The following is a 41,134-nucleotide window of genomic DNA, read 5'->3' on the forward strand; positions in this document are numbered from 1 at the left end:
GTAGGGAATGCCATCGAGCGGGCCCAGGGTCTCGCCGCGCGCCCGGCGTGCGTCGGAAGCCCGCGCCTCGTCGAGCGCATCCGGGTTGCGCACCACCACGGCGTTGAGCGCGGTGGGCGTGTCGGCGCCATCGTAGGCGTCGATCCGGGCCAGATAGGCCTCGACCAACTGCACGGCGGTGGTTCTGCCGGATTCAAGGGCATCGCGCAGCTCGGCGATGGAGCGTTCGGTCACTTCGATCATGGTGTATGCCATTTGTTTTTTATAGAGAGATCCGCCGCGGGTCTGGAGACGATTGCCCATGGGCATGGGTGGGCTGCCAGAAGCGGACCTGCGCCCCGGCAGCGCCCTGCCTCCCAGGCCTGGCCGTTCGCAGGCAGAATAAGTGCATGGCGTCGGGGACGACATTGGCAAGGCCGAAAGGTGACATTTCAGCGGTGCAAGCTTTCGGTGGTGCCGGGCGGGAAGGCGGCCTTGCCTGCCCGGCAGTCGCCTGGCTGCGATCAGGTGCCGGACACGCCGCCATGGCAGGGCGGCGGGAGGTTCTCCAGGGCGGGCATCGGTTCAGCCTTGGCACGGCTCATTCATGGTGTTCCTCGCCAAGGAACGTCAACGAGGCGAACAGACTCTCCTTGGCCACCGGTCCGTCGTGGGGCCTTGTCAGCGTGGCTTTTGCCGCGATGACGTTCAGGCCCTCGTTGCGGACCTTGATGCGGGCGCGGCCGGCCTCGTCGGTCTTGCCGCCGATTTCATCAGGCGCGCCGCGAAAATCCGTATACAGTTCGATGCCCGCAGCGGGCTTGCCATCGACCAGCACCTGCACGTCCAGTTCATTGCCCGGGCCGACCGTCAGCGGATCGGTTTGCGGAATGATCACCAACCGCAGCATGTCCAGTTTGGGCAACCGGGCGCCTGGCTGATTGATGGCCAGGCTGTACTTGAGCGCATGGGTCGAGTCGATGGCGTTGGGCACCTGGGTGCGGTCCTTGTTCACCCATCGCTGATCCGGGGTCTGCGACCAGGGGCCGTTGTCCAGCACCACCGCCATGACCGCCGCCGGCTTGAGCGGTTGCAGCCGGGCATGGTCGGGCAGGCGCGCCACGGTCACCGGAATCATCTTGCCGGCAGTGTCGAAGGCCCAGGCACGCTTGACCTTCTGGCCCTGGAAGGCATCGTCTTCCGCGCCGTGCCCGTAGACGACTTCGATATTGCCCCGACGCTGTTCGGTCCATAGACCGTGGGCGCTCACGTGGGGGGCGGTGAGCAGTGCCAGGACGGCGACAAGTTTGAGTGGCAATTGCATGGTGAGTCCTTTCTGTCAGAGGTTGAGGGTGAGGCTGAGACTGAAGTTGCGCGGTTCGCCAGGCATTACCCAGGTGCTGTTGTAGGCGCGCTCGTAGTAATGGCGATCGAACAGGTTGTTCAGGTTCAGGCCGAGGGTGAGCTGTTCGCTGGCCTTGTAGTGCGCCAGCAGGTCGACGGTGCTGTACGCGGGCAGGGTGAAGCGGCTCCCGGCCTGGCCGGAGCGTTCGCCGACGTAATTGAAGGCGGCGCCGATGTCCGAGCCATGCAGGAGGCCGTCCTGGAATTCGTAGACGCCCAGGAGGCTGCCGCTGTGCCGTGGGATGCCGAGCAGGTCGCTGCCTTTGGGGACGGCGGTGTCGCCCTGGGTGACTTCGGCGTCGATGTAGGCATAGGCGCCGATCACCCGCACGGCATCGCTGACCTGGCCGCTGAACTGCAGGTCCAGCCCCTGGCTGCGGGCCTTGCCGGCGGCGACGCTTTCACCCGTGGCATCGGTGGTGACGACGTTTTCCTTGTCGATCCGGAACAGCGCGACCGTGGCACCGATACGGCTGTCGAACAGATCGAGCTTGAGCCCCGTTTCATAACCCAGGCCTTTCTCCGGCTGGTACACCTGGCCCTGGGTGCCGATGGCGTTGGGCTTGAAGGAGGTCGAGGCATTGGCGAAGACACCGACCTGCGGGGTGAGCTGGTAGAGCAGGCCGGCGCGTGGCGTGGCCACGTCCTTCTCCTGGCTGTTGCTGACGGCCGTCGCGCGGTTCAGCGAGGTCTGCCTGATCCGCTCCAGGCGTACGCCCACCAGGCCGCGCAGGCGGTCGGTGAAGGCAATCTGGTCCTGCAGGTTGAGGGCGTAGCTTTCGGTGCGCTCGAAAAAGTCGTTTGGCCGGGTCAGGGCCGGCTTGGGCTGGCCGTAGACGGGATTGTGGATATCCAGGCCATAGCTCAGCAGCGTGGCGCTCTGGGGATACTTCTGGCTGTTGCGGTAGTTTTCGTACTCCAGGCCGGTCAGGGTCTGGTGCTGCCATCCGGCCCAGTCGAAGGTGCCATGCAGCTCGGCCTGGGTGATGTTGTCATTCCATTCGAAATCGCGTTCGCGGTAGAAACGGGTGAGGGTGGTGCCGACCAGCGCCTGCGGTTCGGAACTTGCGCCCTTGAGCGTGCCCTGGGTGTAGTGGTTGGCCAGGCGCAGCTTCCAGTCATCGTTCAGGTAGTGCTCGAGGGCCAGGTCGAGGGTCTGGTTATCGTTGCGGATCTGCCCGTCGTTCGGTTCCCCCATGAACGTCGAACGCCCGACCGAACCCAGCTCACCGTTGACGGCTGGAATGCCGCGGTCGAACACCGCTTCGGTGCTGGAGAATTCGCTGTCGAGCATCAGCCGGGTATCCGGCGAGAGCTGCCAGCTCAGTGACGGGCTGACGATGCGACGTTCGCTGTCGACATGGTCGCGGAAGCTGCCGTTGTCCTCCACCGCCATGTTGACCCGCCCCAGCAGTTGGCCTTCGCTGTCGAGTGGCGAGTTGAGGTCGAGACTGCTGCGGTAGCGGTCCCAGGAGCCCGCGCTGATGCTCAGGGTGCTGAAGGCTTCGGCCTGTGGGCGTTTGCTCACGATATTCACCAGGCCGCCGGGATCGCCGCGCCCGTAGAGGCTGGCGGCGGGGCCCTTGAGCACTTCGATGCGCTCGATGCCGGAGGTGTCGGGGGCGCTGTAGCTGCCGCGGTTGATGGCGAATCCGTTCCTGTACAGTTCGCCGGTGGTGAAGCCGCGCACGCTGTAGTTGAGGAAGGTCAGTCCCCCGAAATTGTTCTGTCGCGAAACCCCGCCGGCAAAGTCCAGCGCACGGTCGATACGGGTCGTATTGAGGTCCCTGATCACCTGGGCCGGCACCACGTCGATGCTCTGTGGGGTGTCGCGCAGGTCGCTGTCGGTGCGGGTTGCGGTGGCCGAGCGGGTGGCTCGATAGCCCCGCACGGGGCCCTCGGCGCGTTCTTCGACGTACGAGTCGGTGATGGTGATGTCTTCCAGCATCAGGGTGGGGGCTGCTGATACCGGTTGCCCGAGAAGTCCGAGGGTGAAGCCTGCCAGCAGCGGTGCGCGTTGTCTCAAGGTGAAATCTCCATTAATTACGTAATAACATAACATTTTAATGCGAAGAGATTCCATGCCCGGGCTTGGGGGTGGCGACCCTGGCTGGAGGGCCAGGACTTGCGGGCAAGGGGTTGACGACCACCAGGCCAGCCAGCGTTCCTGCGCTGATGGCGTATCGGGCGATCCGGGGAAGCTGGGACCTATCCACTGGCATCGCCGATGTAACCGGTTTCAAAGCCTCTGTAAAAACGCTAAATTAGTCGGCTGTACGCAGTTCCCCCCTTGAGCACGACCCACCATTCGAAAATAGAAGGCGCCGCTCCAAAGCCGCCCGAAGCCGATGAGGAATCACAATGCCTGAGCATGCCCCCGATAACCCGCGCAGGGACTTCCTGCGCAAAACGCTGACCCTGATCCCCGTCGTCACGGTGGCGAGCACGGGGCTGGGCTTTGGCGCCGGCCAACCGAGTGCGGCGCCCGCGCGCGAGCCTCGGGTCCCGGCGCCGGCGCCGCCCAGCCAATACCAGCCGACCTTTTTCAGCGCCGAAGAGTGGGCGTTCCTGCAGGCCGCGGTATCGCGCATCATCCCGGCCGACGAGCTCGGTCCAGGGGCACTGGAGGCGGGTGCCGCCGAGTTCATCGACCGGCAAATGAATACGCCCTACGCCACGGGTGCCCAGTGGTACATGCAGGGCCCGTTCAACGCCGATGCCGCCCCGGAGCTGGGCTATCAGTTGCAACTCAGCCCGCAGCAGATCTACCGCCTGGGTATTGCGGCCGCGCAGGCCTGGTGCAAAACCACCACCGGGAAAAATTTTTCCGAGCAAGACAGCGCTACCCGAGACCATGTTCTCCGCAAGATCGAGTCCGGTGAGGCCGTATTCGAACAAGTGCCGGCCAAGGTGTTTTTCAGCCTGCTGGTGCAGAACACCCGTGAAGGGTTCTTCTGCGACCCGATCCACGGCGGCAACCGCGGCATGGTCGGCTGGACGCAGATCGGCTTCCCGGGCGCCCGGGCCGATTTCATGGACTGGGTCGAGCGCAACGAGCCTTACCCGTTCCCCGCCGTGTCGATTCGCGGCGAGAGGGCATAACCCATGGCCAATGCAATGAAGAAGGTCGACGCGGTGATCGTCGGTTTCGGCTGGGCCGGTGCCATCATGGCCAAGGAACTCACCGAGGCCGGGTTGCAGGTGGTGGCGCTGGAGCGCGGACCGATGCAGGACACCTACCCGGAGGGCAGTTATCCGCAGGTCATCGATGAGCTGACCTACAGCGTGCGCAAGAAGTTGTTCGTCGATGTCTCGAAAGAGACGGTCACCATCCGCCACAGCGTCAACGACGTGGCGCTGCCCAATCGGCAACTGGGCGCCTTTCTGCCCGGCAAGGGCGTCGGCGGGGCGGGGCTGCACTGGTCCGGCGTGCATTTTCGGGTCGACCCGATCGAGCTGCGCCTGCGCAGTCATTACGAGGAACGTTATGGCAAGCGCTTCATTCCCGAGGGCATGACCATCCAGGACTTCGGCGTCAGCTACGAGGAACTCGAGCCGTATTTCGATTTTGCGGAAAAGGTCTTCGGCACCTCGGGTCAGGCCTGGACCGTCAACGGTGAGGTGGTCGGCGAGGGCAAGGGCGGCAACCCCTACGCACCGGACCGCTCCAACCCGTTCCCGCTGCCCTCGCAGAAGAACGTGGTGTCGGCCCGGCTGTTCGAGCAGGCGGCCCACAACCTGGGCTACAAACCCTACAACCTGCCTTCGGCCAACACCTCCGGGCCTTACACCAACCCCTATGGCGCGCAGATGGGGCCGTGCAACTTCTGTGGATTCTGCAGTGGCTACGTGTGCTACATGTATTCCAAGGCCTCGCCGAACGTGAACATCCTGCCGGCGTTGCGCCAGGTGCCCAACTTCGAGCTGCGGGCCAACGCCCATGTGCTGCGGGTCAACCTCGACGACAGCAAGCGCAAGGCCACCGGCGTGACCTACATCGATGCCCAGGGGCGCGAAGTCGAGCAGCCGGCGGACCTTGTGATTCTCGCCGCCTTCCAGTTCAACAACGTGCGCCTGATGCTGCTCTCCGGCATCGGCAAGCCTTACGACCCGATCAAGAACGAAGGGGTCGTGGGCCGCAACTTCGCCTACCAGAACATGGGCACGGTCAAGGCGTTCTTCGACAAGGACACCTACACCAACAACTTCATCGGCGCCGGCGGCAACGGCATCGCGATCGATGATTTCAACGCCGACAACTTCGACCACGGCCCCCATGGCTTCGTCGGTGGTTCGCCGATGTGGGTGAACCAGGCCGGCAGCCGGCCGATCGCCGGTATCGCCAACCCACCGGGTACGCCCGCCTGGGGCAGCGCCTGGAAGAAGGCCACCGCCGATTACTACACCCACCAGGTGTCGATGGACGCCCATGGCGCGCACCAGTCCTACCGCGGCAACTACCTGGACCTGGACCCGACCTACCGGGATGCCTACGGCCAGCCGCTGTTGCGCATGACTTTCGACTGGCAGGAAAACGACATCAGGATGAACCAGTTCATGGTCGACAAGCTGAGCAGGATCGCCCAGGCAATGAATCCCCAATCCATTGCCATCCTCGGCAAGAAGGTCAAGGAGCACTTCAACACCGCCAGCTACCAGACCACTCACCTCAACGGTGGCGCGATCATGGGCAGCGACCCGAAGACCAGCGCCCTGAACCGTTACCTGCAGAGCTGGGACGTGCACAACGTGTTCGTTCCGGGCGCCTCGGCATTTCCCCAGGGGCTGGGGTACAACCCGACCGGCCTGGTGGCCGCGCTGACCTACTGGTCGGCCCGGGCCATTCGCGAGCAGTACCTGAAAAATCCCGGCCCGCTGGTCCAGGCTTGAGGAGCGAGAGAACATGAAGAGACTGTTGATCGCCACCCTCCTGCTCAGTGCCAGTGCAACCGCGCAGGCTGCCGAATCCGACGAGGCGCTGGTCAAGCGCGGCGAGTACCTGGCCCGTGCCGGCGACTGCGTCGCCTGCCACACCGCCAAGGGCGGCAAGCCGTTCGCCGGAGGCCTGGCGATGCCGACGCCGATCGGTACCCTGTACTCCACCAACATCACCCCGGACGCCAGCGGCATTGGCCGCTACAGCTTCGAAGACTTCGACCGGGCGGTACGCAGGGGCATTGGCAAGGATGGCAGCACGCTGTACCCGGCCATGCCGTATCCGTCCTATGCGCGGGTCAATGAGGAGGACATGAAGGCGCTCTACGCCTATTTCATCAAGGGTGTCGAACCCGTTGCGCAGCCGAACCGGGCCACCGATATTCCCTGGCCGCTGAGCATGCGTTGGCCGCTGGCGATCTGGCGTGGCCTGTTCGCACCGGAGGCCAAGGCCTGGGTCGCTCCCGCCAACGCCGATCCGGTCGTCAGCCGGGGGGGCTATCTGGTCGAGGGCCTGGGGCACTGTGGCGCCTGCCATACCCCGCGGGCCTTGACCATGCAGGAAAAGGCCCTCGACCCGCAGGGCGGCGAGCAGTTCCTGGCCGGCAGCGCGCCACTCGAGGGCTGGATTGCCAAGAACCTGCGCGGTGACCACAAGGATGGCCTGGGCAGTTGGAGCGAAGAGCAACTGGTGCAGTTCCTCAAGACCGGTCGCAGTGAGCGCAGCGCGGTGTTCGGCGGCATGAGCGACGTGGTCGAGCACAGCCTGCAATACCTGACCGATGCCGACCTGACCGCCATGGCCCGCTACCTGAAGACGCTGCCACCGAGCCAGGCGGACGACCAGCCCCACGTCTACGACAAGCAGGTCGCGGACGCCTTGTGGAAGGGCGATGACAGCCAGCCGGGGGCGTCGGTCTACATCGACAACTGCGCGGCCTGCCACCGCACCGACGGCCATGGCTACACCCGGTTCTTCCCGGCGTTGGCCGGCAACCCGGTGGTGCAGACCCAGGATCCGACCTCGCTCATCCATGTGGTGCTGGCGGGCGGGACCGTTCCGGCGACGCACGCGGCGCCATCGAACATCAGCATGCCGGCCTTCGGCTGGCGGCTGAGCGACCAGGAGGTGGCCGAGGTGGTCAGCTTCATCCGTACCAGTTGGGGCAACCAGGGGAGTACCGTGACGGCTGGCGACGTGGCCCGGCTGCGCACGCCTGAAACGGACAAGACCTCGGGCAGCGACACGAGGAATGCCATTCGCGACTAGCGGGGCCCCAGGCCGGTTGGCGTCATGGGGCCGGCCTGGGTTTGCGCAGCGATTCCTGAAGCATCCGAGCGAAGACCGGTGGCTGGTTGTCGGCGAATGTTTGTTAACATCCGACGAACGGTAGATGACGTTTGGCGCCGGTTTTGATGTATTGAAACCGGTTTCATTCATCGTCTCGCACAACAATCACAAGAGACCTTCGATGACGGATTTTCCCTCCAACCCGCGCGAGCGGGTCACCATCAGCCAGGTCGCACGGGCTGCCGGTGTTTCAAAAGCGACCGTCTCCCGCTACATCGGCGGTGATCGGCAGTTGCTGGCGGAGGCGACCGCACAACGCATCGCGGACGTCATCCAGCACCTGGGCTACCGCCCAAACCAGATGGCCCGGGGGCTCAAGCGTGGCCAGACGCGCCTGGTCGGCATGCTGGTGGCCGACATCCTCAACCCCTATTCGGTGGCGGTCATGCGCGGCGTGGAAAAAGCCTGCCGGCAGCACGGCTACACCCTGCTGCTGTGCAACACCAACCGCGACGACGAGCAGGAACGTCATCACCTGCAGATGCTGCAGTCATACAACATCGAAGGCCTGATCGTGAACACCCTCGGGCACCATCGGGGCGAACTGGTCGAGCTGCAACGCGACATGCCCATGGTGCTGATCGACCGCCAGTTGCCGGAACTCAATGTCGACCTGGTCGGCCTGGACAATGCCGATGCGCTCGAGCAGGCCCTGGATCACCTGCAGGCCCGCGGCTACCGGGACATCCTCGCGGTGACCGAACCCCTCGACGGCACCAGCTCGCGCCTGGAGCGGGTGCGGGCCTTCAGCGAATCCATTGCGCGCCGTTCGGGCATCCGCCAGCAGATTCTCGAGATCGACTCGAACCTCGAGGATGACCTGGCCAGGTTCCTCGGTTCGAACGGCCATGGCCCGCAGGCCATCTTCACCTGCAACGGGGTCGCCACCCTGGCCGTCACCCGTGCCCTGCATGGCAGGGGCGTGCGACTGTTCGATGACGTCGGCCTGCTCGCGCTGGATGAGCTGGACTGGTACCCGCTGGTCGGCAGCGGCATCACCGCCCTGGCCCAACCGACCGAAGCCATTGGCGTGACGGCGTTCGAGTGCCTGCTCAAGCGCCTGCGCGGCGAGGGCGACGAGCCGAAGCGAATCGATCTCAAGGCTGAGTTGATCGTTCGAGGATCCACTCACCTGAGTCTCTGAACGGTCGTGCAGGGGGCTTTCTGCCGACCAAAAATGAAACCGGTTTCATCAGGATAAGAACAATGCGCTTGAACCCCGTTTCCATCAGTCTCTCCAGCTATGGCGCCGACTTCGTCCGGCAGTCCGGCCAGGAGAGTTTTCTCGAGTTGCTGGCGGCTGCCGGTGTCTTCCGTGTCGAGCTTCGCGAGGAGCTGTTCGAGGACCTGCCGGACACCACGGCCCTGCGTGCCGCGATGGGCGCACTGGGCCTGGAGTGTCTGTTCTCTTCGCCGCTGGAATTGTGGACTGCGCGCGGTGGGCTCGACCCACTGCTGCCGGAGAAGCTGGAACTGGCGGGCCGGCTGGGTGCCGTCGCGCTCAAGGTGTCCCTCGGGCATTACCACCCCGGCTGTGACGTATCGGCCCTGCGGGCGCTGTCGACTCGATACCTGCCCAGGTTGCTGGTGGAGAATGACCAGACCCCGCAGGGCGGAAAGATCGCTCCATTGCTGGGCTTCTTCGAGCGGGTCGAGGCCCTGGCGCTGCCCGTGGGCATGACCTTCGACATCGGCAACTGGCAATGGCAGAACGAGTCGGCGACCCAGGCCGCCCGGCAGTTCGCTCGATGGGTACGGTACGTCCACTGCAAGGCGGTGGAGCGCCAACCCAGCGGGCGCCTGGTGGCCGTGAGGCCACGCGCGGCGGACCTGATGGCCTGGGACAGGTTGTTCGGCGAATTCACCCAGGGCGTCGTGCGCGCCGTGGAATACCCCCTCGTGGGCGCCGACCTGCTGGCACTCACGCGGGGGCAGGTCGATAACCTGGCCCGGCTCGGCCTGGGCGCGGAGGTCAGCCATGTTTGAACACGATGTGTTGTGCTTCGGTGAAACCATGGCGATGTTCGTTGCCGAACAGACCGGCGATCTTGCCCAGGTCAGCCAGTTCGCCAAGCGGATCGCGGGTGCGGACAGCAACGTCGCCATCGGCCTGTCCCGGCTGGGTTTCAAGGTGCGCTGGCTGAGCCGCGTCGGTGACGATTCGCTGGGGCGTTTCGTCATCGACAGCCTGCGTCGGGAGGGGCTGGACTGTGAAGGCGTCGAAGTCGACCGCCGATATGCCACCGGCTTCCAGCTCAAGGAGCGCCGCGACGATGGCCGCGATCCGGGCGTGGAATACTTTCGGCGCAACTCGGCGGCCAGTCATCTGTCACCGGCGATGCTCGCCGGGCAACGGTTGCAGGTCCGGCATCTGCATGCCACCGGCATTCCTCTGGCGCTGTCGCCGACCTGCCGGGCGCTCTCCCATGCCCTGGTGGATGCCATGCGTGAAGCGGGCCGGAGCGTCTCTTTCGATCCGAACCTGCGCCCTTCGTTGTGGCCCGACACCGCCACCATGGTGCGCGAAGTCAACGCCCTGGCGCTGAAGGCCGACTGGCTGCTGCCGGGCCTGGAGGAAGGACGCCTGCTGACCGGGCAACGCGAACCGGCCGATATCGCCGCGTTCTACCTGGACCGTGGGGCCGAGCGGGTGGTGATCAAGCTGGGAGAGCAGGGCGCCTACTTCCGTACGCGGCGTGATGAAGGGCATGTCCCTGCCTTGCCGGTGCCGACGGTGGTGGACACGGTCGGTGCCGGCGATGCGTTTGCCGTGGGCGTGCTCAGTGGGTTGCTCGAAGGCCACGAACTGCCCGAGGCGGTCGCGCGTGGCAACTGGTGCGGCAGCCGCGCCGTGCAGTTCCGTGGCGACATGGAAGGCCTGCCCTTGCGGCATGAACTCGAGGACCTGGACAAGCGCCGGAGCGCTTGAGACATAAACACCGGATTGCCGAAACCTGTTGCGACAACAATAACAAGCTCAGGAGAGTGAATCATGCAAACGACAAGCCTCGCCCGTCGCCGTTGGTGGTACATCATCCCCATCGTCTTCATCACCTACAGCCTGGCCTACCTGGACCGTGCCAACTATGGCTTCGCCGCCGCCTCGGGCATGGCCGAAGACCTCAATATCACCCCGGCGCTGTCCTCGCTGCTGGGGGCGCTGTTCTTTCTCGGCTACTTCTTCTTCCAAGTGCCGGGCGCCATCTACGCCGAGAAACGCAGCGTGAAGAAACTGATTTTCGTCAGCCTCATCCTCTGGGGTGGGCTGGCGACGCTCACCGGCATGGTCAGCAACGTCTACATGCTGGTGGTCATCCGCTTCCTGCTGGGGGTGGTGGAGGCCGCGGTGATGCCGGCCATGCTGGTGTACCTCTGCCACTGGTTCACGCGGGCGGAGCGCTCGCGGGCCAACACCTTCCTGATCCTCGGCAACCCGGCCACCATCCTGTGGATGTCGGTGGTGTCCGGCTACCTCATCCAGCACTTCGACTGGCGCTGGATGTTCATCATCGAAGGCCTGCCCGCCGTGATCTGGGCCTTGCTCTGGTGGCGCCTGGTCGACGACCGGCCGGCCCAGGCCCGCTGGTTGAGCGAGGAGGAAAAGGCGGACCTGCAGGCGGCACTGGCGGCCGAGCAGCAGGGGATCAAGCCGGTCAAGAACTACCGCGAGGCCTTCCGCTCGCCGCAGGTGATCGTGCTGTCGCTGCAGTATTTCTGCTGGAGCATCGGCGTGTACGGCTTCGTGCTCTGGTTGCCGTCGATCCTCAAGCAGGCAGCCAACGTCGACATCGTCCAGGCCGGCTGGTTGTCGGCGGTGCCGTACCTGGCGGCGGTGCTCGCCATGATCGGCGTGTCCTGGGCGTCCGATCGGCTGCAGAAGCGCAAGCGTTTCGTCTGGCCACCGCTGCTGATCGCCGCGCTGGCGTTCTATGGCTCCTATGCCCTGGGCACCGAGCATTTCTGGCTGTCCTACGCGCTGCTGGTGCTCGCCGGGGCCTGCATGTACGCGCCCTATGGCCCGTTCTTCGCGATCGTGCCGGAAATCCTGCCGAGCAACGTCGCCGGCGGTGCCATGGCACTGATCAACAGCATGGGCGCCCTGGGTTCCTTTGGCGGGTCGTGGCTGGTGGGCTACCTCAACGGGGTGACCGGTGGCCCCGGAACCTCCTATCTGTTCATGTGTGGTGCGCTGCTGACCGCTGTCGTGCTGACCGCCGTGCTCAACCCCTCGCAGACGCGGCGCCCGGGGGCCCGTCTGGCCGTAACGCTCTAGGACATACTGGAATGAAGAAGAGAATCGTGTTGTACAAGCGGCTGTCCGCCGACCTGATGGCGCGTTTGCAGGAGCAGGTCGAGGTGACCTGGGTGGACATGGCCCAGCCGGATGGGCTGGCGCGCCTGCGTGACGCCTTGCCCGGTGCCCATGGCCTGCTCGGCGCCAGCCTGCGCATTGACGAGGGCCTGCTGGACCTGGCGCCGCAACTGGAGGTGATTGCCAGCGTGTCGGTGGGCGTGGACAACTACGACGTGGCCGAGCTGAGCCGTCGTCGCGTGTTATTGACCAACACCCCGGATGTGCTGACCGAAACCACCGCCGACACCGGCTTCGCCCTGATCCTGGCCAGCGCCCGCCGGGTCGTCGAGCTGGCCGGCTGGGTGCGCGAAGGCCACTGGCGGGCGAGCCTGGGGCCGGCCCATTTCGGCAGCGACGTGCAGGGCAAGACGCTGGGTATCGTCGGCATGGGGCGCATCGGCGAGGCGCTGGCCAGGCGCGGCGCGGCCGGTTTCGGCATGCAGGTGCTCTACCACAGCCGCACTGCCAGGCCTGAAGTGGAGGCCCGCTACGCGGCGCGCCATTGCCCTCTCGATGAACTGTTGCGGCAGGCGGATTTCGTTTGCCTGACCGTGCCCCTGAGTGCCGAAACCCAGGGGCTGATCGGTCGACGCGAACTGGCCCTGATGAAGCCTGAAGCGATCCTGGTGAACATCGCGCGGGGGCGGGTGGTGGATGAAGCCGCGCTGATCGACGCCCTACGCGAGCGGCGCATTCGCGGCGCCGGCCTGGACGTCTTCAATCAGGAGCCTCTGTCGCCCGATTCACCGCTGCTCAGTCTGGATAACGTCGTGGCGACACCGCACATCGGCTCCGCCACCCATGAGACGCGCGAGGCGATGGCCCGCTGCGCGGTGCGGAACCTGCTGACTGCGCTGGCCGGAAAACGCCCGCCCAATCTGGTCGACGAAGACGTGTGGGGCGCCCTCACGCCTCGGTGCTAGCCTGCTGGCGCAGCCGGCCCAGTAACGCCTGCAACGGATGCAGCACTTCTTTACCGGCCTGGCGCTTGACCTGGCTACGGCAGGAGTAGCCGTCGGCCAGCAGGCGGCCGGCCGGTTGGTAGCGCTCCACCAGCGGCTGCCAGGACTGCGAGTAGATGACTTGCGACGTCTTGGCGTTGCGGGTTTCATGCCCGTAGGTGCCGGACATGCCGCAGCAGCCGCTGGCCAGCACCTGCAACTTCAGGCCAAAGCCGTCGAAGACCTTCTTCCACTGCTCGACGCTGGCCGGCTCGTTGGTGCGCTCGGTGCAGTGCGGCAGGAAGTGGAAGGTCTCTGCCGCCTCCGGTTTCTCCAGCTGCGGCAGGGCGGTCGCCAGCCACTCCTGGGCCAGTACCACGCGTGGCGCGGCATCCTGCTCCAGGGTCTTGGCGTATTCCTGGCGGTAGACCAGGGTCATCGCCGGATCGAGCCCCACTAGCGGGATGCCATGGGCTTCGAGTGCCTTCAGACCCTTGGCGTTGTGGCTCGCGGCCTTCTTGAATGCACCGAGGAAACCCTGGACCTGCAGCGGTTTGCCGTTGGGGGCGAACGGCGCCAGGTAGATGTCGTAGCCCAGCCGGGCGATCAGCTCGATCCATTCGGCCGCCAACGGGGTCTCGAAGTAGCGGGTGAAGGCGTCCTGGACGATGACGACGCTGCGCTGGCGCTGCTCCTCGCTCAGTTTCGACAACTTGTGCGCGGTGGCGGTCTGCACGTTCCAGCGGGCGCAGACCTGGTGGAAGTCCACCAGGCTCAGCAGCGGGCTGTCGACCATGCCGACCACGTGTTCGAGCAGGAACTTGACCGGCCGCGCGTTCATCATGGCGTTGTACAGCCGTGGAAAGCGGGCGATGTAGGGAATGCTGTACTCCAGCGAACCGACCACGTAGTCCTTCAGCGGTCGCAGGTAGCGGTTGTGGTAGAGCTCGAGGAAGCGCGAGCGGAAGTCCGGTACGTTGACCTTCACCGGGCACTGGCCCGCACAGGACTTGCAGGCCAGGCAGCCGGCCATCGCCTCATAGACTTCATGGGAGAAATCTTTCTCGCCCAGTTGCTTGCCGACGCTGTTGCGCACCTTGGCCAGCAGGTTGCCGACGCTGAAGCGGCTGGTCACGTCGCCGAGCAGGTCGGCGCCCTGGGCGCCCTGCAGGCGCAGCCATTCGCGCACCAGCGAGGCACGGCCCTTGGGCGAATGAATGCGGTTGCGCGTGGCCTTCCAGGACGGGCACATCGCGTCATCGGGGTCGAAGTTGTAGCAGGCACCGTTGCCGTTGCAGTGGGCGGCGGTGTGGTAGCTCTGCCAGACGCGCTCGTCGATCTGCCGGTCGAGCTCGCCGCGCAGGACGACTTCGTCGACCTTGGTCAGGGTGGCCTCGCTGACGCTCGACGGCGTGGCGATCTTGCCCGGGTTGAGCTGGTTGAACGGGTCGAACGCCGCCTTGATCGCCTGCAGCGACGGGTACAGCGGGCCGAAGTAGGCCGGCGAGTACTCCGAACGCAAGCCCTTGCCATGCTCGCCCCACAGCAGGCCGCCGTATTTCTGGGTGAGGGCGGCCACGCCATCGGAGATCGGGCGGATCAGCGCCGCCTGGCGCGGGTCCTTCATGTCGAGGATCGGCCGCACGTGCAGCACGCCGGCGTCCACGTGGCCGAACATGCCGTATTCGAGCTGGTGCGAATCGAGCAGCGCACGGAACTCGGCGATGAAGTCCGCGAGGTTTTCCGGCGGCACGGCGGTGTCTTCGACGAACGGCTGCGGACGGGCTTCGCCCTGGACGTTGCCGAGCAGGCCCACCGAGCGCTTGCGCATGGTGTAGACGCGTTTCACCGCCTCGCCGCCGACCGCCAGGGTGTGGCCCAGGCGCACCACGCTGGTGTCGTTTTTCAGGTGTTCGATGAAGTCATGAACGCGCCGCTCCAGCTGCTCCTGGTCGTCGTCGCTGAATTCGATCAGGTTGATGCCCAGGGTCTGCTGGCCGGGGATCGGCGGGAAGTACTCGGCCACGCCGTGCCAGACGATGTCCTGCATCGCCAGCCTCAGCACCTTGGAGTCCACGGTCTCGATGGACAGCGGCTTGAGCGCCATCAGCGCCTTGGCGTCGCGCAGGGCATCCATGAAACCGGCGTATTGCACGTTCACCAGGATGCTGTGGCGCGGGATCGGCAGCACATTGAGCCTGGCCTCGACGATGAAGCCCAGCGAGCCTTCGGAACCGCACAGGATGCTGTTGAGGTTGAAACCGCCGTCCTCCTCGCGCAGGTGTGCCAGGTCATAGCCGGTCAGGCAGCGGTTGAGCGGCGGAAAGGTGTCCTTGATCAGTTGCGCCTGCTGGTCGGCGATGTCGCGGGTGCAGCGGTAGACGCTGCCGACCAGGTCCTGCCGGGCCGCCTCTCGGTCGGCCTGGTCGGCGGCGATCGGCTGGCTGTCGAGGCGCTGGCCGCCGAGCAGCACGGTCGACAGGGCGAGCACGTGATCGCGGGTCTTGCCGTAGGTGCAACTGCCCTGGCCACTGGCGTCGGTGTTGATCATGCCGCCGATGGTGGCTCGGTTCGAGGTCGACAGTTCAGGGGCGAAGAACAGGCCGTGGGGCTTGAGGGCGGCGTTCAGTTGGTCCTTGACCACGCCACTCTGCACCCGGACCCAGCGCTCCTCGACGTTGATTTCGAGGATGCTGTTCAGGTGCCGGGAAAGGTCGACCACGATACCGTCGGTCAGCGACTGGCCGTTGGTGCCGGTGCCGCCGCCGCGCGGGGTGAGCACCACGGAGCGGTACTGCGGGTGGGCGGCGAGTTTCGCCACCAGCTCGACATCGGCGTAGGTTTTCGGGAACACCGCTGCCTGGGGCAGGCGCTGGTAGATCGAGTTGTCGGTCGCCAGCACCGTCCGGGAACCCAGGTCGCCGGCGATTTCCCCCTGGAAGCCTTCGCTGGCCAGTTGTGTCAGGAAGCGCTCGTAGGCGTCGGTTTGACCATGGGTGGGGGCAAGGCGGGCGATCATGGGTGACGGTTCCTGCAGGCTGATTCGTTTTTATATTCGCTAAACGTATGCTCAGGACTGAGCCAGTGTCGAGGCGAAGCGGTATAGTTTCGATTATTTGCGGATGAGACGCCGCTTACAAACGTAAAACACGCAGCCTTTGCATGAGCTTTATGAATGAATCCTAGACGCCTCACTCCTTCGATGTCGGTACTGGTGGCCTTCGAGGCGGCGGCTCGCCATGGCAGCTTCACCAAGGCGGCAGACGAGTTGCTGCTGACCCAGAGCGCGGTGAGCCGGCAGGTCCAGGCGCTGGAGACGCTGCTGGGGGTCGAGCTGTTCCTGCGTGACGGCCGGCGCATCGAACTGACGGCGGCCGGGGCGTTGTACCAGCATGAGTTATCGGCAGCCCTGGGGCGGATTCGCAGCGCGACCCTGAAGACCATCGCTTTCCGCTCCCAGGAGGGCGTGCTGCACCTGGGCGTGCTGCCGACGTTCGGTTCGAAGTGGCTGCTGCCGCGGATGAACGATTTCTATGCCAGGCACCCGGATATCGTGGTGCACATTCATTCGCGGATCATCCAGGCCGACCTGGCCAGTGCCGCCGGCGAGATGAATGCGATCATCTACGCCGGCTCCGGTTCCTGGCCGGGCTTCATGTCGCACAAGCTGCTGACCGAGGAACTGGTGGTGGTGGCCAGTCCTTCGGCCCTGCCCGAATACCGCACGGCGACGCCGGTCGAGATCGCCACCAGTCATTCGCTGCTCAACGTCGTGTCCCGGCCCAATGCCTGGTCGGATTGGTTCGAGCACAACGGCCTGGATCACCGCCTGATGCGTCCGGGGCCCGGCTTCGAACTCACCAGCCACCTGATCCAGGCGGCGGTCGCCGGTATCGGCATCGGCCTGGTGCCGCGGGTGCTGGTGCAGGACGAGATCCGGGCGGGCTCGCTGGTGGTGCTGTTCGAGCCCATGAAAAGCGGCAAGAGCTATTACCTGGCGTATGCCAATCGCTATCAGAACCTGCCGTCGCTGGTCGCGTTCAGCGAGTGGCTGCTGAGCCTGCCGTTTCCCGAAGAGGAAGGTTGAGAACAGTCGTATCCGCTAGGGCTGACCACCGAGTTCCCGACTGATCGCCCGCGCACCCGGTTCGTACTGATTGTGGCGCTTGTTCAGGTAACCCTGTCGGTCAGCGTGGACAGGATGCGATACACCGCCGAGGTCGTGACGCCCAGCTGTGCCGCGATCTTCGGCATGCTCAGGCTGCGCGTGCGGACGCTGAACATGCCCCGCACGCCCAGGCCACGGGCGAGGGCGGGGACGCGGTCGCCGGTGTCGCGCGCGAGCGTTTCCGGCAGGTTCATGAGGCAATCCTCCTCGATAGCTCCTGTGGGGGGCCCACAGGGGACAACGGCTACAGGGCGTCGAGGCTCAGCAGTTGCCCGTCGAACTCGGCCATGGCATCGAGCACGGCGTCCCTGAAGTAGGCCAGCGAAGCGCGGTCGCAGAGGATCTGGAAGGTCGGCTGGGTGTTGCCGCCGAGGTTGACCACGATCACGTTGATCCGCGCCGCCGAGGTCTGGGCCACGGCCCCCGGTGCGAAGGCCTGGAGGCGCAGGTCGACGCCACAGAGCTTGGCCATGACCTCGGCGATGCACACGCCACCCAACTGCATCCAGGCATGACTGTCCTGGCGCGGCAGCAGGTAGTGGGCGCCGTGTCCCAGCGCCCAGCGCGCCTCTTCGTGGGCGATGCGTGCGCCACGGTCAGCCAGGCTGCCGAGGATCAGGTACTCGGTCTGCGACAGGCGCGCCACGTGGCTGCCGTCGTCCTGGGTGACGGCGCGGTTGGGCGCCTCGGGCAGGCTGAAACCGCGCTCCTGCAGGTAGGCGGCGCTCTGCGGGCCACGAAAGCCGACCCGCGGCAGGTCGGTCAGATCGACCAGGGTACATTGCGCGGGTACGCCGTCCGGGTGTCGGGCAGCCGCGATGGGACGTTCGGTAATGAGGCTGGACATGTCAGAGCTCCTGGCGCTGGTTTTCAGGGTCGAAGAACGGCAGCTTCACCACCGTGGCCTGGACGATCACGCCGCCCTCGACCCGGATCGGAATCTGCTGGCCGGGCGTGGCCTGGTCGAAGGCGGCATAGGCCAGGCCGATGATCCGGTCGAGGGTCTGCGAGTATTCGCAGGAGGTCACGTTGCCGCTGATGTCCGGGCCCTTGAGCACCAGGTGGCCTTCCAGCGGTTGCGGGCTGCCCTTGGGCAGGGTGAAACCGACCAGCTTGCGCTTCTGCGGCTGGGCCTCGAGGATGTCCACCGAGCGGCGGCCGACGAAGAACGGCTTGTTGCGGCTGACCGCCCAGTCCATGTCGATCTCGGCCGGGTGGGTCATGCCATCGGTGTCCTGGCCGATGATCACGTGGCCCTTTTCCAGGCGCAGCAGGCGTTGGGTCTCGACGCCGAACGGGCGGATGTCCCAGGCCTTGCCGGCCGCCATCAGCGCGTCCCACAGTTGCAGGGCATGGCGCGCTGGCACATGGATTTCATAGCCCAACTCGCCGACGAAGCCGACTCGCAGCAGGCGGGCCTTGATCCCGGCCACCGTACCCTGGCGCACCGCCAGGTAGGGGAATCCCTCGGGTGACAGGTCGAGGTCGTTGCAGACTTTCTCCAGCACCTTGCGCGAGTCCGGCCCGGCCACGTTGACCGCGCAAATCGCCGCGGTGACGTTGGCGACATCGACGTCCAGCCGCCACTGGGCATTCCACTTGAGCATCTGCTGGTAGATACGGTCCACGCCGCTGGTGGTGGCGGTCACGTAGAAGTGGTGGTCGGCGAAGCGCGCGCAGACACCGTCGTCGATCACCACGCCGTGCTCGTTGGTCATCAGCGCATAACGCGAACGGCCCACCGGCTGCTTGAGGAAGGCGAAGGTGTACATCCGGTTGAGCAGTTCGGCGGCGTCCGGGCCGCGCACGTCCAGGCCGCCGAGGGTCGAGACGTCGATGATGCCGACCTTGTTGCGCACATGCAGCGCCTCGGCCTGCATGCAGGCGTCACGCTGGCTGGGCTTGCCGTAGTAGGCCGGACGCTGCCAGATCCCGGCCGGCATCATCTTCGCCCCGGCATCGAGGTGGCGCTGGTGCATCGGCGTCTGCCGGTACGGGTCGAAGGCGCGGCCGGCGACGTGGGCCAGCTTTTCCGCCTCGAACGGCGGGCGGGCGGTGGTCACGCCGGTCTCGCTGACGCTGCGCTGGGTCGAGGAGGCGACCAGTCGCGCGGTCGGCAAGGCCGAATGACGACCCTGGGACGGGCCCATGCCGACCGTGGAGAAGCGCTTGACCAGTTGCACGTCGCGGTAGCCGAGGCGGGTGGCATTGACGATGTCGCGCACCTGCAGGTCTTCATCGAAGTCGACGAAGTCCTTGCCCTTGGGGTGCGGGAAGATCGGCCAGGGGAAGTTGACCGGGGCCTCGCTGCGCAGCGGCAGCGGTTTGGCGACGGGCTCCAGGTTCAGCGCGGTGACGATCTGCGCCGCCGCGTCGATGGCATCGGCCAGCACGTTGTCCAGCGCGTGGTAGCCATGGGCGGAGCCGGCGACGCGCAGGTTGCGCGGCAGCCCGCTGAGGGTGAACGCCGCCAACTGGTCGTCGTAGGCCAGCTTGCCGCCGGCCTGGCACAGCAGTTGGTAGACCGGCATGTAGCCGCCGGACATGCACAACAGGTCGCAGTCCAGGATCAGCCCCTGCTGGGCGACCTGGCCCTGCCCGGTGATCTTGCGGATATCGACGCCGCTGACATGGCGCAGGCCCTTTTCATGCCGGGCCTCGTACACCGTGCTGCCGGGGTGGCAGGGGATGCCGCGTTTTTCCAGTTCCAGCAGCAGTTCGCGGTTGGCCGGGTGAGGGCGCATGTCGATCAGCGCGGCGACCTCGACACCCTGGTCGTTCAGGTCCAGCGCGGCGAGGTAGCCGTCGTCGTTGCCGGTCAGGACCACGGCACGCTGGCCCGGTTTTACCGCGTAGAGCTTCATCAGCCGCTGCGCGGCGCTGCAGAGCATCACCCCGGGCAGGTCGTTGTTGCGGAAGATTACCGGCTGGTCGAACGCGCCGCTGGCGATCAGGCACTGGCTGGCGCGGACCTTGTACATCCGCTTGCCCTGGATCACCGGCAGGTAGTTGTCGGTGAACCAGGCATTGCAGGTGGCCTGTTTCAGCACGCGGATATTGGCGTGATTTTCCACCGCATCGACCAGCTCCCGGCGCAGGCTGTCGGCACGCTGGCCGTCGAGGTCGAAGCGGGCGTAGGTCAGCGAGCCGCCGAGGATCGGCTGTTGCTCGACCAGCAGCACCTTGGCCCCGGCATTGGCCGCGCTCAGCGCTGCCTGCAGGCCGGCCGGGCCGGCCCCGATCACCGCGAGGTCGGCGAACAGGTAGGCCTTGTCGTAGTACTCGGGCTGAAAGCTCAGGTCGAGCACACCCAGGCCGGCCTTTTTGCGAATGATCGGCTCCCACAGCTTCCAGGCGCCCCGGGGCTTGTAGAAGGAGCGGTAGTAGAAGCCCACCGGCATGAACCTGGAGAACTTGCCGAGGTAGGCGTCGCGGTCATGGTCCAGCGATCCGCTGAAATTCTGCCCGGTCACCTGCACGCCGCCTTCGAGCGGGTGGGTATCGGCCAGCACGTTGGGTTCACGCGGCAGTTGCACCAGGGTGTTGGCGTCCTGCCCCGCCATGGTCAGCGGGCCACGCGGGCGGTGGTACTTGAACGAGCGTGAGAGCAAAAAGCGGCCATTGGCGAGCAGGGCGCTGGCGATGCTGTCACCGGCAAAACCCTGGTAGGGTTTGCCATCGAAGCTGAAGTCGAGCGGCTGGCTGCGGTCGATCAGCAGGCCCATGGGCATGGGGAGGCGGTTCATCGCACGGTCTCCTGGGTGGTCGCGGCAGTGAAGTCAACGCGGGTGTCGAACAGTTCCCCGGGGTCGAAGGTGCGCAGGATCTCGTCGCTGCCGGTATGACGTTCGGCCAGGAACCAGTAGCTGGACGGGGTGTGCAGCCACCATTCGCGGACCACGCCGAGGGTGTCTTCGCTGTTGAACACGTAGTCGGCCCATTGCGCATCGCTGCAGGTCTGCGGGTCGGGCATCCGCTTGAATTCGCCGCCGTAGGTGAATTCGCTGATGTTGCGCGGTCCGTTGAGCGGACAATTCATCACTTTCATGTTCCGCTCCTCAGTGGCTGGCCGCTGTCGCGCCCATTTCGTTGACTTGCCGGAAGGTGGAGAAGCGCTCGAGGCCGAACGGCCTGATCAGTTCCGGTACCTTTCCGCCGCTGGCGACCAGCTCGGCCATGGTCTTGCCGCAGATCGGCGTGGCCTTGAAACCCCAGGTGCCCCAGCCGGCGTCCAGGTAGTAGTTCTTCACCGGCGACAGGCCCATGATCGGGCTGTAGTCCGGGGTCATGTCGGTGATCCCGGCCCACTGGCGCATCAGCTTGGCGTTGGCCAGGAACGGGAACATCTCGATGGCATGGGCCAGCAGGCTTTCCTTCAGGTCCAGGGTCGAGCGGGTGTTGAACAGCGGGTAGGGGTCGGAGCCGCCCCCGAACACCACTTCGCCACGGCTGGTCTGCTGCACGTAGCAGTGCAGGGCCGAGGAACTCACCAGCGGGTCGAGGAACGGCTTGAACGGCTGGGTGACCATGGCCTGCAGCGGGAAGGTCTGGATCGGCGAGCGGATGCCGGCCTTTTTCATCAGTTGCGAACTCATGCCGGCCACGGCCTGTACCGCGCAGCCGCAACGGACGGTGCCGCGGTTGGTCTTCACCGCGATGATCGTGCCGTGGTCGATGAGCAGTTCCTGGACCTCGGTGAGCGGGTGAATCTCCACGCCGCGCTTGGCGGCCTGCTTGGCATAACCCCACGCCACCGCGTCGTGGCGGGCGGTGGCGCCGTCGATGTGCCACAGGCCGGCGAGCACTGGCAGGTGGCCGGGATCGAGGTTGAGCGTGGGCACCAGTTCGCGGATCTGCTGACGGTCGATCATTTCCGTGCGGCCGCCGAAGTGCTTGTTGAGCTCGGCGCGCTGGCGGAACGAACGCACGGTCGCATCGGTGTGGGCCAGGGTCAGCTGGCCGCGATGGGAGTACATGATGTTGAAGTCGAACTCGTTGGACAGGCCCTCGAACATCCGCACCGACTCGGCGTAGAAACGCACGCCTTCGCTGGTCAGGTAGTTGGAACGGATCACCGCCGTGTTGCGCGCGGTGTTGCCACCGCCCAGGTAGCCCTTTTCCAGCACCGCGATGTTGCTGATGCCGTGGTACCTGGAGAGGTAGTAGGCGGTGGCCAGACCGTGGCCGCCACCGCCGATGATGACCACGTCGTAGGACGGCTTGAGTTCCTTCGGCGCGGGCAGGTCGACCTCGACCGGGTATTGCGAGCCGAGCCCGTATTTCAATAGATGGAATGGCATAGGGCCTCCAGGTGACGGCGTTGTGCGTGGGCCTGCTGAACGGCAGCGGTCACCGTGTTCTTCATCAGGAAGGCGATGGTCATCGGGCCGACGCCACCGGGTACCGGGGTGATGGCCGAGACCTGGGGCAGGGCACTGTCGAAGTCGACGTCGCCGACCAGGCGACTGCGCCCTTCGTCATCGATGCGGTTGATGCCGACGTCGATCACCACCGCGCCGGGCTTGAGCCAGCCGCCATCGATCAGGCGCGGGCGGCCGACGGCGGCGACCACGATGTCGGCCTGGCGGCACAGGGCCTTCGCATCGACGCTGCGCGAGTGGACCACGGTGACCGAACAGTGGGCCTTGAGCAGCAGGGCGGCCATGGGTTTGCCGACGATATTCGAGCGGCCGATCACCACCGCGTGCTTGCCGCTCAGGTCGCCGCAGGCGTCTTCGAGCAATTGCATGCAGCCACTGGGGGTGCAGGGCGTCAGCACGTCGCGGCCCTGGTTCAGACCGCCGACGTTCTCGCTGTGGAAACCGTCGACATCCTTGCCCGGGGCAATGGCCTGCAGGGCACGGATTTCCTCGATATGGGCCGGTAGCGGCAACTGCAACAGGATGCCGTTGACGCTGGTGTCCTCGTTCAACTCGGTAATCAGGCTGAGTAGCTGCGCCTGTGTCGTATCGGCGCCCAGCCGGTATTCCAGCGAGCGGATTCCGGTCTCCTCGGCGCGCAGGATCTTGTTGTGCACGTAGACCTGGCTGGCCGGGTCCTGGCCCACGAGAATCACCGCGAGCGCCGGTTCGATACCGGCCTGCTTCAGTTCCCGCACCTCGGCCTTGACCCGGGCCAGTAGCCGCGCCGCGGCGGCCTTGCCATCGATCAGCTTGGGAGTACTCACCGGAAGATCACCGTTCTGTCGTTGTTGAGAAATACGCGGTGTTCCAGGTGGTACTTCACCGCCTTGGACAGGGCCACGGTCTCGGTGTCGCGCCCGGTGGCGACCAGGTCATCCGGCAGGTAGACATGGTCGACCCGTTGCACTTCCTGCTCGATGATCGGCCCCTCGTCGAGGTCGCTGGTCACGTAGTGGGCGGTGGCCCCGATCAGCTTCACGCCGCGCTCGTAGGCCTGGTGATAGGGCTTGGCGCCCTTGAAACCGGGCAGGAACGAGTGGTGGATGTTGATCGCCCGGCCCGAGAGTTGCCTGCACAGGTCGTCCGAGAGGATCTGCATGTAGCGGGCGAGCACCACCAGCTCGGTGCCGGTTTCGTCGACCACTTTCATCAGCGCCGCCTCCTGCTGGGCCTTGGTCTCTCTGGTCACCGGCAGGTAGATGAAGCGGATGCCCTCGCGCTCGGCCATGGGCCGCAGGTCCAGATGGTTGGAGACGATGGCGGTGATGGTCATGTCCATCTCGCCCTTGTGGTAGCGGTACAGCAGGTCGGTGAGGCAGTGGTCGAATTTGCTCACCATCAGCAGCACGCGCATCGGCTCGCGGGTGTCGTGCAGTTCCCAGTGCATGTCGAAGGCCTGGGCGACTTCGGCGAAACCGGCCTTGATCCCGCTGATATCGCCGCTGTGGCCGTCGTTGAAACGGAACACCGCGCGCATGAAGAACTTGCCGCTGAAATCGTCGTCGAACTGCGCCATTTCACCGATATAGCAGCCGTTGCCGGCCAGGTACGAGGTCACCGCCGCGACGATGCCGGAGGTCGCCGGACAACTGATCTTGAGAATGAAAGGGTTCTTTTCGTGTTGCATGGCATGTCCTCTGGAGAGTGGCGGCAGCTCGGCGCAAAGCGAAATTCGGTGAGAACAGCAATGTTGTAGGTGAATAAAAATTCCTGGTAGGAATTAAATATTCTTTTTTGCGTTTTATAGGCGAAAGGAAATGGCACGTCCAGAGATTTCTGGAAACTTTTTTAACTGGTGGGAAATTTTCGGAGGGAGGGGAACCGGGGGCGTTATTCCCCCGACGCACCGTAATTCATGATCGACAGCAGGCGGATCGGTACCTGTACCAGTTTCTCCGGGCCATGGGGAATTTCGCCGTCGAAGGTCAGGCTGTCGCCGGCCTCCATCGGGTACAGCTGGTTGCCGTGGCGGTAGACCAGTTCGCCTTCGAGCAGGTGCAGGAACTCGGTGCCGGGGTGGGAGAAGGTCGGGAACTCCTCGCTGGCGTCGTCCATGGTCACCATGTACGCCTCGAAGCTCTTCTTCGGCCCGCGGGTGTGATTGAGCAGGTGGTAGGTGTGGCCCTTCTCGGTACCACGGCGCACCACCTCCAGCCCTTCGTCGCGCTTGACCAGCAGCGCGCTGCCGCCTTGCTGGTCGTACTGGCTGAACAGCTTGGACATCGGCATGCCGAGCACGTCGCACAGGCGGCTGAGGATATCCAGGCTGGTGGACACCTGGGCGTTCTCGATCTTGCTCAACATGCCCTGGCTGATGCCGGCGATGCGCGCCACGTCGGCCAGTTTCAGTTCCTGGGCCTGGCGCTGGCGCTTGATCTGGATGCCGAGGTACTGCTCGAGCTTGAGCTTGGGTGGTGCTTCGTCAGGCGTGTTCATCGGTTTTGCACGGTTTCCGTTCAATAATTTTAAATTCGCACCAGTAATGTGCGAGGCGGGCTTCGGCCGCTCGTTCGGCGACGGATTATTCCCTCGGTGAAAACGAGTTTCCCATATATACAGAGGAAATGCCGCAATCCCGACGCTCGTGACCCGGGTCGGCAGACTTGGCAAGGCCATTGCATTCCTATTGGGAAAATAAGTTTCCTGATTGGAATAAGTTTCGGCCAGGAAGCGAAACGACGGTTCCCAACCACAACGTCTTGCCTTTCGCCAGGAGTGAACGCTCATGTTGCCACCCGAAACACAGCGGCTGATCGAGGAGCACGGGATCAAATATGTGCTGGCTCAGTTCGTCGATATCCACGGTTCGTCCAAGACCAAATCGGTGCCGGTTTCGGGTCTGGAGATGGTTGCGCAAGAGGGTGCGGGGTTCGCCGGGTTTGCCATCTGTGGCATGGGCATGGAACCCCACGGCCCGGACTTCATGGCCCGGGGCGACCTGTCGTCGCTGACCCCGGTGCCGTGGCAGAAGGGCTACGGCCGGGTCGTGTGCATCGGCCACGTCGACGGCAAGCCCTGGCCCTACGATAGCCGCTACGTGCTGCAGCGCCAGGTCGAGCGCCTGAGCGATCGTGGCTGGACGCTCAACACCGGCCTCGAACCCGAGTTCAGCCTGTTTCGCCGTGACGTCAGCGGCGCGCTGCAACTGGTCGACGCCAGCGATGCCCTGGACAAGCCCTGCTACGACTACAAGGGCCTGTCGCGCTCGCGCGAGTTTCTCGAACGTCTGACCGAAGCCCTGCAGCCGGTGGGCTTCGACATCTATCAGATCGACCACGAGGACGCCAACGGTCAGTTCGAGATCAACTACACCTACAGCGATGCCATGGAGTCGGCGGACCGCTTCACCTTCTTCCGCATGGCCGCCGGCGAGATCGCCAACGACATGGGCATGATCTGCTCGTTCATGCCCAAGCCCGATCCGAAACGCGCGGGCAACGGCATGCACTTCCACCTGTCGATCAGCAGCGCGACCAGCAAGAACCTGTTTCACGACCCCAGCGACCCGAGCGGCATGGGCCTGTCGAAGCTGGCCTATCACTTCGCCGCCGGGTTGCTGGCCCACGGCCCGGCGCTGTGCGCGTTCGCCGCGCCCACGGTCAACTCCTACAAGCGCCTGGTGGTCGGCAACTCGCTGTCCGGCGCCACCTGGGCCCCGGCGTTCATCGCCTTCGGCGCCAACAACCGCTCGGCCATGGTCCGCGTGCCCTATGGCCGCCTGGAGTTCCGCCTGCCGGATGCCGGTTGCAACCCCTATCTGGTCAGCGCCGCGATCATCGCCGCGGGCCTGGATGGCATCGACCGCAAGCTGGAAATCGACAACGTTTGCAACGAGAACCTCTACAAGCTGAGCCTGGAGGAGATCGCCGCCCGCGGCATCAGGACCCTGCCGCAGTCGCTCAAGGAGGCCTGCGATGCCCTGGAAACCGACCCGCTGTTCGCCGAAGTACTGGGCGGGGAGATCGTCGGCGAGTTCATCAAGCTCAAGCGCATGGAGTGGGTGGAGTACAGCCGCCATGTGAGCGATTGGGAAGTGCAGCGCTACACCGAGTTTTTCTGATCCATCCGTCTTGACCAACCGTTTCCGACGCCCTGCCCAGGGGCCGGGCGTCTTCTGCCCAGGAGTTTGCGATATGTGTGGAATTGTAGGGCTTTACCTGAAGAATCCGGCGCTGGAGTCCCGGCTCGGCCAACTGTTCGAGCCGATGCTCGAAGCCATGACCGACCGGGGGCCGGACAGCGCCGGCTTTGCCATCTATGGCGATGAAGTGGGGGAGGGCTGGGTCAAGCTGACCTTGCAGGCGAGCACCGAAGGCTTCGACTTCAAGGCCCTGGTCGAGACGCTGCAAGCCCGGCTGGCGGCACCGCTGGACTGGTTCCAGAACGCCAGCGCCATCGTACTCAAGATCCGTGCCGAAGAGGCGCCGGTGCGTGCCGCACTGGCGGAGCTGGCACCGCAGGTGCGCATCATGAGCGCCGGCCAGAGCATCGAGATCCTCAAGGGCATGGGCCTGCCCAGGGAGATTGCCGAGCGTTTCGGCCTGGCGTCGATGAAGGGCAGCCACATCATCGGCCACACCCGCATGGCCACCGAAAGCGCGGTGACCCTGGAAGGCAGCCACCCGTTCTCCACCGGCGCCGACCTGTGCCTGGTGCATAACGGCTCGCTGTCCAATCACTCGCGCCTGCGCCAGAACCTGCGTCGTGAGGGCATCCACTTCGAGACCGAGAACGATACCGAGGTGGCGGCCGGCTACCTGGCCTGGCGCCTGCAACAGGGGGATTCGCTGAAGACTGCGCTGGACAAGTCCCTGGAAGACCTCGACGGCTTTTTCACCTTTGCCATCGGCACCCGCAACGGCTTCGCGGTGATCCGCGACCCGATCGCCTGCAAGCCGGCAATCCTCGCCGAGACCGACGACTACGTCGCCATGGCCTCGGAATACCAGGCGCTGTCGAGCCTGCCGGGCATCGACAAGGCCAAGGTCTGGGAGCCTGTCCCCGCCACCCTGTACATCTGGGAACGCCAGTCGGCTTAAGGAGCACACACATGAAAACCATCGATCTTTCCACCAGCACCGTGCGTGAGCTGAACCAGGCCCTGCACGATCAGGCCCGGCAACTTGGAGAACGCGAATGGCTCGTGACTCACCCCAACGGTGCGCACAACCTGGCGGTGGGCGTCAACGAAGCGGTGTCCGTGGATATCCAGGGGCACGCCGGCTACTACTGCGCGGGCATGAACCAGAAGGCCTCGATCACCGTGCACGGCAACGTCGGGGTCGGCTGCGCCGAAAACATGATGTCCGGCTCTGTGCGGGTCAAGGGCAGTGCCTCGCAGGCCGCGGGCGCCACGGCCCACGGCGGGCTGCTGGTGATCGAGGGCGATGCCGGGGCCCGCTGCGGCATCTCGATGAAGGGCATCGACATCGTGGTCGGCGGCAGCATCGGCCACATGAGCTGCTTCATGGGCCAGGCCGGGCGCCTGGTGGTGTGCGGCGACGCGGGCGATGCGCTGGGCGACTCGCTGTACGAGACCAGGATCTTCGTCAAGGGCAAGGTCGAGTCTCTGGGCTCGGACTGCATCGAGAAGGAGATGCGTCCCGAGCACCTCGAGGAACTGCAGGCCCTGCTGAACCAGGCCGGCTTCAACGAAAAGGCCAGCGACTTCAAGCGCTACGGCTCGGCCCGCCAGCTCTACAACTTCAAAGTCGACAACGCCAGCGCGTACTGATCCAGGAGCCCGAACATGAGTGAATCCACCACCCCGAAAACCGCTCCGGTCCTGCGTGAGTCGGCCACCTTCGATCGCCTGACCATCCAGGAAATCCAGCGGGCCGCCGAAACCGGCATCTATGACATCCGTGGTGGCGGCACCAAGCGCAAGCTGCCGCACTTCGATGACCTGCTGCTGCTCGGTGCCAGCGTTTCGCGCTACCCGCTGGAAGGCTATCGCGAGAAATGCGGTACCGACGTGATCCTCGGCAACCGCTTCGCCAGGAAGCCGATCCACCTGAAGATCCCGGTGACCATCGCCGGCATGAGCTTCGGCGCATTGTCGGCCAACGCCAAGGAAGCCCTGGGCCGTGGCGCGACCATCGCCGGTACCAGCACCACCACCGGCGACGGCGGCATGACGCCCGAAGAGCGCGGCCAGTCGCGGCACCTGGTCTATCAGTACCTGCCCTCGCGCTACGGCATGAACCCGGACGACCTGCGCAAGGCCGACGCCATCGAGATCGTCCTGGGGCAGGGCGCCAAGCCGGGCGGCGGCGGCATGCTGTTGGGCATGAAGGTCACCGAGCGGGTGGCCGGCATGCGCACCTTGCCGATCGGTGTCGACCAGCGTTCGGCCTGTCGCCACCCGGACTGGACCGGCCCGGACGACCTGGCGATCAAGATCGCCGAGATCCGCGAGATCACCGACTGGGAGAAACCGATCTACGTGAAGATTGGCGCCAGCCGCCCCTATTACGACGTCAAGCTGGCGGTCAAGGCCGGTGCCGACGTGATCGTGCTCGACGGCATGCAGGGCGGCACCGCTGCGACCCAGGAAGTGTTCATCGAACACGTCGGTATCCCGATTCTGCCGGCGATTCCCCAGGCGGTGCAGGCGCTGCAGGAAATGGGCATGCACCGCAAGGTGCAACTGATCGTCTCCGGTGGCATCCGCAACGGTGCCGACGTGGCCAAGGCCATGGCCCTGGGCGCGGACGCGGTGGCCATCGGCACGGCGGCGCTGATCGCCCTGGGTGACAACCACCCGCGCCTGGACGAGGAATTGAAGAAGATCGGCTCGGCCGCCGGTTTCTACGACGACTGGCAGAACGGCCGTGATCCGGCGGGTATCACCACCCAGGACCCGGAGCTGTCGAAACGCCTGGACCCGGTGGAGGGGGGGCGCAGGTTGGCCAACTATTTGCGTGTGTTGGTGCTGGAGGCGCAGACCATGGCCCGTGCCTGCGGCAAGTCCCACCTGCATAACCTCGACCCCGAGGACCTGGTGGCCTTGACCGTCGAGTCCGCTGCCATGGCCCGGGTGCCGTTGGCCGGGACCTCGTGGATTCCCGGACAGCGGTACTAGGTACGGACAGGGGCTACCGGCTCTTTTGATGATCGTTCCCACGCTCGGCGTGGAAACGCAGCCCGTGACGCTCTGCGTCGCAAGAGCGGACGCTGAGCGTCCTGGGAGGCATTCCCACGCCGAGCGTGGGAACGATCGAATTGTGGGAGCCGGCTTGCTGGCGAACCGCCAAAGGCGGCCATGCCGCGAGAGCGGTATAGCCTGATCGACCCCTATCGCCAGCAAGCCGGCTCCCACAGGGCAGCGCCGAACGCAAAACCATGGAGTCTTCCACCGCGTTGGTGTGACACCTGACACAGAGGCCTCCAGGGCCCGACACATCTTTACAGCACTTTCTGCCCGGCACTTTTCCATCTCATTGCAGGAGCTTCGAAAATGGTGAATCGTCTACCCGGCAAATCCCTTCTCGCAGTGCTCGCGCTCGGCGCGTGCATTCCCCTGGCCCAGGCGGCCGACGCCCCGACCCTGAACAGCGGCAGCACCGCCTGGATGGTGACGGCGGCGGTCCTGGTGCTGTTCATGTGCCTGCCCGGGCTGGCGCTGTTCTACGGCGGGCTGGTGCGGGCCAAGAACATGCTGTCGCTGTTCACCCAATGCTTCGGCATCGCCGGCCTGGTCGGCGTGCTGTGGGTGATCTTCGGCTACAGCCTGGTCGTCGATACCAGCAACATGGTCGAGGGGCAGGTCAGCTTCAACAGTTTCGTCGGCGGACTGAGTCGGATGTTCCTTGTCGGCATGACCCCGGACAGCCTGGTCGGCGAGATCCCGGAAGGGGTGTTCGTCACCTTCCAGATGACCTTCGCCATCATCACCCCGGCACTGATCGCCGGCGCCTTCGCTGAACGCATGAAGTTCTCGGCGGCGCTGCTGTTCATGGCCGTCTGGTTCACCCTGGTCTACGCGCCGGTGGCGCACATGGTCTGGGGCGGTGCGGGGGCGTTGATGCACAACTGGGGCGTGCTGGATTTCGCCGGCGGCACCGCCGTGCACATCAATGCCGGTGTGGCGGCACTGGCCGCCTGCCTGATGCTGGGCAAGCGCAAGGGCTATGCGAACGCGCCGATGCCGGCGCACAACCTCAGCCTGACCATGACCGGCGCGGCGATGCTCTGGGTCGGCTGGTTCGGCTTCAACATCGGTTCGGGCGGCGGCCTCAACGGTCTGTCCGGCATCGTCATGCTCAACACCCAGTTGGGGGCCTGCGCCGGCATTCTCGGCTGGATGTTCACCGAGTGGTTCAAGGTCGGTAAACCCAGTGCCCTGGGCCTGGCCAGCGGTGCCCTGGCCGGCCTGGTGGGAATCACCCCGGCCTGTGCCTATGTCGGGGTCGGCGGCGCGCTGGCGATCGGCCTGCTGTGCGGAGTGTTCTGTTACCTGAGCGTCACCGTGCTGAAGAAGCGCCTCGGTTATGACGACAGCCTGGACGTCTTCGGCCTGCACGGCATCGGCGGCATGATCGGCGCTGTGCTCACCGGGGTGTTCTGCGTGCCGTCGCTGGGTGGCCTGGTGGAAGGCGTGACCCTCGGCGGCCAGGTGGTCGCGCAGATCAAGGGGGTGCTGTTCACCACGGTGTACTGCTTCGTCGTCAGTTGGATCATCCTGAAAGTGGTCAAGCTGCTGGTCGGTCTGCGAGCCGACGAACATGTCGAGGAGATGGGGCTGGACCTGGCCGAGCACAACGAGCGGGCCTACAACCACTGAGTGTGGGGGCGGCAGACGGTGTCTGCCGCCCGAAGCGGTTTACGCCTTGAAGGCGGCAGGGGTGGGGCGTTGGTCGCTTCCGGCTGAGCGTTCGGCCTGGCGGGCGTGATGTGTCGTGCTGCCGTGATCGGAGCGCTCGTTCGCTCCTGTGGGATAACGGCCTTGCCAATCGGGGAGTCGAGCGTCATCATGCGTCTTGGTATAGGGTAGGGGGGTATGCCATGGGGCACATGAAATCCAACCGGGACGATCTGCTCAAGCGGGTCAAACGCATCGCCGGCCAGGTCCAGGCCATCGAGCGTGCCCTGGAAGGTGATGCCGATTGCGCCAAGACCCTGCACCTGGTGGCCGCCACCCGCGGCGCCATCAATGGCTTGCTCGACGAGATCATCGAGGACCATGCCCGCGAGCATGTCGCGAAGGTGGGGCTCACTGACCAGGAGCGGGCACAGGGCGTGGAAGACCTGCTCGAAGCCATTCGCCGTTATGCGAAGTGAGGTCGTCATGAGCCATCCGAACCACCTGCACAGCCACGACTTTCTGGGTGCCGGCCACGATGACAACGCCCGGCGCACACTCTGCGTGGTGCTCCTCACCGTCGTGATGATGGTGGGCGAGATTGCCGCCGGCTACATCACCGGCTCCATGGCCCTGCTGGCCGACGGTTTTCACATGGCCACCCATGCCGGGGCATTGGGGATCGCGGCGGTGGCCTATGCGTTCGCACGCAAGCACTCCGGCAATGCCGCCTACAGTTTCGGCACCGGCAAGGTCGGCGACCTGGGTGGCTTCGCCTCGGCGCTGATCCTGGGGCTGATCTCGTTGGGCATCGGCATCGAATCGGTCATGCGGCTGCTCGAACCGCGCCAGGTGCAGTTCGGCATGGCCACGCTGATCGCGGTCATCGGCCTGGCGGTTAACATCGTCAGCGCGCTGCTGCTGGCCGGTGTCGCCGGCCATGGCCATGGGCAGGGTCACGATCATCCACCTCACGGGCACGCCCACGGTGAAGACAACAACCTGCGTTCGGCCTATGTGCACGTGCTGGCCGATGCGGTCACCTCCGTCCTGGCGATCGTGGCGCTGCTGGCGGGCAAATACCTCGGCTGGGTCTGGCTCGATCCGCTCATGGGCATCGTCGGCGCCGCGGTCATCGCGCGCTGGGCCTGGACGCTGATGCAGGACACGGCCGCGGTGCTGCTGGACCGGACCGACGAGCACGTGGCCGAGCAGATCCGCGAACGGCTCGGCCAGTCCGGCAGGCTCAGGATCACCGACCTGCATGTCTGGCGGGTCGGGCCTGAAGCGCGAGCGGCGATCGTCAGTGTGCAGGGCTCCCCGGAACTGTCGGCCGAGGATGTGCGCGAGGCCTTGAAGCCGGTCCATGAGGTGACTCACCTCACGGTCGAATACCGGGCAGCCTGATCCATGGCAAAGGACATTGAAAATCCCTGCGTTTCGCTGTGTCAGTTGAACAGCGAAATGTGCGTGAGCTGCGGGCGCACCCGGGAAGAAATCCGCAAGTGGCGTGGCATGAAGCGCCCGGAGAAGATGGCCACGGTGCAGAAGGCCAGCGCCCGCATGAAAAGCATCGACAAGAAGAAAAACAAGGGCTAGCCGCCGGTGGTCGTTGTTGCTCAGTTGGGTACCGGTTGTCGATGACCCGCTGACGGTGGTCGCCGGCCTGATGGTGTGTGTCCTGTGCGTGACTCACTGTGCTGCAACAGCCAGGGGGCTATGGAATGATGCTACCTACGCGCACGGGTCATGCCTGTACGGATTGATCTGAAGGGCATGCCGGTCCGCCACCGGAGCGGCGGCGTCATGCCGGTCGCTACAGTGGTGGTGGAGAGATGACACCCGCTATCGGACGGGGCCGACGCGGGAAGGAGGACCAGGGGGCCAGCGCCCGTGGGGCAGGGGAGCACCCGCGCCCCTCAGCGCCCGGGATTGAAACCCTGGTAGCCGGGGTCCCTGTAGCGCTCCATGAAGTACCAGGTCTTGCTCTCGTTGCTGCCGTTGGCATAGGTGACGTCGGGATTCGGGCTCAGGTGCCAGCCCGGGCCTGTCTCGTCGCGTTCGATCAAGGTGGGGTACATCGTGCACTTGCCGACGCCAGAGCCCGATTTCATGAGGAACTGGTAGTAATGCCCGGCCTTGGGCGTGAACTTCGTCGAGACGGTGCACGAGTCGGTGCGATCGCCGACATAGGACATGTCCACCTCGGTTTCCAGGCCCGGCCGTACCGGCGTTTCGTAGTAGTTGAACGTCAGATCCTGGCCGGCCTTGGGCATGCCCTTGTCCTGGGTATGGACCAGCACGAACTCGTTGCGCCGGATCAGTCCACCCGAGCGCACGCCATTCTCGTACTGGTAGATCTCCGAATGCTGGGTGTAGTTGACGATCCGCACCCAGGCCGGATTCGCCTCGTTCTCCGGCGCCTTGAAGAACTCGTGATGGGGCAGGAACTGGCAACCGCCGAGCAGGGGGACGGTGAGCAGCCAGAGGGGCGGGGAGATACGCATGGTCGGGTCTTCCTTGTAGGGGCTGCCAGAACAGACCGCAAAAAGCCCCGGGCATTCCCGGGGACTGCGCAAACGCCAGGGCGGGTGCCATGGAAAGAAAGTAGAGCGCAGGCAGGGTGCTCATGCCCAGGGCTGGATGAGTACCCGCAGCTTCAGCCCTGTCGCCGTGGCTGGCTCAAGGCCGCTTGCCGAACTCGGCGACCTGCGCGGTCCAGCCCTGGACGCGCTCGCTCAGCGACAGCCCCAGGCCCGGTCGTGTCGGCACCAGCATGCGACCGTCGCGGGTTTCCAGGCGTTCGTTGAACAGCGGTTCCAGCCACTCGAAGTGCTCGACCCACGGCTCGGTCGGGTAGGTCGCCGCCAGGTGCACGTGCAGTTCCATGGCGAAGTGCGGGGCGATCATCACACCGGCCTGTTCGGCCATGGCCGCCACCTTCAGGTACGGCGTGATGCCGCCGACCCGCGGCGCATCCGGCATAAGGTAGTCGGCGCCGCGCAGGCGGATGAACTCGGCGTGTTCGGCGACGCTGGTGAGCATCTCGCCGGTGGCGATCGGCGTGTCGAACTGCCGGGCCAGGTCGGCGTGGCCCTCGGCGTCGTAGCAGTCCAGCGGCTCTTCGATCCACACCAGGTTGAATGCCTCGAAGCGCCGGCACATGCGCTGGGCGGTGGGACGGTCCCATTGCTGGTTGGCGTCGACCATCAGCGGGAAGCTGTCACCCAGGTGCTGGCGCACGGTGCTGACCCGCTGCAGGTCGATCGCGCAATCGGGTTGGCCGACCTTGAGCTTGATCCCGCCAATGCCTTTTTCCCGGGACAGGTCGGTGTTCTTCAGCAACTGGTCGAGTGGTGTGTGCAGGAAGCCGCCGGAGGTGTTGTAGCAACGCACCGAGTCACGCTGGGCACCGAGCAGCCGGGCCAGTGACAGGTTGGCGCGCTTGGCCTTGAGGTCCCACAGGGCGACGTCGAAGGCGCCGATCGCCTGGGTTGACAGGCCGCTGCGGCCGACCGAGGCACCGGCCCAGCACAGCTTGGTCCACAGCTTGGCGATGTCGCTGGGGTTTTCCCCGAGCAGCGCCGGGGCGATTTCCTGGGCGTGGGCGAACTGGCCCGGGCCACCGGCCCGCTTGGAGTAGCTGAAGCCGAGGCCCTTGTGGCCGTCCTCGGTTTCGATCTCGGCGAACAGGATGGCGATCTCGGTCATCGGTTTCTGCCGGCCGGTCAGCACCTTGGCATCGCTGATCGGGTTGGCCAGCGGGAGGAACACCGAGGACACCTTGACGTGGGCGATGCGGTCGTTGTCGGCACTGGGGCGTTGTGGTGCTTGAGCGTGCATGGGGTTTTCCTTGTGTCTGAAGGGGGGGGAGGGTCAGCGAGCCGGGTTGGAGGGTGTGGCCGGGGCCGTTTCGACCGGGGAAGGCGGGGCATCGACGTCCAGGCGCTTGAGCGGCCCGACGATGACCAGATAGGCAAAGGCGCCGAGCAGCCCCATGGCGCCGACGTAGACCAGGGCGGCGTCGAACGAGGCCTGCTTGACCAGCAGGCCGATGGCGATCGGCGTGACGATGCTGGCGATGTTGCCGCAGAAGTTGAACATTGCGCCGCTGATGCCCATGGCGTGCTTGGGCGATACATCGCCGACGATGCACCAGCCGAGGTTGCCGACGCCCTTGGCGAAGAAGGCGACCGACATCACCAGGATCACCAGCGCGGTGGACTGGGTGTAGTTGGCGATGACGATGCTGCTCGACGCCAGCAGGCCGCAGATGATCGGGGTCTTGCGCGCGGCGGTGAGGCTGAAGCCCTTCTTGAGCATCCAGTCCGACCAGACGCCACCGATCATCCCGCCCAGACAGCCGGCCACTGGCGGGATCGCGGCCACCAGGCCGACCTTGAGCAGGGTCATGCCCTTGGCCTCGATCAGGTAGGTGGGGAACCAGGTGAGGAAGAACCAGGTGATCGAGGTCAGGCAGAACTGGCCCAGGTAGATGCCGCTCATCATGCGGTTGCCGCCGATGCGGCGCAGCGAGGCCCAACTGAACGGGGTCTTGATCTCGCCCATGTCGGGCAGGCCGCCGCCGGACTCGATGTACTCCAGTTCCGCCCGGTTGACCCGCTTGTCGCGGCGTGGCTCGTGCACGAAGCGGAACCACAGCAGGCCGATCAGGATGCCGGCGCCGCCGGTCCAGAAGAACACGTGCTGCCAGCCGAAACTGTTGAGCAACAGCACCATCAGCGGCGTGAACGCCGCCAGGGCGAAGTACTGCGCCGACTGGAAGATCGCCGTGGCCAGGCCGCGTTCGTGACGCGGAAACCACATCACGGTCAGCCGGTTGTTGGCCGGAAAGGCCGGCGACTCGGCCACGCCCATCAGGAAGCGCAGTACGAACAGCGCCAGGAACGCCGAGCTGAACAGGTCGACGAAGCCTTGCAGGAACGTGAAGGTCGACCAGATGACCAGGCTCAGGCCCAGTACCAGGCGCGAGCCGAAGCGGTCGAGAATCACCCCGCCAGGCAACTGCATGGCGGTGTAGGCCCAACCGAACGCGGAGAAAGCGATGCCCATGGTCACGGCATCGAAACCCAGGTCGGTGCGCAGGGCAGGGGCGGCGATCGACAGGGTGGCACGGTCGACGTAGTTGAACACGGTGACGATGAAAATCATCGCCAGGATCAGGTAGCGGACGTGGGTCCTGGCCACCTCGGAGGCGGGAGTGATCACTGTTGTTTTCCTTGTTGTGATGTTCGGTGCCGGGGCTGATTGCTTGAATGATTGCGCAATCATTTCGGCTCGAAAAAACAGCCATTCACCGATCAGGGGTGGATGGCCGTTGGTCCGATCTTACAATGATTGCGCAATCATTCAAGGGGTCATTCGTCGCCTGGCGGGAAAAATCCTCAGGTGCTCTGGCGGTCGATGAGGCTGAAACCGGTGTCGATGCGCACCGGATCGGCGCTGCCGGCGGGGTAATTGAAGCGTTCGAGCAGGGCCTTGGCGATCTGCTCGCCGATGCGCGTACCGTCCACGCGCACGGTCGACAGCGGCGGGTGGACCTGGGCGGCGCTGCTCAGGTCGCCGAAGCCCATGACCGCCAGGTCGGCGGGCACGCGCAGGCCGCGGCTGGCGGCTTCGGCCAACACGCCCTGGGCGATGGTGTCGGAGCTGCAGACCACGACGTCCGGCTGGTGCCCCTCGTCGAGCAACTGGCACAGGCCGGTGCGCCCGACTTCCAGGGTGGCGGGCGGGGTCAGCAGGCGGGTCGGGATATCCTGGTGGCCGTGCCGGGCCAGTTCGGCCAGCAGGCTTTTGCAGCGGCGCACGCCGCGCGGGTCGCCGATACCGACCACGGCAAAGCGCTGGTACCCCTTGCCCAGCAGATGGCGGGCGATCGCTTCGCCGACCGCCTCATGGGAAAAGCCCACCAGCATGTCCAGCGGATCGTCGCCCAGGTCCCATGACTCCACCACCGGGATGCCCGATTGCGCCAGGCGCTGGCGGCTGGCCTCGGTGTGCAGGGTACCGGTCAGCACGATGCCGTCGGGGCGCCGTCCGAGCAGGGCCTCGATGAGTTTTTCCTCCTGGTCGGCCGAGTAGCCGGTCAGGCCCAGCAGGGTCTGGTAGCCGGCGGCGGTCAGGCGGTCCATCAGTGCCTGGACGGTGTCGGCGAAGATCGAGTTGGCGATGGTCGGCAGCAGAATCGCCACCAGCCGGCTGCGATTGCTCGCCAGGCTGCCGGCGAGCATGTTCGACACGTAGCCGACCTCGCGGACCGCAGCCAGCACCTTCTCGCGCGCGGCCTTGCTCACCACCTCGGGGCGATTCAGGGCCCGCGAGACGGTGATCGGCGAAACACCGGCGACCTTGGCGACATCGATGAGGGTCGGGTTGAGCGGCCTTGGCGCAGCGCCGGGCTGTTGGGTGGAAGAAGACTCGCCAGATTTTTTCGCCATGCCGGTTCCGCTTAAAGGTTTGATCGGCGGCCCGCTGCCGCTCGTAGCGCGAATCTACCAAAGCCCTCTGTCCAGCGCACGGACTGCGGCTGACTGGACCGGCCCGACATGCCCATTGGCGGCCGACACCGCTCTGTCGTAGCTCAATCCAATCGAATACTTGCCTAATCCTCTGGACTTGCAGGGTGATGGATAGGAATGCTCTTGGCCGCGGGCTAGAGTCTGGAGCAAGGAGCCCGTCACCATGAATCCATCCCAGACCCGCCCGGTGTCGCCCTTGGCGCTTTCTGGTCACCTCACTGGATTTGCCGGCCAATTCCGAGGTGATCATGGCCAGCCCGGAGCAGCCTTGCATCGGCCTGGTGCTGAAGCTGGACGTGTCCATCCTCGCCGAACTCGAGGCGCGGCGGCTGATGCTCAACGAGCGCTTGGATGTGTCGCGGGCGGCGTTTGCGGTGGGCTACGAGAGTCCTTCGCGGTTCAGCCGTGAATACGGCCGGCTGTTCGGGGCCGCACCCCGGCAGGACATTGCGCTATTGCGTGGCCAGGTGCCCGAAAGCCGGTCCTCCGGCGAAGCGGCCCAGGCCTACTGAACGACCCGCCTTGCGAACGGGCGTTCCGACCGGTGAAGCGTCTTGCGGCGCGTCATCGCCTATAACGAAGAAACATCAACCGATGATGAGCGGGTGAGCCATGGAACTACGAATCAACCAGAAGACCTATCAGGTCGATGCCGACGCCGATACGCCCCTGCTGTGGGTGATCCGCGATGACCTGGGCATGACCGGTACCAAGTATGGCTGTGGCCTGGCCCAGTGCGGCGCCTGCTCGGTGCTGGTCGACGGCAGCGTGGTCCGCGCCTGTGTCACGCCGGTGGCCGGCGTGGTCGGCCGCGAGGTGACCACCATCGAGGCGATCGAGGCCGATGACGTGGGCAAGCGCGTGGTCGCCGCCTGGGTCGAGCATCAGGTCGCCCAATGCGGCTACTGCCAGTCCGGCCAGGTCATGGCCGCCACCGCGCTGCTCAAGCACACTCCCAAACCCAGCGATGCGCAGATCGAGGCGGCGATGGTCAACCTGTGCCGCTGCGGCACCTACAACGCCATTCATGCCGCCGTGCATGACCTGGCCGCGCAGAAGGGGGAAGCCTGATGAACAGTCGTATCGAGGGTGCTGAACAGATCCTGGACTCACTGTCGGCCGACCCGGTCAACCTGTCCCGGCGCCGCTTTCTGATTGGCACGGCGGTGGGCTCCCTGGTGCTCGGCTTCGGCCTGCCCATGGGCTCGGCACGGGTGCAGGCCGCCGTGGCGGCGGTCGAGCGCGGCACCCAGGTGCCGGCGTTCCTGGAGATTCGCCCGGACAACACCGTGCGCCTGCTGTGCCCGTTCATGGAAGGCGGGCAGGGCACCTACACCGCCATGGCGCAGATCGTCGGCGAAGAACTGGACGCCGATCCGGCCACTTTCGTGGTCGACAGCGCGCCGCCCGGCGACGCGTATGTGGTGATGGACAACGGCATGCGCATCACCGGTGGCAGCATGTCGGTGCGCATGAGCTACCCGACCATGCGCCGCCTCGGCGCCCTGGCGCGCCTGATGCTGCTGCAGGCGGCCGCGGAAAAACTCGGCGTGCCGGTCGGCGAGCTGTCGACCGAGCCGGGCAAGGTGCTGCATGCGGCGTCCGGTCGTTCGCTCGCCTATGGCGAATTGGCCGAGCGGGCCATGGACCTGCCGGTACCGGATCCGGCCAGCGTCAAGCTGCGCGACCCCGGCCAGTTCCGCTGGATCGGCAAGCCGGTCAAGCGCGTCGATGCCTACGACAAGTCCACGGGGCGTGCCCTCTACAGCATCGACCTGAAGGTCGACGACATGCTCCACGCGGCGGTGCAGCACGCGCCACGCCTGGGCATGAGCGTCGGCAGCCTGCGTAACGAAGCGCAGGTCAAGGCCATGAAGGGCGTGCATTCGGTGCATCAATTGCCGGGCGCGGTGGCGGTGGTCGCCGAGCGCTGGTGGCACGCCAAGCGTGCGGTGGAAGCCCTCCAGGTCGACTGGCAGGAGGCGGCGGCCGATTCTCCGCTGCGGGTGATGCCGGCGGATTTCTCCAGCGACGCCTATGTGCAGCACCTGGCCAGCGAGCAGGGCCAGGCCCGTGACGCCGAAAACGAGGGCGATGTCGCCAAGGTATTGGCCGGCGCCAGGAACACCGTCGAGGCCAGCTATCACAACCAGTACCTCAACCACGCCCAACTGGAGCCGCCCTCGGCCCTGGCACGGTTCAATGCCGACGGCTCGCTCGAAGTCTGGCTGCCCAACCAGGCACCGGACATGTTCCGCAACGACATCGCCAAGCTGACCGGGCTCGATGCTTCGCGCATCACCCTGCATTCGCCGCTGCTGGGCGGTTTCTTTGGTCGGCACTTCCTCTACGGCTCGGCCAACCCCTATCCCCAGGCCATTGCCCTGGCCAAGGCGGTCGGGCGGCCGATCAAGCTGATCTGGAGTCGCGAGGAAGAGTTCCTGCGTGATGTGCTGCGCCCCGTGGCGGCGGTCAGGTTCCGTGGCGCGCTGGACGACAACGGCTTCCCTGTCGCCCTCGAGGCGATCAGCGCGACCGAAGGGCCGACCGAGTCCCTGGCCGGCCAGCAGGGCGACAAGATCGACCCCACCGCCGTCGAAGGGCTGGCGGGCAAGTCCTATGCGATCGCCAACAAGCGCATCGCGCAGATCTACGTCAAGGGCCCGGCGATGCTCGGCTACTGGCGCTCGGTGGGCAACTCGCTCAACGATTTCTTCTACGAGGCGTTCCTCGACGAGCTGGCGGACAAGGGCGGCAAGGACCCCTTCGAACTGCGCCTGCACCTGCTGCGCGACAACCCGCGGCTCACCACGCTGCTCAACGCGGTGGGCGAGCTGGCCGGCGGCTGGAAGCGCGGGCCGTTCACGGCTGAAGACGGCAGCAAGCGCGCCCGTGGCGTGGCCATGGCCTCGCCGTTCGGTACCCAGACGGCGGTGATCGCCGAGGTCTCGATCGAACAGGGGCAGGTCAAGGTGCATGACATCTGGCAGGCCATCGACCCGGGTAGCATCGTCAACCCGGCGATTGTCGAAGCACAGGTCAACGGTGCCGTGGCGCTGGGGCTGTCGCAGACGCTGGTCGAGGAAGCGGTGTGGCTCGAGGGCAAGCCCAAGGCGCGCAACTACGACCTGTATCCGATCCTGCCGCCGTCACGCATGGCCAGGGTGCACGTCCGGGTGGTCGAGAGCGGGGAGAAGATGGGCGGCATCGGCGAGCCGCCGCTGCCGGCGGTGGCGC

34 protein-coding genes and 2 pseudogenes are annotated in these 41,134 nt (G+C 65.5%); 20 read left to right on the plus strand and 16 right to left on the minus strand.

From position 1 onward, the window contains the following. The 3 genes and pseudogenes from K675_RS30725 to K675_RS0112905 all read right to left on the minus strand — a co-directional run. Window positions 1-243 (minus strand): annotated as a pseudogene (locus tag K675_RS30725) (amidase family protein); the annotation flags it as partial. Between the two features lie 337 nt (window positions 244-580). Then, complete coding sequence (locus tag K675_RS0112900) at window positions 581-1,303, minus strand: DUF4198 domain-containing protein (protein WP_017903930.1); 723 nt, start codon at window positions 1,301-1,303, stop codon at window positions 581-583. Window positions 1,304-1,318: 15 nt separating this feature from the next. Continuing rightward, the gene (locus K675_RS0112905; protein ID WP_198291642.1) at window positions 1,319-3,409 is read right to left on the minus strand and encodes a TonB-dependent siderophore receptor; all 2,091 of its coding nucleotides are present in this window, start codon (window positions 3,407-3,409) and stop codon (window positions 1,319-1,321) included. Between the two features lie 335 nt (window positions 3,410-3,744). On the opposite strand from K675_RS0112905, the gene K675_RS0112910 reads away from it, so the two are divergent. The 8 genes from K675_RS0112910 (at window position 3,745) to K675_RS0112945 (ending at window position 12,946) form a co-directional block, all read left to right on the plus strand. After that, the gene (locus tag K675_RS0112910; RefSeq protein WP_017903932.1) at window positions 3,745-4,485 is read left to right on the plus strand and encodes a gluconate 2-dehydrogenase subunit 3 family protein; all 741 of its coding nucleotides are present in this window, start codon (window positions 3,745-3,747) and stop codon (window positions 4,483-4,485) included. Between the two features lie 3 nt (window positions 4,486-4,488). After that, complete coding sequence (locus tag K675_RS0112915; protein ID WP_017903933.1) at window positions 4,489-6,273, plus strand: GMC family oxidoreductase; 1,785 nt, start codon at window positions 4,489-4,491, stop codon at window positions 6,271-6,273. Between the two features lie 13 nt (window positions 6,274-6,286). Further along, complete coding sequence (locus K675_RS0112920; RefSeq protein ID WP_017903934.1) at window positions 6,287-7,588, plus strand: cytochrome c; 1,302 nt, start codon at window positions 6,287-6,289, stop codon at window positions 7,586-7,588. Window positions 7,589-7,790: 202 nt separating this feature from the next. Further along, window positions 7,791-8,813 (plus strand): LacI family DNA-binding transcriptional regulator, encoded by a 1,023-nt coding sequence (locus K675_RS0112925; protein ID WP_017903935.1) that lies wholly within the window; start codon window positions 7,791-7,793, stop codon window positions 8,811-8,813. Window positions 8,814-8,875: 62 nt separating this feature from the next. Then, a complete protein-coding gene (locus K675_RS0112930) occupies window positions 8,876-9,655 on the plus strand; it encodes a sugar phosphate isomerase/epimerase family protein (RefSeq protein ID WP_017903936.1) in 780 nt (259 codons plus the stop codon). Then, window positions 9,648-10,598 (plus strand): sugar kinase, encoded by a 951-nt coding sequence (locus K675_RS0112935; protein WP_017903937.1) that lies wholly within the window; start codon window positions 9,648-9,650, stop codon window positions 10,596-10,598. The genes K675_RS0112930 and K675_RS0112935 overlap by 8 nt, the downstream gene beginning before the upstream one ends. 63 nt (window positions 10,599-10,661) lie before the next feature. Next, window positions 10,662-11,942, plus strand: a complete 1,281-nt coding sequence (locus K675_RS0112940) for an MFS transporter (protein WP_017903938.1) — start codon at window positions 10,662-10,664, stop codon at window positions 11,940-11,942. An 11-nt stretch (window positions 11,943-11,953) separates the two neighbouring features. Beyond that, window positions 11,954-12,946: a 2-hydroxyacid dehydrogenase gene (locus K675_RS0112945; RefSeq protein ID WP_017903939.1), complete on the plus strand. Its 993-nt coding sequence runs from the start codon at window positions 11,954-11,956 to the stop codon at window positions 12,944-12,946. Here K675_RS0112945 and ydiJ read toward each other — a convergent pair. After that, window positions 12,930-15,983, minus strand: coding sequence for a D-2-hydroxyglutarate dehydrogenase YdiJ (ydiJ, locus tag K675_RS0112950; RefSeq protein ID WP_017903940.1), 3,054 nt, complete (start codon window positions 15,981-15,983; stop codon window positions 12,930-12,932). The genes K675_RS0112945 and ydiJ overlap by 17 nt on opposite strands. Window positions 15,984-16,139: 156 nt before the next feature. On the opposite strand from ydiJ, the gene K675_RS0112955 reads away from it, so the two are divergent. Then, window positions 16,140-17,051: a LysR substrate-binding domain-containing protein gene (locus K675_RS0112955; RefSeq protein ID WP_026145142.1), complete on the plus strand. Its 912-nt coding sequence runs from the start codon at window positions 16,140-16,142 to the stop codon at window positions 17,049-17,051. 83 nt (window positions 17,052-17,134) lie between these two features. Here the strand turns inward: K675_RS0112955 and K675_RS0112960 are convergent, their stop codons facing one another. The 8 genes from K675_RS0112960 to K675_RS0112995 form a co-directional block, all read right to left on the minus strand. Continuing rightward, window positions 17,135-17,326, minus strand: coding sequence for a helix-turn-helix domain-containing protein (locus K675_RS0112960; RefSeq protein ID WP_017903942.1), 192 nt, complete (start codon window positions 17,324-17,326; stop codon window positions 17,135-17,137). A 50-nt stretch (window positions 17,327-17,376) separates the two neighbouring features. Further along, complete coding sequence (locus K675_RS0112965) at window positions 17,377-17,979, minus strand: sarcosine oxidase subunit gamma (RefSeq protein WP_017903943.1); 603 nt, start codon at window positions 17,977-17,979, stop codon at window positions 17,377-17,379. Window position 17,980: 1 nt separating this feature from the next. Further along, window positions 17,981-20,878: a 2Fe-2S iron-sulfur cluster-binding protein gene (locus K675_RS0112970; protein ID WP_017903944.1), complete on the minus strand. Its 2,898-nt coding sequence runs from the start codon at window positions 20,876-20,878 to the stop codon at window positions 17,981-17,983. Beyond that, entirely contained in the window at window positions 20,875-21,180 is a 306-nt protein-coding gene (locus K675_RS0112975; protein ID WP_017903945.1) for a sarcosine oxidase subunit delta, read from the minus strand. Before K675_RS0112975 ends, K675_RS0112970 begins: the two co-directional genes overlap by 4 nt. Before the next feature lie 10 nt (window positions 21,181-21,190). Next, window positions 21,191-22,432: an FAD-dependent oxidoreductase gene (locus K675_RS0112980; RefSeq protein ID WP_026145143.1), complete on the minus strand. Its 1,242-nt coding sequence runs from the start codon at window positions 22,430-22,432 to the stop codon at window positions 21,191-21,193. Further along, window positions 22,414-23,319 carry a bifunctional methylenetetrahydrofolate dehydrogenase/methenyltetrahydrofolate cyclohydrolase FolD gene (gene folD / locus K675_RS0112985; protein ID WP_017903947.1) on the minus strand — a complete coding sequence of 302 codons (906 nt, stop codon included), beginning with the start codon at window positions 23,317-23,319 and terminating at the stop codon, window positions 22,414-22,416. The genes K675_RS0112980 and folD overlap by 19 nt, the downstream gene beginning before the upstream one ends. Beyond that, window positions 23,316-24,182 (minus strand): formyltetrahydrofolate deformylase, encoded by an 867-nt coding sequence (purU, locus tag K675_RS0112990; protein WP_017903948.1) that lies wholly within the window; start codon window positions 24,180-24,182, stop codon window positions 23,316-23,318. Before purU ends, folD begins: the two co-directional genes overlap by 4 nt. Window positions 24,183-24,385: 203 nt before the next feature. Next, window positions 24,386-24,991 (minus strand): helix-turn-helix domain-containing protein, encoded by a 606-nt coding sequence (locus K675_RS0112995; RefSeq protein WP_017903949.1) that lies wholly within the window; start codon window positions 24,989-24,991, stop codon window positions 24,386-24,388. A gap of 289 nt (window positions 24,992-25,280) precedes the next feature. On the opposite strand from K675_RS0112995, the gene glnT reads away from it, so the two are divergent. The 8 genes from glnT to K675_RS0113035 all read left to right on the plus strand — a co-directional run bounded on the left by glnT (window position 25,281) and on the right by K675_RS0113035 (window position 32,957). Then, window positions 25,281-26,615 carry a type III glutamate--ammonia ligase gene (gene glnT, locus K675_RS0113000; protein ID WP_017903950.1) on the plus strand — a complete coding sequence of 445 codons (1,335 nt, stop codon included), beginning with the start codon at window positions 25,281-25,283 and terminating at the stop codon, window positions 26,613-26,615. 73 nt (window positions 26,616-26,688) lie between these two features. Further along, window positions 26,689-27,594 carry a class II glutamine amidotransferase gene (locus K675_RS0113005; protein ID WP_017903951.1) on the plus strand — a complete coding sequence of 302 codons (906 nt, stop codon included), beginning with the start codon at window positions 26,689-26,691 and terminating at the stop codon, window positions 27,592-27,594. Window positions 27,595-27,605: 11 nt separating this feature from the next. Then, complete coding sequence (locus K675_RS0113010) at window positions 27,606-28,289, plus strand: protein glxC (protein WP_017903952.1); 684 nt, start codon at window positions 27,606-27,608, stop codon at window positions 28,287-28,289. 15 nt (window positions 28,290-28,304) lie between these two features. Further along, the gene (locus K675_RS0113015) at window positions 28,305-29,639 is read left to right on the plus strand and encodes an FMN-binding glutamate synthase family protein (protein ID WP_017903953.1); all 1,335 of its coding nucleotides are present in this window, start codon (window positions 28,305-28,307) and stop codon (window positions 29,637-29,639) included. Window positions 29,640-30,014: 375 nt separating this feature from the next. Further along, on the plus strand, window positions 30,015-31,340 hold the full coding sequence (locus K675_RS0113020; RefSeq protein ID WP_017903954.1) for an ammonium transporter: 1,326 nt from the start codon (window positions 30,015-30,017) through the stop codon (window positions 31,338-31,340). Between the two features lie 221 nt (window positions 31,341-31,561). Then, window positions 31,562-31,837 (plus strand): metal/formaldehyde-sensitive transcriptional repressor, encoded by a 276-nt coding sequence (locus K675_RS0113025; RefSeq protein WP_020481052.1) that lies wholly within the window; start codon window positions 31,562-31,564, stop codon window positions 31,835-31,837. Window positions 31,838-31,844: 7 nt separating this feature from the next. Beyond that, the gene (gene dmeF, locus K675_RS0113030) at window positions 31,845-32,765 is read left to right on the plus strand and encodes a CDF family Co(II)/Ni(II) efflux transporter DmeF (protein ID WP_017903956.1); all 921 of its coding nucleotides are present in this window, start codon (window positions 31,845-31,847) and stop codon (window positions 32,763-32,765) included. A gap of 3 nt (window positions 32,766-32,768) precedes the next feature. Beyond that, on the plus strand, window positions 32,769-32,957 hold the full coding sequence (locus tag K675_RS0113035) for a DUF1289 domain-containing protein (protein WP_026145144.1): 189 nt from the start codon (window positions 32,769-32,771) through the stop codon (window positions 32,955-32,957). A gap of 320 nt (window positions 32,958-33,277) precedes the next feature. Here the strand turns inward: K675_RS0113035 and K675_RS0113040 are convergent, their stop codons facing one another. The 4 genes from K675_RS0113040 to K675_RS0113055 all read right to left on the minus strand — a co-directional run bounded on the left by K675_RS0113040 (window position 33,278) and on the right by K675_RS0113055 (window position 37,816). Further along, on the minus strand, window positions 33,278-33,865 hold the full coding sequence (locus K675_RS0113040; protein ID WP_017903958.1) for a hypothetical protein: 588 nt from the start codon (window positions 33,863-33,865) through the stop codon (window positions 33,278-33,280). 175 nt (window positions 33,866-34,040) lie between these two features. Further along, window positions 34,041-35,201: an L-talarate/galactarate dehydratase gene (locus tag K675_RS0113045; RefSeq protein WP_017903959.1), complete on the minus strand. Its 1,161-nt coding sequence runs from the start codon at window positions 35,199-35,201 to the stop codon at window positions 34,041-34,043. Between the two features lie 33 nt (window positions 35,202-35,234). Beyond that, the gene (locus tag K675_RS0113050; protein ID WP_017903960.1) at window positions 35,235-36,587 is read right to left on the minus strand and encodes an MFS transporter; all 1,353 of its coding nucleotides are present in this window, start codon (window positions 36,585-36,587) and stop codon (window positions 35,235-35,237) included. 176 nt (window positions 36,588-36,763) lie between these two features. Then, a complete protein-coding gene (locus K675_RS0113055; protein ID WP_017903961.1) occupies window positions 36,764-37,816 on the minus strand; it encodes a LacI family DNA-binding transcriptional regulator in 1,053 nt (350 codons plus the stop codon). A gap of 275 nt (window positions 37,817-38,091) precedes the next feature. Here K675_RS0113055 and K675_RS0113060 point away from each other — a divergent pair. The 3 genes and pseudogenes from K675_RS0113060 to K675_RS0113070 form a co-directional block, all read left to right on the plus strand. Further along, window positions 38,092-38,409 (plus strand): annotated as a pseudogene (locus K675_RS0113060) (AraC family transcriptional regulator N-terminal domain-containing protein); the annotation flags it as partial. Window positions 38,410-38,509: 100 nt separating this feature from the next. Further along, entirely contained in the window at window positions 38,510-38,968 is a 459-nt protein-coding gene (locus tag K675_RS0113065; protein ID WP_017903963.1) for a (2Fe-2S)-binding protein, read from the plus strand. Then, window positions 38,968-41,134: xanthine dehydrogenase family protein molybdopterin-binding subunit (locus K675_RS0113070; RefSeq protein ID WP_017903964.1), on the plus strand; the 2,167-nt coding region annotated here is incomplete at its 3' end. The genes K675_RS0113065 and K675_RS0113070, both read left to right, overlap by 1 nt.

Origin of the sequence: Pseudomonas fuscovaginae SE-1 (assembly GCF_000364705.1) — a bacterium.
In the GTDB taxonomy this organism is placed as follows: Bacteria; Pseudomonadota; Gammaproteobacteria; order Pseudomonadales; family Pseudomonadaceae; genus Aquipseudomonas; species Aquipseudomonas fuscovaginae_A.

Bases quoted from the DNA above. Each gene is read 5' to 3' on its own strand.
- K675_RS0112965 (WP_017903943.1), bottom strand. From the start codon at position 17,979: ATGTCCAGCCTCATTACCGAACGTCCCATCGCGGCTGCCCGACACCCG.
- K675_RS0112975 (WP_017903945.1), bottom strand. From the start codon at position 21,180: ATGAAAGTGATGAATTGTCCGCTCAACGGACCGCGCAACATCAGCGAA.
- K675_RS0113005 (WP_017903951.1), top strand. From the start codon at position 26,689: ATGTGTGGAATTGTAGGGCTTTACCTGAAGAATCCGGCGCTGGAGTCC.
- glnT (WP_017903950.1), top strand. From the start codon at position 25,281: ATGTTGCCACCCGAAACACAGCGGCTGATCGAGGAGCACGGGATCAAA.
- K675_RS0112980 (WP_026145143.1), bottom strand. From the start codon at position 22,432: ATGCCATTCCATCTATTGAAATACGGGCTCGGCTCGCAATACCCGGTC.
- K675_RS0113055 (WP_017903961.1), bottom strand. From the start codon at position 37,816: ATGGCGAAAAAATCTGGCGAGTCTTCTTCCACCCAACAGCCCGGCGCT.
- K675_RS0112955 (WP_026145142.1), top strand. From the start codon at position 16,140: ATGAATCCTAGACGCCTCACTCCTTCGATGTCGGTACTGGTGGCCTTC.
- K675_RS0112910 (WP_017903932.1), top strand. From the start codon at position 3,745: ATGCCTGAGCATGCCCCCGATAACCCGCGCAGGGACTTCCTGCGCAAA.
- K675_RS0113010 (WP_017903952.1), top strand. From the start codon at position 27,606: ATGAAAACCATCGATCTTTCCACCAGCACCGTGCGTGAGCTGAACCAG.
- K675_RS0112960 (WP_017903942.1), bottom strand. From the start codon at position 17,326: ATGAACCTGCCGGAAACGCTCGCGCGCGACACCGGCGACCGCGTCCCC.
- K675_RS0112995 (WP_017903949.1), bottom strand. From the start codon at position 24,991: ATGAACACGCCTGACGAAGCACCACCCAAGCTCAAGCTCGAGCAGTAC.
- K675_RS0113065 (WP_017903963.1), top strand. From the start codon at position 38,510: ATGGAACTACGAATCAACCAGAAGACCTATCAGGTCGATGCCGACGCC.
- K675_RS0112935 (WP_017903937.1), top strand. From the start codon at position 9,648: ATGTTTGAACACGATGTGTTGTGCTTCGGTGAAACCATGGCGATGTTC.
- K675_RS0113020 (WP_017903954.1), top strand. From the start codon at position 30,015: ATGGTGAATCGTCTACCCGGCAAATCCCTTCTCGCAGTGCTCGCGCTC.
- K675_RS0112920 (WP_017903934.1), top strand. From the start codon at position 6,287: ATGAAGAGACTGTTGATCGCCACCCTCCTGCTCAGTGCCAGTGCAACC.
- K675_RS0112970 (WP_017903944.1), bottom strand. From the start codon at position 20,878: ATGAACCGCCTCCCCATGCCCATGGGCCTGCTGATCGACCGCAGCCAG.
- dmeF (WP_017903956.1), top strand. From the start codon at position 31,845: ATGAGCCATCCGAACCACCTGCACAGCCACGACTTTCTGGGTGCCGGC.
- K675_RS0112900 (WP_017903930.1), bottom strand. From the start codon at position 1,303: ATGCAATTGCCACTCAAACTTGTCGCCGTCCTGGCACTGCTCACCGCC.
- K675_RS0113045 (WP_017903959.1), bottom strand. From the start codon at position 35,201: ATGCACGCTCAAGCACCACAACGCCCCAGTGCCGACAACGACCGCATC.
- K675_RS0113025 (WP_020481052.1), top strand. From the start codon at position 31,562: ATGGGGCACATGAAATCCAACCGGGACGATCTGCTCAAGCGGGTCAAA.
- purU (WP_017903948.1), bottom strand. From the start codon at position 24,182: ATGCAACACGAAAAGAACCCTTTCATTCTCAAGATCAGTTGTCCGGCG.
- K675_RS0113040 (WP_017903958.1), bottom strand. From the start codon at position 33,865: ATGCGTATCTCCCCGCCCCTCTGGCTGCTCACCGTCCCCCTGCTCGGC.
- ydiJ (WP_017903940.1), bottom strand. From the start codon at position 15,983: ATGATCGCCCGCCTTGCCCCCACCCATGGTCAAACCGACGCCTACGAG.
- K675_RS0112945 (WP_017903939.1), top strand. From the start codon at position 11,954: ATGAAGAAGAGAATCGTGTTGTACAAGCGGCTGTCCGCCGACCTGATG.
- K675_RS0112940 (WP_017903938.1), top strand. From the start codon at position 10,662: ATGCAAACGACAAGCCTCGCCCGTCGCCGTTGGTGGTACATCATCCCC.
- K675_RS0113035 (WP_026145144.1), top strand. From the start codon at position 32,769: ATGGCAAAGGACATTGAAAATCCCTGCGTTTCGCTGTGTCAGTTGAAC.
- K675_RS0112930 (WP_017903936.1), top strand. From the start codon at position 8,876: ATGCGCTTGAACCCCGTTTCCATCAGTCTCTCCAGCTATGGCGCCGAC.
- K675_RS0113015 (WP_017903953.1), top strand. From the start codon at position 28,305: ATGAGTGAATCCACCACCCCGAAAACCGCTCCGGTCCTGCGTGAGTCG.
- K675_RS0112915 (WP_017903933.1), top strand. From the start codon at position 4,489: ATGGCCAATGCAATGAAGAAGGTCGACGCGGTGATCGTCGGTTTCGGC.
- K675_RS0112925 (WP_017903935.1), top strand. From the start codon at position 7,791: ATGACGGATTTTCCCTCCAACCCGCGCGAGCGGGTCACCATCAGCCAG.